The sequence below is a fragment of the Aquirufa echingensis genome (assembly GCF_042714525.1).
Classification (GTDB): domain Bacteria; phylum Bacteroidota; class Bacteroidia; order Cytophagales; family Spirosomataceae; genus Aquirufa; species Aquirufa echingensis.
Genome location: NZ_JBBKYA010000001.1, coordinates 175,394 through 231,171 on the forward strand (window position 1 = coordinate 175,394; position 55,778 = coordinate 231,171).

66 protein-coding genes and 1 tRNA gene (2 of these 67 running past the window's edge) are annotated in these 55,778 nt (G+C 42.3%); 13 read left to right on the top strand and 54 right to left on the bottom strand.

Annotation, left to right across the window (positions count from 1 at the left end):
* Window positions 1–794 carry the 5' portion of a DUF6671 family protein gene (locus tag SKC38_RS00800; protein WP_377974257.1) on the bottom strand. 58 nt of this gene lie to the left of the window's left edge, so 794 of the gene's 852 nt are visible here — the first part of the coding sequence; it begins with the start codon at window positions 792–794; its stop codon lies off the left edge, out of view.
* Entirely contained in the window at window positions 787–1,758 is a 972-nt protein-coding gene (locus SKC38_RS00805) for a sodium-dependent bicarbonate transport family permease (RefSeq protein ID WP_377974258.1), read from the bottom strand. Before SKC38_RS00805 ends, SKC38_RS00800 begins: the two co-directional genes overlap by 8 nt.
* A 261-nt stretch (window positions 1,759–2,019) precedes the next feature.
* Between SKC38_RS00805 and SKC38_RS00810 the strand changes: the two genes are divergently transcribed.
* Complete coding sequence (locus SKC38_RS00810; protein ID WP_377974260.1) at window positions 2,020–2,931, top strand: LysR family transcriptional regulator; 912 nt, start codon at window positions 2,020–2,022, stop codon at window positions 2,929–2,931.
* A 158-nt stretch (window positions 2,932–3,089) separates the two neighbouring features.
* On the opposite strand, the gene SKC38_RS00815 is transcribed toward SKC38_RS00810, so the two are convergent.
* On the bottom strand, window positions 3,090–3,521 hold the full coding sequence (locus SKC38_RS00815) for a ubiquinol-cytochrome c reductase iron-sulfur subunit (RefSeq protein ID WP_377974261.1): 432 nt from the start codon (window positions 3,519–3,521) through the stop codon (window positions 3,090–3,092).
* A gap of 178 nt (window positions 3,522–3,699) precedes the next feature.
* Between SKC38_RS00815 and SKC38_RS00820 the strand changes: the two genes are divergently transcribed.
* A complete protein-coding gene (locus SKC38_RS00820; protein WP_377974263.1) occupies window positions 3,700–3,912 on the top strand; it encodes a DUF4287 domain-containing protein in 213 nt (70 codons plus the stop codon).
* A 19-nt stretch (window positions 3,913–3,931) separates the two neighbouring features.
* Window positions 3,932–4,183, top strand: a complete 252-nt coding sequence (locus SKC38_RS00825; protein ID WP_377974265.1) for a 4a-hydroxytetrahydrobiopterin dehydratase — start codon at window positions 3,932–3,934, stop codon at window positions 4,181–4,183.
* Between the two features lies 1 nt (window position 4,184).
* Here SKC38_RS00825 and bla read toward each other — a convergent pair whose 3' ends face one another.
* Window positions 4,185–4,904: a subclass B1 metallo-beta-lactamase gene (gene bla, locus SKC38_RS00830; RefSeq protein WP_465252842.1), complete on the bottom strand. Its 720-nt coding sequence runs from the start codon at window positions 4,902–4,904 to the stop codon at window positions 4,185–4,187.
* 90 nt (window positions 4,905–4,994) lie between these two features.
* Here bla and SKC38_RS00835 point away from each other — a divergent pair, with 90 nt between their 5' ends.
* Window positions 4,995–5,930, top strand: coding sequence for an alpha/beta fold hydrolase (locus SKC38_RS00835; RefSeq protein WP_377974268.1), 936 nt, complete (start codon window positions 4,995–4,997; stop codon window positions 5,928–5,930).
* A 60-nt stretch (window positions 5,931–5,990) separates the two neighbouring features.
* On the opposite strand, the gene SKC38_RS00840 is transcribed toward SKC38_RS00835, so the two are convergent.
* From SKC38_RS00840 to SKC38_RS00880, 9 genes are all read right to left on the bottom strand, one after another.
* Window positions 5,991–6,230 carry a helix-turn-helix transcriptional regulator gene (locus tag SKC38_RS00840; protein ID WP_377974270.1) on the bottom strand — a complete coding sequence of 80 codons (240 nt, stop codon included), beginning with the start codon at window positions 6,228–6,230 and terminating at the stop codon, window positions 5,991–5,993.
* Window positions 6,231–6,437: 207 nt separating this feature from the next.
* The gene (ygiD, locus tag SKC38_RS00845; RefSeq protein WP_377974271.1) at window positions 6,438–7,316 is read right to left on the bottom strand and encodes a 4,5-DOPA-extradiol-dioxygenase; all 879 of its coding nucleotides are present in this window, start codon (window positions 7,314–7,316) and stop codon (window positions 6,438–6,440) included.
* A 31-nt stretch (window positions 7,317–7,347) separates the two neighbouring features.
* Window positions 7,348–7,887 (bottom strand): YceI family protein, encoded by a 540-nt coding sequence (locus tag SKC38_RS00850; protein ID WP_377974273.1) that lies wholly within the window; start codon window positions 7,885–7,887, stop codon window positions 7,348–7,350.
* A gap of 91 nt (window positions 7,888–7,978) precedes the next feature.
* Window positions 7,979–8,566, bottom strand: coding sequence for a Crp/Fnr family transcriptional regulator (locus SKC38_RS00855; RefSeq protein WP_377974274.1), 588 nt, complete (start codon window positions 8,564–8,566; stop codon window positions 7,979–7,981).
* A 37-nt stretch (window positions 8,567–8,603) separates the two neighbouring features.
* On the bottom strand, window positions 8,604–9,473 hold the full coding sequence (locus tag SKC38_RS00860; protein WP_377974276.1) for a helix-turn-helix domain-containing protein: 870 nt from the start codon (window positions 9,471–9,473) through the stop codon (window positions 8,604–8,606).
* Window positions 9,474–9,540: 67 nt separating this feature from the next.
* Window positions 9,541–10,071, bottom strand: a complete 531-nt coding sequence (locus SKC38_RS00865; RefSeq protein ID WP_377974277.1) for a DUF2911 domain-containing protein — start codon at window positions 10,069–10,071, stop codon at window positions 9,541–9,543.
* A gap of 4 nt (window positions 10,072–10,075) precedes the next feature.
* Window positions 10,076–11,197, bottom strand: coding sequence for a right-handed parallel beta-helix repeat-containing protein (locus SKC38_RS00870; RefSeq protein WP_377974279.1), 1,122 nt, complete (start codon window positions 11,195–11,197; stop codon window positions 10,076–10,078).
* 91 nt (window positions 11,198–11,288) lie between these two features.
* A complete protein-coding gene (locus tag SKC38_RS00875; protein ID WP_377974281.1) occupies window positions 11,289–11,585 on the bottom strand; it encodes a hypothetical protein in 297 nt (98 codons plus the stop codon).
* A complete protein-coding gene (locus SKC38_RS00880; protein ID WP_377974282.1) occupies window positions 11,582–11,950 on the bottom strand; it encodes a DUF2200 domain-containing protein in 369 nt (122 codons plus the stop codon). Before SKC38_RS00880 ends, SKC38_RS00875 begins: the two co-directional genes overlap by 4 nt.
* A gap of 175 nt (window positions 11,951–12,125) precedes the next feature.
* On the opposite strand from SKC38_RS00880, the gene SKC38_RS00885 reads away from it, so the two are divergent.
* On the top strand, window positions 12,126–12,581 hold the full coding sequence (locus SKC38_RS00885) for a helix-turn-helix domain-containing protein (RefSeq protein WP_377974284.1): 456 nt from the start codon (window positions 12,126–12,128) through the stop codon (window positions 12,579–12,581).
* Window positions 12,571–13,134: a PIN domain-containing protein gene (locus tag SKC38_RS00890; protein WP_377974286.1), complete on the top strand. Its 564-nt coding sequence runs from the start codon at window positions 12,571–12,573 to the stop codon at window positions 13,132–13,134. Before SKC38_RS00885 ends, SKC38_RS00890 begins: the two co-directional genes overlap by 11 nt.
* Before the next feature lie 4 nt (window positions 13,135–13,138).
* Here the strand turns inward: SKC38_RS00890 and SKC38_RS00895 are convergent, their stop codons facing one another.
* Complete coding sequence (locus tag SKC38_RS00895) at window positions 13,139–14,335, bottom strand: FAD-dependent monooxygenase (protein WP_377974288.1); 1,197 nt, start codon at window positions 14,333–14,335, stop codon at window positions 13,139–13,141.
* Between the two features lie 79 nt (window positions 14,336–14,414).
* Between SKC38_RS00895 and SKC38_RS00900 the strand changes: the two genes are divergently transcribed.
* The gene (locus tag SKC38_RS00900; RefSeq protein WP_377974289.1) at window positions 14,415–14,837 is read left to right on the top strand and encodes a VOC family protein; all 423 of its coding nucleotides are present in this window, start codon (window positions 14,415–14,417) and stop codon (window positions 14,835–14,837) included.
* A gap of 6 nt (window positions 14,838–14,843) precedes the next feature.
* Here SKC38_RS00900 and SKC38_RS00905 read toward each other — a convergent pair whose 3' ends face one another.
* Entirely contained in the window at window positions 14,844–15,374 is a 531-nt protein-coding gene (locus tag SKC38_RS00905) for a nuclear transport factor 2 family protein (protein ID WP_377974291.1), read from the bottom strand.
* Between the two features lie 120 nt (window positions 15,375–15,494).
* Between SKC38_RS00905 and SKC38_RS00910 the strand changes: the two genes are divergently transcribed.
* A complete protein-coding gene (locus SKC38_RS00910) occupies window positions 15,495–16,304 on the top strand; it encodes an AraC family transcriptional regulator (RefSeq protein WP_377974293.1) in 810 nt (269 codons plus the stop codon).
* A gap of 20 nt (window positions 16,305–16,324) precedes the next feature.
* Here the strand turns inward: SKC38_RS00910 and SKC38_RS00915 are convergent, their stop codons facing one another.
* From SKC38_RS00915 to SKC38_RS01000, 18 genes are all read right to left on the bottom strand, one after another.
* On the bottom strand, window positions 16,325–16,681 hold the full coding sequence (locus tag SKC38_RS00915; protein WP_377974295.1) for a bleomycin resistance protein: 357 nt from the start codon (window positions 16,679–16,681) through the stop codon (window positions 16,325–16,327).
* 9 nt (window positions 16,682–16,690) lie between these two features.
* Entirely contained in the window at window positions 16,691–17,164 is a 474-nt protein-coding gene (locus SKC38_RS00920) for a nuclear transport factor 2 family protein (RefSeq protein WP_377974296.1), read from the bottom strand.
* Between the two features lie 6 nt (window positions 17,165–17,170).
* Entirely contained in the window at window positions 17,171–17,563 is a 393-nt protein-coding gene (locus tag SKC38_RS00925; RefSeq protein ID WP_377974298.1) for a VOC family protein, read from the bottom strand.
* Between the two features lie 18 nt (window positions 17,564–17,581).
* The gene (locus SKC38_RS00930) at window positions 17,582–17,959 is read right to left on the bottom strand and encodes a hypothetical protein (RefSeq protein WP_377974299.1); all 378 of its coding nucleotides are present in this window, start codon (window positions 17,957–17,959) and stop codon (window positions 17,582–17,584) included.
* Between the two features lie 9 nt (window positions 17,960–17,968).
* Window positions 17,969–18,445 (bottom strand): hypothetical protein, encoded by a 477-nt coding sequence (locus tag SKC38_RS00935; RefSeq protein ID WP_377974301.1) that lies wholly within the window; start codon window positions 18,443–18,445, stop codon window positions 17,969–17,971.
* A gap of 16 nt (window positions 18,446–18,461) precedes the next feature.
* Window positions 18,462–18,866 (bottom strand): VOC family protein, encoded by a 405-nt coding sequence (locus tag SKC38_RS00940; RefSeq protein ID WP_377974302.1) that lies wholly within the window; start codon window positions 18,864–18,866, stop codon window positions 18,462–18,464.
* Window positions 18,867–18,987: 121 nt separating this feature from the next.
* On the bottom strand, window positions 18,988–20,397 hold the full coding sequence (locus SKC38_RS00945) for a DUF1593 domain-containing protein (RefSeq protein WP_377974304.1): 1,410 nt from the start codon (window positions 20,395–20,397) through the stop codon (window positions 18,988–18,990).
* A gap of 8 nt (window positions 20,398–20,405) precedes the next feature.
* On the bottom strand, window positions 20,406–21,572 hold the full coding sequence (locus tag SKC38_RS00950; protein WP_377974306.1) for an esterase: 1,167 nt from the start codon (window positions 21,570–21,572) through the stop codon (window positions 20,406–20,408).
* Between the two features lie 10 nt (window positions 21,573–21,582).
* The gene (locus tag SKC38_RS00955) at window positions 21,583–23,073 is read right to left on the bottom strand and encodes a DUF1593 domain-containing protein (protein WP_377974308.1); all 1,491 of its coding nucleotides are present in this window, start codon (window positions 23,071–23,073) and stop codon (window positions 21,583–21,585) included.
* Between the two features lies 1 nt (window position 23,074).
* On the bottom strand, window positions 23,075–24,541 hold the full coding sequence (locus SKC38_RS00960; protein ID WP_377974309.1) for an FGGY family carbohydrate kinase: 1,467 nt from the start codon (window positions 24,539–24,541) through the stop codon (window positions 23,075–23,077).
* 1 nt (window position 24,542) lies between these two features.
* Entirely contained in the window at window positions 24,543–25,508 is a 966-nt protein-coding gene (locus SKC38_RS00965) for an ABC transporter permease (protein WP_377974311.1), read from the bottom strand.
* Entirely contained in the window at window positions 25,505–26,992 is a 1,488-nt protein-coding gene (locus SKC38_RS00970; protein WP_377974313.1) for a sugar ABC transporter ATP-binding protein, read from the bottom strand. Before SKC38_RS00970 ends, SKC38_RS00965 begins: the two co-directional genes overlap by 4 nt.
* 1 nt (window position 26,993) lies before the next feature.
* Window positions 26,994–27,581: a DUF2291 family protein gene (locus SKC38_RS00975; protein WP_377974315.1), complete on the bottom strand. Its 588-nt coding sequence runs from the start codon at window positions 27,579–27,581 to the stop codon at window positions 26,994–26,996.
* A gap of 1 nt (window position 27,582) precedes the next feature.
* On the bottom strand, window positions 27,583–28,491 hold the full coding sequence (locus tag SKC38_RS00980; RefSeq protein ID WP_377974317.1) for a D-ribose ABC transporter substrate-binding protein: 909 nt from the start codon (window positions 28,489–28,491) through the stop codon (window positions 27,583–27,585).
* A complete protein-coding gene (locus SKC38_RS00985) occupies window positions 28,488–29,420 on the bottom strand; it encodes a transketolase family protein (RefSeq protein WP_377974318.1) in 933 nt (310 codons plus the stop codon). The genes SKC38_RS00980 and SKC38_RS00985 overlap by 4 nt, the downstream gene beginning before the upstream one ends.
* A 2-nt stretch (window positions 29,421–29,422) precedes the next feature.
* Complete coding sequence (locus SKC38_RS00990; protein WP_377974320.1) at window positions 29,423–30,223, bottom strand: transketolase; 801 nt, start codon at window positions 30,221–30,223, stop codon at window positions 29,423–29,425.
* Window positions 30,220–31,632 (bottom strand): L-fucose/L-arabinose isomerase family protein, encoded by a 1,413-nt coding sequence (locus SKC38_RS00995; RefSeq protein ID WP_377974322.1) that lies wholly within the window; start codon window positions 31,630–31,632, stop codon window positions 30,220–30,222. Before SKC38_RS00995 ends, SKC38_RS00990 begins: the two co-directional genes overlap by 4 nt.
* Window positions 31,632–32,399, bottom strand: coding sequence for a DeoR/GlpR family DNA-binding transcription regulator (locus SKC38_RS01000; protein WP_377974323.1), 768 nt, complete (start codon window positions 32,397–32,399; stop codon window positions 31,632–31,634). The genes SKC38_RS00995 and SKC38_RS01000 overlap by 1 nt, the downstream gene beginning before the upstream one ends.
* A 114-nt stretch (window positions 32,400–32,513) precedes the next feature.
* On the opposite strand from SKC38_RS01000, the gene SKC38_RS01005 reads away from it, so the two are divergent.
* Complete coding sequence (locus SKC38_RS01005) at window positions 32,514–32,996, top strand: cupin domain-containing protein (protein ID WP_377974325.1); 483 nt, start codon at window positions 32,514–32,516, stop codon at window positions 32,994–32,996.
* 13 nt (window positions 32,997–33,009) lie between these two features.
* Here the strand turns inward: SKC38_RS01005 and SKC38_RS01010 are convergent, their stop codons facing one another.
* The 11 genes from SKC38_RS01010 to SKC38_RS01060 all read right to left on the bottom strand — a co-directional run bounded on the left by SKC38_RS01010 (window position 33,010) and on the right by SKC38_RS01060 (window position 41,054).
* Window positions 33,010–33,204, bottom strand: a complete 195-nt coding sequence (locus tag SKC38_RS01010; protein ID WP_377974327.1) for a hypothetical protein — start codon at window positions 33,202–33,204, stop codon at window positions 33,010–33,012.
* A gap of 19 nt (window positions 33,205–33,223) precedes the next feature.
* On the bottom strand, window positions 33,224–33,811 hold the full coding sequence (locus SKC38_RS01015) for a pyridoxamine 5'-phosphate oxidase family protein (protein WP_377974328.1): 588 nt from the start codon (window positions 33,809–33,811) through the stop codon (window positions 33,224–33,226).
* A gap of 166 nt (window positions 33,812–33,977) precedes the next feature.
* Entirely contained in the window at window positions 33,978–34,796 is an 819-nt protein-coding gene (locus tag SKC38_RS01020) for an alpha/beta fold hydrolase (protein WP_377974330.1), read from the bottom strand.
* A gap of 99 nt (window positions 34,797–34,895) precedes the next feature.
* Window positions 34,896–35,312 (bottom strand): EthD family reductase, encoded by a 417-nt coding sequence (locus tag SKC38_RS01025; protein ID WP_377974332.1) that lies wholly within the window; start codon window positions 35,310–35,312, stop codon window positions 34,896–34,898.
* 68 nt (window positions 35,313–35,380) lie between these two features.
* Window positions 35,381–36,262 carry an alpha/beta fold hydrolase gene (locus SKC38_RS01030; protein ID WP_377974334.1) on the bottom strand — a complete coding sequence of 294 codons (882 nt, stop codon included), beginning with the start codon at window positions 36,260–36,262 and terminating at the stop codon, window positions 35,381–35,383.
* A 40-nt stretch (window positions 36,263–36,302) separates the two neighbouring features.
* Window positions 36,303–36,761 carry a YybH family protein gene (locus tag SKC38_RS01035; RefSeq protein ID WP_377974335.1) on the bottom strand — a complete coding sequence of 153 codons (459 nt, stop codon included), beginning with the start codon at window positions 36,759–36,761 and terminating at the stop codon, window positions 36,303–36,305.
* A 17-nt stretch (window positions 36,762–36,778) separates the two neighbouring features.
* Window positions 36,779–37,633, bottom strand: coding sequence for an alpha/beta hydrolase (locus SKC38_RS01040; protein ID WP_377974337.1), 855 nt, complete (start codon window positions 37,631–37,633; stop codon window positions 36,779–36,781).
* 18 nt (window positions 37,634–37,651) lie between these two features.
* Entirely contained in the window at window positions 37,652–38,494 is an 843-nt protein-coding gene (locus tag SKC38_RS01045) for an alpha/beta hydrolase (RefSeq protein ID WP_377974339.1), read from the bottom strand.
* 13 nt (window positions 38,495–38,507) lie between these two features.
* Window positions 38,508–39,362 carry an alpha/beta hydrolase gene (locus SKC38_RS01050; RefSeq protein ID WP_377974340.1) on the bottom strand — a complete coding sequence of 285 codons (855 nt, stop codon included), beginning with the start codon at window positions 39,360–39,362 and terminating at the stop codon, window positions 38,508–38,510.
* Between the two features lie 14 nt (window positions 39,363–39,376).
* Window positions 39,377–40,102 (bottom strand): hypothetical protein, encoded by a 726-nt coding sequence (locus SKC38_RS01055; protein ID WP_377974342.1) that lies wholly within the window; start codon window positions 40,100–40,102, stop codon window positions 39,377–39,379.
* A gap of 136 nt (window positions 40,103–40,238) precedes the next feature.
* A complete protein-coding gene (locus SKC38_RS01060) occupies window positions 40,239–41,054 on the bottom strand; it encodes an SDR family oxidoreductase (RefSeq protein WP_377974344.1) in 816 nt (271 codons plus the stop codon).
* 107 nt (window positions 41,055–41,161) lie between these two features.
* Here SKC38_RS01060 and SKC38_RS01065 point away from each other — a divergent pair, with 107 nt between their 5' ends.
* A complete protein-coding gene (locus SKC38_RS01065; RefSeq protein ID WP_377974345.1) occupies window positions 41,162–41,524 on the top strand; it encodes a MerR family transcriptional regulator in 363 nt (120 codons plus the stop codon).
* A 39-nt stretch (window positions 41,525–41,563) separates the two neighbouring features.
* Here the strand turns inward: SKC38_RS01065 and SKC38_RS01070 are convergent.
* The 4 genes from SKC38_RS01070 to SKC38_RS01085 all read right to left on the bottom strand — a co-directional run bounded on the left by SKC38_RS01070 (window position 41,564) and on the right by SKC38_RS01085 (window position 45,502).
* Window positions 41,564–41,637: transfer RNA gene (locus tag SKC38_RS01070), tRNA-Asn, on the bottom strand.
* A 76-nt stretch (window positions 41,638–41,713) separates the two neighbouring features.
* Window positions 41,714–43,096 (bottom strand): efflux RND transporter periplasmic adaptor subunit, encoded by a 1,383-nt coding sequence (locus tag SKC38_RS01075; protein ID WP_377974347.1) that lies wholly within the window; start codon window positions 43,094–43,096, stop codon window positions 41,714–41,716.
* A 186-nt stretch (window positions 43,097–43,282) separates the two neighbouring features.
* Window positions 43,283–44,737: a TolC family protein gene (locus tag SKC38_RS01080; protein ID WP_377974349.1), complete on the bottom strand. Its 1,455-nt coding sequence runs from the start codon at window positions 44,735–44,737 to the stop codon at window positions 43,283–43,285.
* A gap of 96 nt (window positions 44,738–44,833) precedes the next feature.
* Window positions 44,834–45,502, bottom strand: a complete 669-nt coding sequence (locus SKC38_RS01085; protein WP_377974350.1) for a M15 family metallopeptidase — start codon at window positions 45,500–45,502, stop codon at window positions 44,834–44,836.
* A 46-nt stretch (window positions 45,503–45,548) separates the two neighbouring features.
* Here SKC38_RS01085 and SKC38_RS01090 point away from each other — a divergent pair, with 46 nt between their 5' ends.
* Window positions 45,549–46,784: a nucleoside recognition domain-containing protein gene (locus SKC38_RS01090; RefSeq protein ID WP_377974352.1), complete on the top strand. Its 1,236-nt coding sequence runs from the start codon at window positions 45,549–45,551 to the stop codon at window positions 46,782–46,784.
* On the opposite strand, the gene SKC38_RS01095 is transcribed toward SKC38_RS01090, so the two are convergent.
* Window positions 46,781–48,220 carry a capsule assembly Wzi family protein gene (locus SKC38_RS01095; protein ID WP_377974353.1) on the bottom strand — a complete coding sequence of 480 codons (1,440 nt, stop codon included), beginning with the start codon at window positions 48,218–48,220 and terminating at the stop codon, window positions 46,781–46,783. The genes SKC38_RS01090 and SKC38_RS01095 overlap by 4 nt on opposite strands.
* 294 nt (window positions 48,221–48,514) lie before the next feature.
* On the opposite strand from SKC38_RS01095, the gene SKC38_RS01100 reads away from it, so the two are divergent.
* Together SKC38_RS01100 and SKC38_RS01105 are read left to right on the top strand one after the other, a co-directional pair.
* Window positions 48,515–48,715: a DUF2683 family protein gene (locus SKC38_RS01100; protein WP_377974355.1), complete on the top strand. Its 201-nt coding sequence runs from the start codon at window positions 48,515–48,517 to the stop codon at window positions 48,713–48,715.
* Window positions 48,706–48,969, top strand: a complete 264-nt coding sequence (locus SKC38_RS01105; protein ID WP_377974356.1) for a Txe/YoeB family addiction module toxin — start codon at window positions 48,706–48,708, stop codon at window positions 48,967–48,969. The genes SKC38_RS01100 and SKC38_RS01105 overlap by 10 nt, the downstream gene beginning before the upstream one ends.
* A gap of 117 nt (window positions 48,970–49,086) precedes the next feature.
* Here the strand turns inward: SKC38_RS01105 and SKC38_RS01110 are convergent, their stop codons facing one another.
* The 5 genes from SKC38_RS01110 to SKC38_RS01130 all read right to left on the bottom strand — a co-directional run.
* A complete protein-coding gene (locus tag SKC38_RS01110; RefSeq protein ID WP_377974358.1) occupies window positions 49,087–49,557 on the bottom strand; it encodes a UpxY family transcription antiterminator in 471 nt (156 codons plus the stop codon).
* A 1-nt stretch (window position 49,558) separates the two neighbouring features.
* The gene (locus tag SKC38_RS01115; RefSeq protein ID WP_377974360.1) at window positions 49,559–50,812 is read right to left on the bottom strand and encodes a nucleotide sugar dehydrogenase; all 1,254 of its coding nucleotides are present in this window, start codon (window positions 50,810–50,812) and stop codon (window positions 49,559–49,561) included.
* Between the two features lies 1 nt (window position 50,813).
* The gene (gene gmd, locus SKC38_RS01120; protein WP_377974361.1) at window positions 50,814–51,890 is read right to left on the bottom strand and encodes a GDP-mannose 4,6-dehydratase; all 1,077 of its coding nucleotides are present in this window, start codon (window positions 51,888–51,890) and stop codon (window positions 50,814–50,816) included.
* A 98-nt stretch (window positions 51,891–51,988) separates the two neighbouring features.
* Window positions 51,989–53,764 (bottom strand): AMP-dependent synthetase/ligase, encoded by a 1,776-nt coding sequence (locus tag SKC38_RS01125; protein WP_377974363.1) that lies wholly within the window; start codon window positions 53,762–53,764, stop codon window positions 51,989–51,991.
* 487 nt (window positions 53,765–54,251) lie between these two features.
* Window positions 54,252–55,778, bottom strand: the 3' portion of a protein-coding gene (locus SKC38_RS01130; protein WP_377974364.1) for an Ig-like domain-containing domain. Its footprint extends 96 nt past the window's final position; only the last 1,527 of its 1,623 coding nucleotides appear in the window; its start codon lies off the right edge, out of view; its stop codon occupies window positions 54,252–54,254.

The following is a 55,778-nucleotide window of genomic DNA, read 5'->3' on the forward strand; positions in this document are numbered from 1 at the left end:
TCCCGATACTCGGTATGCTGACAGTTTTGGCAACGAAAAACTTCCGATTTTACGCTTCGGGTAGGTAATCCGCAATTTGAACAAAGAAGACCCCGTTGGATGTCGGTAAGCCTAAATCCAGGCGTATTACAAACAGGACAGGCCGATTGAATTTGTTGGATTAGCTCAACCGTCAAGGCATCGATTACCTTCATGCGAGTTGGATTATGCATCGCGCGCATATCCGTTTCCAGGCTACATTGCCCGTAGCGTTGCATGAAACGTTCAATCGTTTCGCGCAAGGTCTTTTCGTCATGTACTCCTTTCACACAATCCGTTGGATCGTCAGCACTTTTCTTGATAATAATGGCATGCGAGGGGAATTGTGCTTGTGCCAAAAATCCTTCCAACGCATCGTATGACTGAAGGAGAATTTGACTGTAATTGGTCTTTGTCTCTAGCTTCTTTACGACAAATTCCCATGCATTTTTTTTATCGATAAGAAGCAAAAGCTCCTCGTGTGCTGGAATAAATGGGATTGAAGGGTGGGCACCAAAAGAACCTTCCGAGGCAATTGCCAACTCGGTCCCCGCAATTTCCATTGCCAGGGAGCATTTCATTCGCGCAGTTTCTAAGGGATTATATCTGCGTTCCACTTCACCAGAAAAAGTGCCCAGTGAATCCGTATCGAGTTGGTCGCTGTTTACACATTGCAAACCAAGCGCTTCCGATAAACGTGGCGCAATGACAGCTTCCTTGCCATGTTTGGTGGCAATGGCAATATTTCGACCCTGGAAAAACAGCGAACTATCCATGAATTATTTGAAGAAACAAAGGCATTCCGATGGTAATATTGATGGGGAAGGTCACGCCTAAAGCCATAGGAATGAAAATACCGGGATCTGCTTTGGGAGCAACCAAACGCATGGCTGCGGGTACGGCAATGTAGGACGCACTCGCGGCTAACACGGCGAAAATAAGTCTGCTGGCCTCATTAACTGTGACATACTGACTCAGGTAGGCTGTTACCACCCCGTTTAAAAGTGGAACAAATATGGCAAAACAGATTAAAAAGGCTCCCTGCTTCTTAAAAGCCGCAAAGCGGCCTGCTGCAACCATGCCCATATCGAGCAGGTAAATGGCTAAAAATCCTTTAAAAATGTCGGAAGTGAAATGTTTAATCCCGACAGATTGATTCGAGTCGGAAATAAATCCGATAAGCAAACTACCGAAAATCATGAGAACACTACCATTGGTTACCGCGTGTTTAAGCGCTGATCGCCAAGGCGTTTTGGGGCTTTTAGATTCGGAGGAACTTGGAAACAGATTCATTAGTATAACGCCCATAATGATCGCTGGAAATTCCATGGAGGCCATGACGGCGACCATTTCGCCGCCTAGTTTCATGTGATTCATTTCCAAAAATGCGACAGCGGTAACGAAGGTGACAGCACTAACGGAACCATAACAAGAGGCAATGGCTCCAGAGTCAAATGAATTCAGTTTCGTTTTTAAGATGAAAAAAGAGTAGATCGGAATTAGCGTGGCTAGAAGAAGACCAAAAATCAAATTCACAAGAACTTCTTGCGAAATTCCGGTAACCGCAAGTTCAGCCCCTCCATTAAAACCAATAGAAAAGAGCAAATAGAGCGCAATAAATGCCTTCGAAGCAGAAGGTATTTCCAAATCACTTTTCACGAGTTTGGCAATGACACCCAAAATGAAAAAAAGGAGTGTTGGGTTTTTGAGATTAAAAATCAGAAGTTCAAAATGGGACATATCGACGGATTAATTAGGGCTTTGCATCAGTTTTAAGAAATTTAACGCTAGGATGATTAATAGACTAATAAACAGCTTATCCATGATCGGATCATGGTTCACAAAGCACATGATTAAGAAAACAAGTATGCCTATTACATGCAGTAGAAAAAGGAAGGAATGTTTGGTCGGTTTTTTTTGCATTCGTTTTTTTTGCAAAATAAGTTCGAGAATTTTAATAATTTTTATTTAAGTTTATAATGAAATATATTAGTAATTTTTATGAACTATACACTCAATCAACTACAGATCTATTTGAAAGTGGTCCAAACGATGAGTATTACCAAAGCGGCAGAGGAGTTAAACCTGACGCAGCCCGCTGTTTCCATTCAGATAAAAAACTTCCAAGCGCAATTTGAAATTCCGTTAATTGAGATTATCGGTAAAAAGATCTACGTAACTGATTTTGGCCAAGAAATCGCCAAGTCGGCAGAAGGAATCATTGATCAAGTCTATGCCATCAATTACAAGACTATGGCGTTTAAGGACCAGTTACTTGGCCGACTGAAAGTTTCCGTTGTTTCGACGGGCAAGTATGTATTGCCCTATTTTTTAACGGAGTTCCTGAAAAATAATCCGGGGGTGGAGATCAGCATCGATGTAACTAATCGGGAAAAAGTATTCCAAAGTTTGGAAAACAACGAGGTAGATTTCAGTCTGATTTCGACGGATGTGAATAGCCCAGCATACGACTATATTGATATCTTAGAAAATGAACTTTATCTAGTGGGGAATCCCTCCACGGCGGCATTGAATCCTAAATTCGCCTTTCAAGAGTTCAACAAAGAGCTTCCATTAATATTTCGAGAAAATGGATCTGGCACTCGAAAAATTATGGAATCCTATTTAAAAAAACAGGGTATTCATGCCTTGAAAAAGATTGAATTAATGTCGAATGAGGCAGTAAAGCAAGCCGTGATGGCTGGGCTTGGCTATTCCATCATGCCTATGATCGGTATAAAGAACGAGTTGAAAAATGGTCAATTAGCAATCATTAAACGAAGTGGACTTCCCATCAGTACGACTTGGAAGTTGATTTGGCACAAGGAAAAAAATCCCTCCCCTGTTGCAAGAGCCTTCATGAAATATATCCTTGAAAACAAAGAGGCCATTCGGAAAAATTACTTTGAATAAACAGAGCCGCCCAACGATGGGCGGCTCTGTATGAAACCCCTTTTCATTAATTAAATTTGTAAACGAACTCTTAACGTTTGCGATACAAACCTATGCAGCAAGGCTGATTAAAAAAAATTAAGTTCATTATGGTGATTATGAATTTTTTTTATGATTAACTAGGCCTTCACTTTCAGTGATGAACCCATAATCTCAATTTCTAATTTAGTCAAGCCCCTTGTCGCGGGCCCTTGAATCAAGGCTCCTGTAGCACTGAAGGTCGAGCCATGCGCTGGGCATAAAAACGAAGATGTATTAGCATTGTATTCCACCGTGGCTCCTGCATGTGGACAAACTGCCGAATAAGCGACAAAACTCGCTACCGTATTCCCCGTGGCGGTACGAATGACAATGAATCCATTTTTGGCGACATACGTATTTACTGACTTCAAATCCGTATCTAAATTGATGCTGAAACCCGAGGATGACCCAGGGCTATTTACCGGAGCAGGAGCGCCATTGTCATCCTTTGAACAAGCTTGCGCCAAGCAAGCGAGGCAGGCCACCGAAAAACTGCCTGTCAGTGTTGTTAAAAATTCTTTGCGTTTCATATCGCTTAAAGGGTTTATCCACGGCTTAAACTTGAAAACATTGAATTTGTTTCTGGTTTACCCAGTAAAAATATATCCGTACCGCTGATGAATAAGGCCATAAGCCCGCATGCTTTTTCCAGCAAGGACGTTTTCCGAAATATATCTTTACATTTAAGGATTAAACCCTTTTACGATTATGTCATTTCAAGCCTACATGGATAACATACAAGCCAAAACAGGTAAAACGCCCGAAGATTTCGTACGACTAGCCGAGGAAAAAGGATTCCTGAAACAAGGAGTTCCCGCCGCCAAAGCGACCGAAATTGTGAATTGGCTGAAAGCAGATTTTGATTTAGGCCATGGGCATGCCAATGCGATTTTCGCCTATTTCAAAGGGAAAAGAGACTAAATTACTTAAAAAACAATCGATGAATAACTGGATAGAAACCGCAAGCCAACTGGAAAAAACGTTCACGTTTGACTCCTTTGAATCGGCCATGTTGTACATGCAAAAGGCCGCTGAGAAAATCGCGGAATTAGATCATCATCCCACGTGGACAAATACCTATAATCGAATCGACATCGTCCTAAGTACGCACGATGCAGGTATCAAGGTTACAGAAAAAGATTGGGCATTAGCTAATATCTTTGACACGCTTTTTACAGAGATGAAAGGATAATCTATTGCTTGAATAGCTGCCGCGTATATTCCAATAATTTCGCATCTCCCACAGCGCCATGTCCTGGAACAACATGCTTCACCTGCGAAAAAGCCGATTGAATTTTAGCTACCGTTTCCGACCAAGCGCTTACATTCGCATCACCTAAAAAGCCTTTCGTCGCTTGCAATTCCTTAATCAAACAACCTCCAAAAAGAACTTGCTCAGCCGGGAAATAAGCCACAACATTATCGCGGGTATGCCCTTCGCCAAAGAAACGCAATTGAACTTCTTTGCCCCCCACAAGCAAACTCGACTTGTTTGAAAAGCCCTTTTGGGGCACCATCATTTGATTCTGACTCGCTAATTCTATCGTTTTTTCATTCGCAATCGATGGGATTCCCGCCGCATGAAATGCCGAAAGCCCCCCGAGGCAATCGCTGTGAAAATGGGTAGGCACAATGGCCACGATCTTGCATTTCAACACTTCCTGCACCCATCGAATCAATTCTTGCGAACTGGGGTCGTCAGTAGGTGTATCAAACACCGCGACTTCATAGCCATCACGGATGATCAATCCATTGCAAGCAACCTTGCCAAAATCATCTGTCTGCAAAAAAGATGTATGAACGAATGTATTTTCGGATAGACTTGTAACAATCAATCGGTCCGACGTGTATAATTTTTGTTGGCCTATCGCCCCAAAGCTCACACATAAAAGCACAAACAGCAAACGCTTCATCATTATTTCCAAAAGGTGAAAACAAAAATATACATTTTCGACTACGATGTGCTTTCTATCCCTTATTTTAGCCCACCAAAACACCCAGACATGAAACTAGCCACCAAAATCGTCGGCGGAATATTCGCTCTTTTGTTCATTCTTTTATTCATCATTTGCGAACGTGACCGTCCAGTATCGGAATTGGTTCCATTGTATGCCAACCAAGATTCTCGTTTCATGTCGATCTTAGGGATGAAGGTGCATTACCGCGACGAAGGCGTACAAACAGATTCGGTACCCTTGATTTTATTGCACGGAATGTCTTCGTCCTTGAATACGTGGGATAGTGTGGCGATGGGATTAAAGTCGGTGCGAAGAGTAATTAGTTTGGACTTACCGGGTTTTGGCTTGACCGGTCCTTCGCCGGAAAACACCTACAATTTTGATTACTATTCGAAATTCATAGATTCATTTACGACGCGCCTCCACATCAAACGCTTCATCCTTGTGGGTAATTCCATGGGCGGTGCAATCTCGTGGAATTATGCACTTCACAATCCGAAGGGTCTTGCCAAAATGGTCTTAATTGATGCCGCGGGTTATCCGAAAAAAGGCGAGAGTGGTTCGTTGGGATTCAAAATTGCATCTACTCCGGTGATCAATAATTTGTTACTGTACGCAACGCCCAAAACCTTGGTTCGTAAGAGTTTGGAAACCATTTATTTCGATCAAAATCGATTAACTGACGCGCAGGTAGAGCGCTTTCACGATGTCGCTATCCGAGAAGGAAACCGCGCAGTGGCATTGGAAATTTTCAAAGGCTCTTTTGGTACAACGAAAAATAAGGGCCAAATCAATCAAGTGAAAAGCCCCACGCTCATCTTATGGGGCGAGAAAGACAACCTCATTAGCGTGGAAAATGTGGCGCTTTTCAAACGAGATATTCTGGGCAGTCGGGCAGAAATTTATAAAAACGTGGGCCACGTCCCCATGGAAGAAGTTCCCGGGAAAGTGACGGCATCTATCTTGAATTTCATACGTTAACGATAGATTCAAACAGAAAATCATCCACGGATTTTGATGCCCAAGTTAAATGGTGAGCATTTAATTCTCATTAGCTTGCACATTTGAGAAAATGTCCTGCATGGGGACATTCAGCGAGTAGGAAAGGTTATAGACCTGATAAATGCTTGTATTGATTTGACCCAATTCGATTCGACGCAATTGCTTGCTTTCTATTTCAGCCTCATGCGCTAACTTCTCGATGGTTAGGCCTTTTTCCTTGCGTATTTCCCGAATGTTAGAGCCGACTAGAACGACCAGCTCTTCCTTCTTTAGTTTCATGGCCCAATATGGAAAAAGGTCAAATCTGACACAAGGTCACATTTGACCCCAATTCCGTTAAAGCAAATGTACATTTAGTTAACGGGAAAAAAGTAAAAACATTGCTTTGGGCTAAAGGAAGAAAAAACAGTATCCATATAGACCCACACAGTAGGATATTACTTAACTATGTGGGTCCTAAAACTTCATTGGTCAATACGAGTGAAATTACCCAATCTTCACCGAAGTCATCGTAAGCGATCCGCCTACTGCCATGTCATTGAAAAAACGAATCTTTTCGTTCTTCCCCTTTAAGCCTAGCACATAAAGCAAAGGGATGTAATGCTCCGGCGTAGGGATTGCCATCAAGGCTTCTCGGCCTAAAGATTCATATTTTACGAGTCTTTCGTGTTCGTTGTTGAGAATCAAATCTTTCATTTTTTGATTGATTTGTTTCGCCCAGTCAAAGGCATAATTGGGGGCGTTCAATTTTCCCCAGTCCAACATGCGTAAATTATGTACTATGTTCCCGCTACCCACAATCAACACACCTTTCTGCCGCAAATCGGCTAATTCCCGCGCTAAATCGTAGTGATAGGTCATATTTTGACCGGAGTCAATGCTCAATTGCAAAATGGGAATATTGGCCTTTGGATACATGTGACGAATAATCGTCCAAGTTCCGTGGTCTAGCCCCCAGTCATGATCCAATTCCACATGCGTACTTTTGATCAATTTCTGGGTTTCTTTCGCAAGGATTGGATCCCCTTTGGCTGGGTATTGCACCTCAAATAATTCGCGTGGGAATCCGCCAAAATCGTGAATCGTTTTCGGAGATTCCATGGCCGTAATCTGGGTACCGCGCGTCATCCAATGTGCAGACACGACCAATACCGCTTTGGGTGTAGGGATTTCCTTCGCCATCGCTGACCAGGTCCGACTGAATTCATTGTCTTCGATGCCGTTCATGGGGGAACCATGGCCGATAAACAAGGTGGGCATCACCGAGCCCGTATAAATCAAATCATCCGTGAATGACTTAAATCCTGAAAATGTGTTGATACTTCCCATGGCCAAAAGACTGCTTAAAAATTGGGTTCGATTCATTTGAAAATACGCGAAAGGCATCGCAATTTGATTACGCGATTGTTTTCACAAATTGGATTTCAGCGGCTAATTTCACTTCTTCGCTCACCAAAACTCCCCCTGTTTCCAAGGCTGCGTTCCAAGATAAACCGAAATCGTTGCGGTTGATTTTTCCCGATAATGAGAACCCTGCCTTAACATTTCCCCAAGGATCTTGGCTAATTCCGCCAAATTCCACATCTAAGCTCACCTCATTTGTGATGCCTTTGATTGTCAAATTTCCTTTCAATTGTCCATTTTCTGCATCGAACATTTGGAAGGATGTACTCGCGAATTGGATATTCGGATGATTTTCTGCGTCAAAAAAATCACCACTTTTCAAGTGGCCATCACGGTCCGCATTATTCGTATCGATTGACGTTACATCGATGGTCGCTTGTGCTGTGGCTTTGCTAAAATCATCTCCTTCTGTCGTTAATTGTGCGGAGAAATTACGAAACTCACCTTTCACGTTGGCGATCATTAAATGCTTTACTTTGAATGTTAATTCACTGTGCGTAGGGTCAAAAGCCCAAGTGGTTGTATTTGCCATGTTGGTTTGCATATAAGGGTTTGTCGATATTGACAATGCAAAGTTGGGGCAAAAAACGCGCGGGCAGATTAACCTATGTTAATAAATGAAATTAGTGTTTGCTGGCCAATTGCTTACGAATCCGGCTTAATGATTGTGGCTGAATGCCGAGATAGGAGGCAATGAGGTATTGTGGAATGCGTTGCATGAAATCGGGGTGGCGCTTGGCAAATTCCGTGTAACGATCTTCTGCTTCTTCGCTGGTGGTTTTGGCCATGCGGTATTGCATAGAAACATAGGCATTCTGAATCAATACGCGGAAATAGCGTTCCAAGATAGGCATCGCAGAACAGGCTTGTTCGAAAGCCGCCTTGTTCATCATCAAGACCTTTGTCGGTTCTAAACATTCGATGGAATAGGTCGATTTATTTCCTGAAAAAAAGCTTGCTAAGTCGGAAATCCAATAGCCCTCCAAGGCAAATTGAACGACCTGCGTATCACCTTTTCGATCCGCCAAATAACTGTAACAAGAGCCTGAAAGGACAAAAAATATGTAATTACAACTTTGGCCAGCTTCCAGGAGGAGCGCCTTTTTGTCCAGTGTTTTTTCAAAAACGAAGGCATCAAACTGCAGGGCGCATTCCTCCGACAAGGATTGGCCGCTGTACTGTTCGATACTTTTTCGTAATAGGTCGTTCATGGGCTGTCAAAACTAATTGAAAAATGGCAAAATCAACTTATACCCGATAAAAACCTGCCCTAAATTCAATTGGGGTCTTCTCCACATGCTTCTTGAAGAACTTGATGAAGTTGGTAGGCTCATCAAACCCAAGTTCAAATCCGACTTCTTTGATGGAATTTGCCGTATGGGCTAATAATCGTTTAGCCTCTAAAATAACGCGTTCGTCTATAATCTCCTTCGGGGATTTGCCCAAAACAAATTGGGTGGATTTGTTTAATTTTCGTTCGGATACCGACATCTTATCGGCATAACCCGACACAGATTTTAGCTCCGTAAAATGCGATTCTAAGAGTTGATTAAACAATATTGTGTAATCCAATTCTTCACCTTTCCGGATTTCCTTAAATCCAGAGGCGCGTCTTTCCCGTTCGGCAAGCAGTAATAAATTATGCAATAGATTATGTAACACATCAAATTGAACCGAATCATGAGGCTTCGACAATTCTGTTTCGATGTCTTGAAATGTTGAAATTAAGGGCGAATAATCAGCCACCTGAAGTACCGGATCTTCGAGTAAATCATTGAACAAAATATTTTTCCGCAAGTATTTGATATCCTCCGGATATTTATCAAAAAACGCTTCTGTGAATAACAAAAACCGACCGTCATAACCCCCTTTGGGATCTAACATTTGAACCCGATTCTTATTAATGAAGAGAAAGGAATTTGCTTGAACAGGAATCGGCTTAAAGTCAATTACGTGATTCGCAGTTCCTTGTTGGTAGAAAAAGATGTTATAATAATTATCCCGATGCGGATAGGCAATGTTCTCGTGGTGAAGCAATAAGGTTTCGGCAATGGAAATGACTTCGATTTCGAGCGGAAGACCCGCTTTAAATCCGATGTTCTTTATTTGATTTGCCATAGGACAAATATAAAATATCCTTTATGCTTATCGTAGCATAAAGGATATATAATCGCAACACCTAATCTTATTTTATGTTGATCGGAATTACCAATGCTTCCCAAAGTAAGGAAATTCCATTTTCCGTAATTGTGTAAACCAAGCTTTCTTGCGAAGTGTTAGCAGGCAAGGGCTTTACTGATACGACTAAAACGTCCTTTTCAGGATTTCGCGTTGTTTCTCCGCTTCTTTCAATTCCCCATTGGCCAACCTGTGAGTTGAAAATTATTTGCCATTGGCTTTCGTTCGGAATTGTGTAGATCGTGAATTTTCCGGCAGGCAATTTTTTGCCTTCTACGAGTAAATCTGCATCCGTTTCGATTTGAGTTGCCTCATTTGCTCCGGCTCTCCAAACCTTTCCAAATGGAACTAAATCTCCCCAAATCTTTCTTCCTTTGGCAGAAGGACTACCATAGGTTATCGTAATCGTTGCATTGCCTACCTTACCTGTAACGGTTTGCTTGGGACTTTGTCTTACTCTTGCTTGTTGTGCTTGAACTTGCACAAAACTTGTCAGCATTATAAATGCCAAACACATCAAATTCCATTTAGTTTTCATCGTTTTATTTAGTTAGTTTAAACAATCCTGCACCTATTTTGGCCGCTTCGCTTCCTTCTTTGGGATGTAAGAAATTCCGACTTTCTTGATTGAAATCTAATTCAATCGCTTGGTCTGTAACTTTCGTGTTGTTGAATTTCAATAAAATAGGGTCAATGTCTTTGAAGTTCAATTGAGGTCCTCCGCCCGTCCCAGTTACTTTTTTGTTCCCGGCAATTAAACTGTTATTCACTTGGTATAAAATGGGTTCCTTGGCTTTTTGTTCCACACCAGCAGCTTCTTGTTGGCCACGATCACGATCTAATTGGCTTATCCAAGCATACTGTCCATTAGCGATCACATTATTCTCAAACACAAAATCGTTTGCGATGGCAGATGTCCAAACGCCGCAACCGTATCCGCCATAAATTAAGGTATTTCGCATCACGTGGCCTGTACTTTTGCGCGACCAATAAACGATGGCTTGTTTCAAGTTGTAGAAGATACAATGGTCTACAACAATGCTGGTACCATTCGCGATAATTCCTAAATGATTGGGAGCGTTGACCTCGTCTCCGGCAAATACGCATTGCGTAATTTCCAAATCATCCAGTTTGGCATCTGGACGTGTAATAGGATATACACGAATGATTTTCCCTTTTTGAGGATGTTCGATCACGGGTGCACCCATGATTTTCAATCCTTGAATTGTCATGTGGCTTGTTTCAACCTTAAAACCATACATTCCTCCACCAAATGGATCTTTTTGGCCCATCCAATCATCAGATAATGGCATGGTGTGGATCAAAGTGGGCATACTACCTGAATTCCAATTGGGGTCATCGGGTAAAACCTCCGCTCGAATGGTTAATCTCGCTTGTTTCGTAAACGTTCGTTTGGTCGGATGGAAGGTTGAAGGCTCCATCAAAGCATAGACGCCGGAAGCTAGTAAAATCGTTATTGGATTTTCGCCTTCACTCGTATTGACTAAACGCGCAGCTGCGGGTAAGCTGCGAAGAGGGTGGTCCTGGGAGCCATCTTGACTATCATTCCCTGTATTAGGATTGACATAAATCAATTGGGTCGTTTGGGCAAATAAGCTTGGGCTCATCAATAAAGCAAGCATGCATAATCGTAGGTTTCTCATTTTCATCGGTTTTGTTCTAATGAAGAACAAAATTGAACCTTTGCATGAGTAAAAGCATGATACTTTTATACCAAATGATGATACTTTGCGATCAAATACGGTCGATGAAATAAGCCAAAAGATTCGACCATTCCTCTTCGAGTGAATAGCTCGGCCGTGTTTTCTTCGCACGTGCATACCAATAATCCGCGTTCCAAATGTCCCCTTCCTTCCGGTGTAAATAGGCATGCACCCAGGCAGAATCGCGATCACCTAGCTGATCAATGAGTGCATGCGCTTGATCCCAATCCCCTTTGGCATCGTACCAAAGGCTTTTTAAAATCGTGGAAAGCTGCGGGTCAGGTCTGTCTAAAACGAGGGATTCTTTGAAAGATTGATGATTGTTCATTTCGATGTTCGTAAGATTTTATCCATCGCTTTTCCTTTGGCTAATTCGTCGACCAATTTATCTAAATAACGAACTTGCTTTGTCAGTGGATTTTCAATTTCTTCAATGCGATATCCACAGATCAGACCCGTGATTAAATGGGCATTGGGATGTAATGTGGCTTTGGCAAAAAAGGTACTGAACAAGGCCTTTTCATCAATTAGCGCCTGCACGCCTGAGGCATCAAAACCCGTCAACCAATGAATCACTTGAAGCAGTTCCTCCTCAGTTCTGCCTTTCTTAGTGACTTTCGTAACATAATGTGGATAGACGGATGCGAAGGTCATTTTCGCAATCTTTTCGGTATGAGCGGGAGTTTCTTTCATGATTTATTAAAACTGCCAAAGGATAATGGCTAAATATCTCTAAAACAGCTTTCCAAGCAAATTAAATAAAAAGCAAGGAGCTGTACAATAGATTAAGAGGTCTCAATAAACAATATTTTCATTTATTTCGAATAATTCATATATTTCGTATAAATTCGCAAAATAATCAATCAAGATGATAGCAGAGGATAAAATAAGTAGACCAACCAAAGAGGAGCAGAGGCTTGCAAAAGAATCCTACGAAGCCTTATCTACGACTTTGGAATCGCTTCATGCGACAAATCCCGAAATAGAAATAGAGGAAACGGCAGAGAAAATCAGGGTACCATTAAAAGCCTTAAAACTTTTGGCAACAATCCTAAAAGCAACAAGTCAAGGAAAACCTATTTCCATCGTTCCCATCGCCACCGAAATGACCACCCAAGCAGCATCCGAATTATTGGGATGCTCCAGACCACATTTAATTTCTTTGCTTGAAAGTGGCGAAATACCTTTCATCAAAGTTGGCAAGCATCGTCGGATCAAATACGAAGATGTAACACAATACAAAGCCCAAATGTATGCCAAACAACGCGCGCGTATTATCGATATGATGAAAATGGATGAAGACCTTGGGCTGTATGATTCATAGTGTAAAATTCACTTGCTTTCTTGACACCAATGTCATTTATCCAATAATAACACGGGATATACTACTGTGGTTTGCCCACTTTGAATTATATACACCCAAATGGAGCCCTGACATTTTTAATGAATGGGCTGAGGTCATGCAACGGAAAAACATATCCGAAGCGGAAATTAAAAAACGAATCGAAAATGTAAATTTAGCGTTTCCGGGAGCCATCGTTTATGACTATGATTCCATTGTAGACACCCTAAATCTCCCCGACCTGAGGGACCGCCATGTATTAGCGGCAGCCATTAAATCGAATGCCGGAATTATCGTAACCAATAATTTAAAAGACTTTCCCCAGGCATATTTACAGCGCTATAATATTACAGCAAAAAATGTAGATGACTTTTTAACAGATCTCATTGACCTAAACCACGAAATCGCATTAGAGGCGTTTAAAATGATGGTTTCAAACAAGAAAAACCCTGATTTAGACGAATATCAGGTATTAAACGTTTTTCGAGAAAATGGATTAAAAGACACGGCAGACTACTTGCACGCCTTGTTATAAAATCCTATTTCCCATACTCCTCCAGCTCAATCGTATCATCCGTCGGGGACTTGTTTTTATCCGAAAACAGCTCCCCGATTTTCATCACAAACTTACTCGAAATGACATTGAGAATCGTATTCAGTAAGAATATGCCCCATTTTGTTTTGGGATGTGCCAACCAAGGCACTCCCGGAGGAAGTTTCTGAATCTTCGTCACATAAGGCCGAAAGGCTTTATCGTAGGCAGCAAATGCATCCGCATAATTTGCATGGCGAGATAATTCGCCTGCCAAAATATAGGCCCCCACGACGGACAGACTAACGCCCATGCCCGTCAAGGGCGATGGACAAAACGCCGCATCACCCGTCATGGCACAGCGGCCTTTCGACCAACGAGGCGCAATGACTTGGCTGATGGCATCAAAATACAAATCGGAGTTCTCCTCCATGGCGGCTAAGACGCGTTTGGCTTCCCAACCGGCATCTGAAAACTTATGCCGTAAAAGTTGCTTTTGCTCGTCTAGAGATAATTTTTCATAGCCCATGGGCTCCGACATAAACGAAAAGGATGCACGCGTCGTGCCCTCGTTATCCGGACGCATGACGATCACGCGCGAATTCGTTGCGTTATACCAACGAGCCCAACGGCTATCCGAGGGTCCACGTGGAATCGTAAAATAGGAGACATAAAGCCCCACAGGCTTGACGTACGGTTCATCGCCAAAAACCAATTGGCGAGTTCGCGATCGAATGCCATCCGCACAAATAACCAAATCAAAATCGCGGATTTCACCGTTTTGGAAAGTCACTTTTACACCGTCTGCATGCTCATCCAAGGCGATTATTTGATTGCCAAATAGATACTCTACATGATCTTTGGTGTGCTTGTATAATATCTTGACCAAATCACCTCGTAAAATCTCGAGTTCGGAGGTTCCTAAATTGGATTCGCCTTTCGGCAGCGCGGCCTTGATCCCATCATTTTCATCCACAAATCGGACGCCCAACTCGCCCGTATCTGCCGCGCGAATTTCCTCCTCAATGCCCATCCATTGCGCGATTTTTTGCGCGGCACCTTTAATGTCGACATTTTGGCCTCCCAAACGCAGGCTTTCTGCGCGCTCCACAATCGTAACTTCAAAACCAAAACGATTCAACCAAAAGGCTAGGGTAGGGCCAGCGATACTCGCACCAGAGATGAGGATTTTTTTGTGATTCATAAAAGCAAAGAAGGAAGATCTGCTTTTAAAAACTCAAAAGGGCGCCATAAGTTTTAAAATCATTTCATAAATTGGACTTATGCCCAATATCATCCCACACATCCACTTCAACGGCAATACTGAAGAAGCATTTGAATTTTATCGTTCCGTATTTGGCGGATCGTTCTCGCGTTTGATGCGCTTCAAGGATTTGAACAATCCCGATTTTTCATTCCCTGAAGAAGAGCAAAATAAGATCATGTTGATCCGTTTACCCATCGGTTCTTCGTTCGTTTTATCAGGAAGTGATGTGCCTAATTTTTTAGGTGTTGTGAGCGAGGAGGAGAACCGAAGCAAGATTACCATTTCCGCAGCAAGTCAAGCAGAGGCCGAGGCACTATTCAATGGCTTGTCGGCCGGCGGAACCGTAGAAATGCCATTAGACGTAGGTCCTTGGGGCGCCTATTTAGGTGCGTTTAGGGACAAATATGGGATTGAGTGGATGGTGGAGTATTCAGACTAGAAAGCTCTATTTCACCTCTTCGACTTCCCGAAAAACAAAGTTGGATGTTCGGTGCTTAATCAGCCAATTGCCTTTTTCTTTAACAAAGAGATCTTTATAGATTGTATACAGCGTTGTTTTGATTTCTTTTTCATTTTGCTTAGACACTAAGATTACGCGACAATAACTCGTTACCTCTGCATGATCCCCTAACAGCTTAATAGTTTTTTGGCCGTTTTGATGATACACCGTATGGAAGTTTTCCAAAAAAGCAGAAAAAGCATTTTTCAACTGCTCTCTACCTTGCAAAACAGTTGACGCTTGACCCTTTGCGATAGACTCGACGATACCGTCTTTAGTAAAAAGTAAAACTTGCTGATCGATTTCTTTGGTGTCAGCTAAATTAGAAAAGGTATTAAGGACAACTTCAATCGCCATACGATCTTCCATGGCAATTAATCGCTGTTCAATTGTTGATGGTTTTTCCATGTTTTGGGCAAATAATACAGTTGATGTTAAAATAAACAAACACAAGGTGCTAAAAAATGTATTTCTCATACGCGGAATTGATTTTTTACAAAACTAGCCTTCGTTAAGGATATTGTGCTGACATATATTACATTAATTATGTCACAAATTTCTTTTTTGTTACCTTAAAGTCTTAAATGAGTAAGCTCTATGCAAACAAACGCAATTCGTCTCCTTACAATTACGGACCAAAACAAAAAGATCTTACATGAAAATCTAGAGAACTATTTTACACATATTCTTTGTGAATCAGGACATGCACAATTTAGCATTGAGAATAAAAGTTATAGCCTTAAGAAAAATGAAATTGCCATTTGGTTGCCGAAGCATACTGTTTCAGAAATACGCTTATCGACCGACTTTAAAGCCTGCTGCTTGATGGTTTCGTTTGACCTGATGAGCCAAAACAATCCAGACACTCGCTGGGGCATTAAGGCCTATTTATTTTCAAAAGAACATCCTATTGTTTCATTAAGCGAAAAAGAACGTGCGATATGCTTAGAAAATTTTGCATGCATTGAGAAAAAACACGTAGACAAGGATCATACTTTTCACCAACAAATATTGGGTCATCAGCTTCAGCTATTCATACTAGATATGTGGCATATTTTTTCAAGAGAAATGGGAAAACGGACAAGCTCTATGCAGCAAGGAACCCTGTTTGAACGATTTCTTCATGAGGTCCGGCAGCATTGCATAGAAGAACGAGAAGTTTGTTTTTATGCGGATAACTTAGCGATATCCGCTAAATACTTAACAGAAATTTGTAAGAAGAGTAGCGGAAAAACTGCGTCTGATTGGATACAAAATTATACAACGCAAAGAATCATTGCCTTGTTGGAAGATAAATCATTGACCATTTCGGAAATTGCCTACATGCTTAATTTCTCCAGCCTGACATTTTTCAGTCGATACGTCCGAAAGGTCTTAGGTGTAGCTCCTAGCAAATTTCGGGAGTGATTGGGCAAATTCGCAGCGTATTAATTGGAAATTGCCTGGCCCAATGTCAGCAAATTATGATCCGGATCTAATAGACTAAACTCCTGCTGGCCCCAGGGTTTTTTCGACAAAACGCCATTCGGATGAATAGGAAAATTATTCGCGACCAATTCCTGATAAAGCGCTTCAATGTCAAGTACTCGGATATAAACCTGCCCGTAATTTTCTAACGGATTCAAGCCAGGGAATTCGAAAAAATGAATTTCAATTTCGTCCTTCTTTAGAATCAAATAATTCCCGTAGTCGGCAAGTTCTGCAAATCCTAGTCCATGCACATAATAGGCCTTCGTCCGACTTTTATCGCGCATGGGAAGTTTGGGGATGATTGTAAGTAGCATAGTCAAAAATTAATGGTCATAGCTAACGACCCTTGAAATCTTCCATGTCCCGTTTTCGTTCTTCCAAATCATCAAAAATTTAAACGTCCCCTCTTCGAGTTTCCCATTTTCAATATGCTTAAACTGGTGCTTCCCTATTTCAATCGCACCAAACCCCTGAATTGGGTGGACCTCCAAACTCCCTTCCACCAGATTCCGTTTCAGGTCATAATCTCGATTGAAAATCTGTTGGAAATTGCTAAAAACCTGATCAAAAGCAATCAACCCGCCATTGTCCTGGTACCACTCCAAATCTGTTGTGAAATAGGTTTTTAACAAGGGCAAATTTTTGGCATTATAGGCAGCAAACAAGGCGCTATCCAATTGCGCAATCTTGTTGAACAATGCTTGTTCGGTGCTTGCGACCTTTTTTTCATCGGGGTTTTGGGAGTGAGCCTCTGAAAAAATACTCAAGCAAAACAGGAGTAAAATGGATGTTTTCATTTGTTGTTAGGACATCGGTGTACAAATCTCAATCAAAAATCCATCCAAATCGCGAACAAATCCAACGATTTGTCCCCAGGGTTTTTCTTTGGCCTCCTCACATAAAGTCGCTCCCGACGCAAGGGCTTGTTTCATGGTTTCCGAAACATCATCCGTTGTAAATCCAATTTCAATTCCCAGTGGCCTTTCGTGGATTTTACTCTCGATAAATCCATCGGATAGATTAGAGGCCGCTAATGTTTTGGACGCAAAGGATAGCGTTGTATCGCCCGTATTAACTTCTCCATAGGAATTATCCGGAGTGATAAACTTGACCTTAAATCCGAATGCCTGTTCATAAAATTGAACGGTTTTCGAGACGTCTTCGACATATAGGATTGTGTAAGCGAATTTGATCATAAGGTCTGTGTAAAATGATTATTTCCCTACCTGATTGATGGGGCGAAAGCGTAATGCACTCCAAGTTTCATCGATGGAAATTGCTGAAACAGTCGTGATGCCAAATTCCTCAACGGTCATTCGAATGCTGTCTCGGTTGATGTTTGATTTCAGGTTAGAGGTTCCTTTGGGATAGGCAATCCAAAAAACGCTATCTGGCACAATGTGTTTGAGTCCATCATTCAGAAAGTGGGTTAACTCATCCTTATCCGAAACGAAAACAAGCGTGTTTGTACTTGGGGCCGAATTGAACTCCATTTTACATCCATTTGCAAAAAATGCGTCCGCAAGGTCCTTGGGTGCTTGAATGACGATTCCATCGCCTTTGAATCGGAGTTTTTTGAGAATGTCTTGCATGGTAATTAATTAGCAACCGCCCTTAGCCTGGACACGCTTATATAAAAGTTTAGCGCCTTGTGTCACGTAAGTAGGCGAGAGAATCGCAAAGGCATATTTAGGCGCTTTCGAAACGTGATGACTTTTGATGTTGATTTGATCGTTCACCTGTAGGTCTCGCAATGCATCAAATTCCTGATCCACTTCTCCTCCAAAAGTAAGAATATAATCGTCTCCTTGGATGTTGACCATAATCCCAAAACCGAGGCTAGAACCTTCCGGGAGCGTAAGCGAAGTAACCACACCCACAAGAGAGGCATTACCGCGAATAGCCCGATTGATTTTGACAGCTCCGGCATGCACTTTTTTGCCCGCAGGTGACGCTTCCCATTTCGTGAACTGAATTCCATCGGGAGAATCCCGCCAGGTTTTCAATGCAGTCTTATTTTCAGGGTTTGCCAATAGTGAACCGCTCGCTAAAATCAACATTAAAATACCTTTTTTCATCATTCGTTTTTTATCACTATGCCGGCAACTTCGACATATCCATGTGAAATATCTCCCAGGTATGCCCGTCGAAATCCTCAATCGTACGTTGGACCATAAAACCATAATCGCGCATTTCATTGGGTTCGATACCGCCCGCACCTAAGCCACTATCCACGACTTGGTTGACTTCTTCTATGCTATCCATGGACAAGGAAAGCAAGGCTGCTATCGATGATTTCGTATCGGCAATCGGCTTTTTAGTAAAGCTCGAAAACTTCTCATGCGAAAGAATCATCAGAAAAATATTATCCGACCAAACCATGCATTTGCCACTTTCGTCGGAGAACTGCGGATTATTCTTGAAGCCCAAAGCCGTGTAAAATGCCATTGATTTTTCTGGATCTTGCACCGCAAGGTTGATAAAGATTTGATTCGCCATGTTTGTTTAAAAAGGTTTTTTTAAAGATAAAGAAAATAGGTTAAATACGACGAATTAGAGCTCGAATCAAAACAAAAAGAGGCCAAGTTCGACCTCTATTTGTTTCTTAACACCCCTATAATTAACGAGGCAATACCGTCACAATCACGCGCTGATAGCGAGTTAAAGCAGGTGTCCCTTTATCCGTCACTTGCAAAATAAAATGAATCGTTTTGGGACTATCTACCTGAGGAGCTGTAATCGGCAAACGATACAAATTAGGCGAATAGGGTCTCGTGCTGATATATCCCGGATAGGTCCCCGCCTCTTTGTATTGAAACCACAAATAACTCATGGAATCCCCATCGGGATCAATCGTCCCCTCCGCATTTAAGAAAAACTCCTCGCCAGATTTCACCGTAAATGCCGACGGATGTGCCGTTTTAACCACAGGAGGGTGATTAACGTCCTTGTACGCTTTTGTTGTCCAATCGATTCGCGCCGCAAAATCATGTTGGACAGCGGTACGCCAACGCCAAATAGTGGCCAAATTACTTTTATAGGCCTGCTTATCTACACCGCGAAGCGAATCCTCCGCATTGGTCCAAATAGCTCTTGTTTCGGGTTCGTCTTTTGGCCAATTTTCCCGTTTAAATCCTCCGGAATTGGAGTCTCTAAAGGCAGGTAGATAATGTTCATACCGTCCTCCCCAACCTCCATAATTAGGAAATTGCGCATTGTTTAATCCATTCTCAATCAATCCCAAATAAGCAGGCGTATCGCCTTCCATTCCATACGCCACATCCGGATATAATGCTCCTAAAGGTCCATGGCCTTGTTGGATGTTGTGGGCCAACCACTCATTGGAAACGGATTCCAAATCAGAACCCGGCGCCTTCGCCGACATCCCCAGCCAGGTGGCGTAGGAATAACTATAACCCGGCGTTACAACAAAAAAGATATCCGGGAAATTCTTTCGTATCCAAGGGCCAGAATCATCTTGATCCGAAATCGTATAGATTCGAACTTTTTGATAAATTTTAGCTGCCTGCTCGGCCGACAAAGTTGACTTAATTTTAAATAAGGCTTGTGCCAAGGTATTTGGCCCTCCCCAAATGCTAAACCAAATAGGTCTTTCGTCCGGCTTCATCAATTGGTCTACAATCCAATTAGATCCCTCCGAATCGTGATTCGCCCCTACACCTTGCATCCCATAAACGGGAAGACCCTTTTTAACCAATTTGCTTAGGTGTTCATGGCTCGGAAAGCCTTTCTCGTGCAAGATTAAATTAGGATAAACCTTTTTATAAGCATCCAAGACTTTGTGAATCGATGCGGGAAACACGCTTGTTTTTTGATGGATCGACGTCGTCGCCACCAAACCTTCAATATCCCATTGATTGCTGTACAACAAAAAGCGTATCAAGGATTGCGTATCATCTGGATCCGCCTCAATATCCGTTAAAACAATCACGCGTTTTTTTTCTTGCTGTGCATGAGAAAGCGTAATGCTCCAGCCAACAAAAAACAAAGTAAAGAGTATGTATTTCATAGCTGGGCTTATTTAAAACACAATTGCGAAAATTCCTTCAAGTACATCCGCCACGAATTCCAGTCATGCGTCCCCTCATTCTCACGATAGCTATACTTCAACCCAACTTCATCATACAAGGCACGCAACTTCACGCCGCTATCATATAAGAAATCGTGGTTACCCATGCCTATCCAATATACCTTCGGTTGGCTCGCCTGAACCGCTTTTAATTGCGCCACATGGGCTGCCTTGTCGTAGGTATTTGGCCCACGCAATGCAGAAGAAAACAAGCCCATACTCATGACCCCAATGTATTTGAACATGGTTGGATGTGCATTCGTGATGTTTTGGGTTTGATAACCTCCCATCGAAAATCCCGTAATCGCGCGGTGATTCGCATCTGAAATCACACGGTAATTTTGCTCGATGTAAGGAATCACATCTGCCACCAAACTCTTCTCAAACACCCCTGATGCCATCGACCCAATTCCCGGTGCCAAAGTCTTATTCATCGCTTGCGGTCTGCTCAGTGGCGCTCCTGGCGTATTGGGATTTCCATTCGTAATCACCACAATCATCGGCTCCGCTTTACCAGCGGCAATTAAATTATCCAAGATGTAATTTGCCCGTCCCCGACTTAACCAAACTTCCTCGTCTCCGCCACCGCCGTGCAATAAATACATCACCGGATACTTTTTCTTTCCTTTTTCATAACCCGCTGGCGTGTAAATATTCATCTTGCGTTCCATTCCAATGCTTGGTGAATTATACCAAACCGAAGTCATTGTCCCATGCGGAACTTGCTTGGTGTCATACACATCTGCCTCCGCACCCGGAACAAAAAAAGCACCTTGTATCCACGCACCATCCCGCGTCACCAAACTCGAATTGGGATCCAATGCCGGTATACCATCCACAATAAATTCATACTCATACATGTCGGACGGCATAGGTCCCACCTTCACTTCAAATATCGAATCCTTTTTAATCATCGGCAGCATATTGCCTAATGCCCGCGGCCAGGTTCCTGAAACAGATACCTTTTGCGCATCGGGTGCCTTAATTCGAAATATGACGGAATTGTCGGCTTGAACATCCGTTGACACGAGCGTACTCGGTCTACGTTGGGCTGAAGCGAATTGGCATAAAAGCAAACTCACCCCAACTAACATCATTTTTTTCATCGTATCCATAGGTTTAAAATTAGTTAATCATAATCACGACACGGCGGTAGCGTGTTAGCACCGGAACCCCGTTATCAGCACCTTCCACAATCACGTGGTAGCTTTGGCCTTTTTGAGCTGTTTCTGGAATTTTTACGTGCACCTGAGCATCCTGTAAACGCACGTCGGCCTTTCCGCTACCCGCCTCCTCATACGGCCAAGCCTTGAATTGAACCACAGAATTTTTATCCTTATCCTGGGCAGAAACATGTAGGGTCAGGCTAGCGCCAGCTTTGGCAAAAAGACGCGTTCCCTCTTTGACCGTAATCCAAGGCGCATGATTCGCCGCTTCATACGGCTTTACGCACCAGGCCGCCCGAGCTAAAAAGTCCAATTGCATGGCTTCTAGCCAGCGGGTTTGCGGGAAAGCTTTATCCATTTTTCCTGTTTCTGGATTCAAATCTGCTGCCGTGTCACCGTCTTCGTACCGAAATGGGTTATCTTTTGATTTCACAAATCGACCACCCCAGCCACCAAAAGAAGGATTTTTATAATTGTCCAAGCCCGTATCCATTAAATTCAAAAATGCAGGGGAATCTCCCTCTGAGATAAAATCATAGGTTTGAAAAACGCCTTGTGGCTTATGAATGCGCAAATCACCGTGTGTATTTTCTTCGTCGCCTTCTTGTTTCTGGCCATCTCCGTAAGAATAATATTTTTTCAACAGCGGTCCATGCTCATGAATTAAAGGCCCCATAAATGCCCCTTCAAAGTATTTTTGGAAAGCTTTTGGAACTTGTCTCTTCCATGGATAAGCCATGCACCAAAATTGATTTGCATTGTAAAACACACGGATTTCTGGCCAGTTGACACCAATGTAATTTTTATAGGTAGCGTCCTGGTCCATAATCGTATAAATAATGGCCTTCTGAGAAATTCTACGTTTGATTGCAGACCAATTTGCCTTTCTTGAATTTTCTTCTTCTATGGATTTTAAAGCCCTTGCAATAGTATTTGTTCCACCCCAGGCTTGTAAATAGATTTCCTCGGAATCTGTTTCATCCATCAATTTTTGTTTGATTAATTCGGAGCCCTCTGTAATCTTGGACATTTCCCCCTCAAATTCAATGTTACCCACTTTTACTAAGGATTTCAGGTAATTAGGTGTAGGATACAGCTTACTATGAAGAACCAAATTCGGGTAAACCTTTTCGTATTGATTTAACAACTCTTGAATCCAAGTAACGCCCGGCCAGCGCAAGGATGTTCGAGGTTTTGGGTAGATTTTTTTTGTCATATCCATCTCAGAGGAGAATAAAGTCCCTTTCCCATCACCACTGTAATGCCACATCGAACTCGAATACACCAATCCTTCCACATGAAACTCATTCGTGTACAACAACATGCGAATAAACGTATCCACATCGTCGATCTCCCCGTCGGTCGTCACAATCGTCCGAGGTAAATTTCCTTTCGCAAAGCTCCCAAAGCTCAGCAACATCGCCGTCAGACATAACAAGATCTTTTTCATATTAATAGGTATTTGTTTCAATGATTTCTTTCCAGGTTTCGTAAGCCACTTTGATCGCTTTATGCGAAGTCGTGGAGGCCAAAGAATCCGCTTGAATCAGCTGTTTCAAGGCCTTCAAATTAGGGTAAAGACCCACCTGGAGCCCGGCTAAAAATGCGGCTCCTTGGGCAGATATATGCGGATTGTCTTGTTGGTGAATAGGCGCGGCCAACAAGCCTTGCAGGCATTTTTGCACATAGCTGTTCCGGGACAAGCCTCCGTGCATCGCAATCTGCTGTATGTTTGTGCCAAAATCCGCTTCCATGGCATCCACCACAGCCTTGATCTGAAAGGATATACTTTCCAATGTCGCCTTAATCAGGTGCGCAGGCTTGGTACCAAACCGCATGCCCACAAAGGAAGCCTTGCGATCCATTTGCCAAAAAGGCGCCCCCAAACCACTAAAGGCAGGAACTAAATATACCCCCGGATCTTCTTCGACAGATTCAGCTATCGAGGCAGAAGCACGCACATCGTCTAAGATGCCCATATCTTTTTTCAACCACTCCATCATGGAACCACAGGCAACAATCGCACCCTCCCAAGCATAAGCTACTTCGTCCTGGGTACTCCAAGCAATGGTGCTCAACAAGCCTTGCGTGGAAACGCGTGGCGCATTGCCTACGTGCATCAACAACGAGCAACCTGTTCCCAAAGTCATCTTTGTATCCCCTTCCGCAAAACAGGTTTCCCCAAACATCGAGGCATGTGAATCCCCGATCATCGCAAGCACCGGTATGCCATCCGGCGCCAAACCGAATAAATCTGTTTGGCCAAAATCATCCGAAGAACGCTTCAATACTGGCAAATGCAAGGAGCTTAATCCCCAACGTGCCAATATTTCCGTGTCCCACGTCAAGGACTCTAGGTTAAAAAACAAGGTCCGACTCGCATTCGTCAAGTCACACGCAAACGAACGTCCTTGCGTCAATTGAAATAAAATCCAAGTGTCCACGGTACCGAAATACAATTCCCCCGCTTCGAGCGATTGGCGAAGAGATGGGTCGTTTTCTAGCAGCCACAAGACTTTCGTTCCTGAAAAATAAGGGTCAATCAAAAGGCCCGTCCGGGATTTGATCCAGTCGTTTTGATCCTGTAGCTTTTCACAAATCGCGGTGGATCGTTTGCAAGCCCAAACAACGGCTGGACTCAGCGGCTTACCCTGCGCATCCCACAAAACAAATGTTTCGCGCTGATTACTAATCCCAATTCCCTTAATGCTTTTCGGATCCATGCCAGAAAGGCAAGCCTTCACCGCGTTTTCCACACTTTGCATCAAGGCAAGCGGATCTTGCTCCACATGTCCATTCGGGAAATACGTTGTTTCGAGATTGGCGAGGCCTTGTGCCACCACTTCTCCGCGCACATTCATCAGCAGCGCTTTGGTACTACTTGTTCCTTGGTCAATCGCTAAAATCAAGTCCTCCATCTTAGTTCGATTTTTGATTCATTTTATCTACAATCACGGCCAACAAAATCACCAGCCCTTTCACTACCTGCTGCCAAAAAGGGGACACATTCAACAAGACCAATCCATTGTTCAACACACCAATCAAAATAGCTCCGATGATCGTACCTTTGATGGAACCTTGACCGCCCGACAAAGACGTTCCGCCAATCACAATAGCCGCAATGGAGTCCAATTCATAATTCATACCGGCATTAGGCTGCGCAGAATTCAGCCGCGAAGTAACCAAAACCCCACCAATGGCGGCCATCGCTCCTGACAAAGCATACACGAGCCATTTCACCTGTTTGATGGGAATCCCAGATACCAAAGCCGCTTTTTCATTACCCCCAATCGCATAGATAAAGCGACCTAAACTCGTCCGATTCGTGATCACCACAAAGACCAAAATCAAAAATGCCGAAATCCAAACGGGGACGGGAACGCCCAACAACCAGGCCGCGCCAATCTGCTCAAAATCTGTCCCTAAATCGGAAATCGGTTGGCCCTGCGTATATAAAAAACTAAGCCCACGCGCAATGGTCAGCATGGACAGCGTCGCCACAAAAGGAGGAACCGAAAAGCGGGTAATGACCCAACCGTTAAAAAAGCCCAAGGAAGTCCCCACCAAGATCGCGGCCAACGTAGCTCCCAAAACGGTAAATCCGACCCAAAGATCCAATACCGGAAAGGCTAACCCGAATTTCAATAAACCCGCACAAATGGCGCCACTTAAACCTAAAATTGCCCCAACAGACAAGTCAATGCCGGCAGTCAAAATGACCAAAGTCATCCCGATGGACAGACAGAGGTTGACGGAGATTTGGCGTAATACATTCCACAGATTTCCCGTGGTTAGAAATTTATCAGACACCACACTCAGCACGACCATGAGTAGAAATAGGGCGATGAGGGACTGTGATTTTTTGAGTAGTGAATTTGATATCATAGGATAGGTAGAGCTTCTTTTAATAAATTCGATGCGTTCAGGTGGGAACCCGTCAATTCTGCCTGAATTTGGCCTTGACACATCACGAGTACACGATCCGCAAGGGCCACAATTTCAGGTATTTCAGACGAGGCAAAGAGGATGCAAGTTCCCTCCGCCGCGATTTGTTTCATTAACTGATAAATTTCATCTTTGGCTTGAATGTCGATACCGCGCGTCGGCTCATCCAACAAAAGGATCGTAGGCTTCGTCGCTAACCATTTTGCTAGAATGACTTTTTGTTGGTTACCGCCGCTCAATTTTCCACACAATTGTTCGATCGACGCACTTTTAATCCGCAAGTCTTGTCGGTATTTCTCCGCCAATTCAGCGTCTTTATCTGCTTGCAACCAATCCCCTAAATGAAGACTCGGCAGGCTGATATTGAATGCCAAATCTTGGTTCATCACCAGCCCGTCTTTCTTTCGGTCCTCTGTTACAAAAGCGATTTGATGCCCGATCGCATCCCCAGGGCACTGGATCGAGCAGGGCTTTCCGTGAATTTGAATATCCATGGACGCTTCTGAAGCATGCATCCCAAAAAGGGTTTCAAGTAATTCGGTCCGGCCCGCACCCATCAGGCCATAGAGACCTAAAATTTCCCCTTGATGCGCTTTGAATTGAATGTTATGCAGTCGGGGTTTCGCATCCGAGGCGCCAAGCGTCAAAGCTTTCACTTCTATTGCCAAAGCTTCCCGAGCAAAGGATTCGGCTTTGGGTTCAATGATGACGTTTCTGCCCACCATAAAAGCAATCAATGCTTCTTCGCTAGTGTCTTTCATTTCCCCGGCAGCAATACTTTTCCCATCCCGCAAAACGTGAAAATATTCCGAAATGCGAAATAGCTCCTCCATTTTATGTGAGATGTACACAATCGTTTTTCCTTCTGCTTGCCAACGGCGTATCAGGGCATGCAAACGATCTATTTCTTGGTCGGACAAAGCGGAGGTAGGCTCGTCCATCAGAATAACGGATGCTTGGCTATGCAAGGCTTTGGCAATTTCGACCAATTGCTGTTCGCTCAATTTTAATTCACCGACAAGCGTTGCGGGCGAAGCGTTCACGCCCACTTCGGCTAATAATTCTACGCAAATGCGGTCCATGGCGGCACGGTCCAACAAGCCCCAGGAATTTGTTATTTCTTTTCCCAAAAACAGGTTTTCGCAAATGCTCAGGTTCGGGAATAGGTTTAATTCTTGGTGAATAATCGCGATGCCTGCTGCTTGTGAGGCTTTCGTATCGGCAAAAGTAATCACCTGATCCAGCAAGCGAATTTCCCCTTGATAGCCTTGGTTAACGCCCGAGAGAATTTTGAGCAAGGTGGATTTCCCGGCACCGTTTTCCCCGAGTAGGGCATTGACCTTCCCAGCTTGGAAAGACAAATTCACCGCATCCAATGCTTTCACACCGGGGAATTCCATCGTTAAGTTATGAACAGCTAACATCTCAGTGCTTGATTTCTACAGGGTAAATCGTCAACGAAGTCACGGGCAAATCGCTAGGTGCGACCTCACAAGCACCCACATAACTAATCTCATCGCCGACCTGAATACCCTTCATTTCCGCAGGGATTTTGGTTTCACGTAGATGCTTATTTAAGGCTTCGGTTAAGGCATTTAAGTCTTTCTGGGACTTAAAATCTTCTAAATGAATCATTCGAGAGGCGTCCCGCACCTCATTCCCAAAAATGAATTGCGTATCCAAACCTGAGCCATTGTCTAATAGCACATACCCATCTCGAATGGAGCTAATCCGCGCCTTTCCTTTGACTAGATAATAGGCCGACTCCCCGATACCTAGGCGATTACCTAATTTTTTCTGTGTATTAGTTAGATTATTGTTTAATTCTTTAATTAGTTGCTGGTCTTCGGTCAATACCGGATTATTCAAAACCCCTTGTACAAGTATTGCCTCCACCCGTTTGCCAAAATCCTGCACACCTGAAGCTTGCTGTGTACGCGTGCTCAATTTTTCAAAATAGACGGATTGATAGCCTAAAACCAGCAAAACTAAGATTCCGATGCCCTTTTTCATATTAAAAATGTTTGGCTGTTTTTGCGTTCACGAGATTCACACCTACGGGGATGTGTTGCGGAAAGGACTTCCGACCTTTAAAAAATTCCACGGCAAAAGTCGCGGCCGTTTTGGCCATGACCTTAGGGTATTGCATGCCTGTGGCAACAATCTTACCTTCTTTAATTTTTTGGACAACCTCATCCGCACCGTCGAAACCAAAGACTTTAATTTGCTCCGACTTCCCTGCCGATTGAATCGCCTGAAAAGCACCGAGGGCCATGGCATCATTGCCACAAAAAACCCCTTGAATACTGGGATTCGCCTGCATCATCGATTCCATGACCTCCATCGCCTTATTGCGGTCAAAATCACCGTTTTGTTGGCCTAGCAATTTCAAGCCTTTGAATTTATCCACAACAGTATGAAAACCATTGGAACGCGCATAGGTATTGTTATCGCCTGCTAAACCCAAAATTTCCACGTAATTCCCTTTCCCATGCAATTGCTTGACAAATTCCACACCGATCGCCACACAACCCGTGTAGTTATCGGATAATATTTGGCTCGTAGCCGCATCGTTTGAATTAACCTCCCGGTCCATGCAGAAAACGGGTATTCCAGCTTCTTTAGCCTTTAGGATATTGGCAATGGAACCATCCGCATCCGTGGGGTTAAACAGAATAGCATCAAATCCCGAGGAAATCAAGTTTTCAAAATGATCTGATTCCACGGCGGGGTTATTTTGGGAGTCAAAAAGCTTCGCCTCATAGCCGAGTTTTTCGGCTTGTTGGACCGCCGATTCACCCAAAACGACAAACCAAGGATTGTTCAGCGTCGAGATGACCACGGCAATTTTGGGTTTTTCGGTGGACTCTTTCGAGCTGCAGCCTGCTAAGAACAGTCCCAAGAAAAGGAATATGTATTTCATCGATTTAATAGGTTTAAAGCCACGCCTTGGATGCCTGCACCCGAGAGGCCATAATGGTCAAAAATCTCCGTTTGAGAACCCGTAACGGTATATTCATCCGGGAAACCCATGATTTGAAAAGGAACAAAAAAGCCTTGTTGGAATAAATATGACCCAACCGCCTCACCCAAACCACCATGCACAGAATGTTCTTCCACCGTGATGATGGGTTTGCCAGCGGCACCCAGATTGGCCAACAAATCCGTATCCAAGGGTTTAATCGTATGCAGGCTAATCACTTGGGCGGAAATGCCTTGTTCGGCCAAAAGTTCTGCCGCTTGCAAGCAAGGCCAAACGGTTTCTCCCGTGGCAATCAAAGACAGATCTGTACCTGCACGAATGATGCGACCTTTCCCGATTTCGAAATTTGGCGAGAGGCTTTGGCCTAAATCCGGCATGTTTTTCTTTCCAAAACGGATGTAAATCGGCTTATCCGTCGCGGCAGCATAGCGAATGGCTTGCTCCGTTTCAAAGGCATCTGCCGGGACTACGATGGGCAAATTATGGATCGCACGCAAGGCGGCAAAATCGTGTAAACTGTGGTGCGTACTTCCCAGCGCACCATAACTCACACCCGCTGAAATCCCGATTAAACGCACCGGATTATCGGAATACGCGACATCGTTTTTGATCTGTTCCAGGGAGCGGGCCGTCAAAAAACAGGCCGGGGAAACCGCAAAAGCTTTTTTACCCATGGCAGCTAGTCCAGCCGCTACGCCTACAAGGTTTTGTTCCGCTATGCCTATTTCGACAATTTGGTCAGGAAATTTCTCTCCGAAGGGCACCAACTTCCCGGAGCCTCGCGAATCAGAGGTCACGGCTACGACCTGGCGATCTTGCGCGGCAAGAGCTTGTAGAGTTTCTGAAAATACTTCTAAGTTCGCTTTCATAATTAGGCTAATTCCACTAATGCTTGTTCAAATTGTGCTGGGTCCGGAACGCCGTGATGCCATTTGGCCACGTTTTCCATGTAAGAAACGCCTTTCCCTTTGACGGTATGCGCGATGATAAACGAGGGTTTCCCGGATTCAAATGGCAGGTCATCAAAGGTCTCTACCAACTCCTCGATATCGTGACCATCCACTTCTTTTACTGACCAGCCAAAAGATTCAATCTTCTGCTTAATGGGTTCTAGGCCCATCACTTGGGCATTGGGCCCAGAAATCTGCAATTTATTGTAATCCAAAATCGCACACAGATTATCCAATTGATAGTGCGCTGCAAACATCATCGCCTCCCAGTTAGAGCCCTCCGCCATTTCGCCGTCCCCTAAAATCGTGAACACCTTCAGGTCAGATTGGTCTTTTTTTGCAGCGAGCGCATTGCCCGCACAGATGGAAAGTCCATGTCCCAAACCACCTGTATTCTGTTCCATACCGGGGATTTTTTTCGTGGGGTGGCCGATGTACGGAGATTGGTATTTCCCCATACTTTTCAAGTCATCAAAAGGAAAAAATCCCTGATCCGCCAGCACGACATACAAGGCCTCCACGGCATGCCCTTTGCTTTGAATAAAGCGGTCGCGCATGGGATCAGTAGGCGATGAAATACGCAAAACGTGGTTATACAAGACATTCAACAGGTCTATGATGGATAAACAGCCGCCGGTATGACCGGCTTTGGCTTGGTAAATCACTTCGATGATCTGCTTGCGGTATTGTTTCGACTTCGCTTTTAATGCTTCGATGTTCATGATTGATGTTTGTAAATATCCCAACCCATGTAGTTCCCCAATGCTTCTTCTAAGATGTCCGCCGTCTTCGAGGCATTCATCACGACGTGGTGCTCAAATCCATTTTTACACACATAATTCATCAATTTTTGCAAGTCGGGAATTTGTGCCACCGCACGGTTTCCGAACGTAGCCAAAGGATCATTGGTCAATTCTCCTTCGCCTATATAGGCCTTGATAATTCCCTTCGGATCGTCTGTGCTGATGCGGCCGAATGTCAAAGGCATGGCAGGCGTACGACCATCCAAAGCGCCATAGGTATTTTCTACTCCTACTGAAGTACCTAAAATAGGTGCGTTGGAGATTTCAATATCCGGCAAGAAAGACTTCGCCCAGTTGCCGCAGTGGAACAAGACACATTTGTCCGGATCCTCTGCATAGTTATTATTCCAATCGACTAAAGCGGATGGTGACGACGAAGCTAATTGCATAGCGTACATACTCAAGGTTCCAGTTACGTCGACTTCGCAGGCGCTTGGAAGCATGTTTTCGCTCATGATACTCATGCTCGTGCAGACATTACATCCGTAATTTTGTTGCAAGGAAGTCCAGCATTGAATAGCCGTTGCGTCCAAATCGTATTCTTGCATGAATTGCTTGAGAACGACGTCCAGCTTGGCGATTTGTAGCATGGCTTCGTTTGGCGTTTTTCCTTGAGGAGCATACGATTTAATGCTGTCTAAATGGTCTTTTACCACCTGATCGTTCGCGGTCAATTTATTGGCTTTGCCTAAAATCTCCGACAAATCTACCGTCGTAACCGTGATGCCATTGCGTTGCAAAATTTTCTCGGAATAGCGTACCGTATTGAAAGCGCCAGGACGAGCCCCCACGGCACCGATTCGAACAGATTTTAGGCCTTTGACGACCCGACAAACCGCTACGAATTTCAATAAATCTTGTTGGAAAATCGGACTTTGTGGCGATGAAACGTGCTGGGTCGTCAAGGAATATTTGATGCCATATTGGTACAAATTATTACAAACAGAGATCTTTCCACACCAAGCATCTCGGCGATTCACCACATTCATTTTCGCTAATTCATCCGGATAGGCTTGTACGAGTACAGGTACATTTAAATCAGCCAGTTTCAGCGTATCAGCCACACCTTTCTCATCTCCAAAGTTGGGCAACAACACCAAAATTCCCGAAATCTCATCCCGATGCTTTTTAAACAATTCGGCACAGGTTTTGGCTTCTTGGAAGGTTTCTATTCCGCCTAATTTACTTTGGTTGGTGTCCAATAAAATGGCTTTTAGCCCTAGTTGTTTGAATACGTCCAAAATTTCCGTCCGCGCTTTTTCGACAAGGCTGTCTGGGAAAAAGTCGCGATTCCCGATGATGATGCCTAAGCTTGCTTGTGTTTTCATTATTCTGCGATTACTAATTCGATGTCATTACTTCTAAAATGTTCTTTTTCGGCCTCGCTGATTCCGGCGTCCGTGATGACGGAATCAATGAGGGAGAGGGCGCCTAGGCTCGCGAGGGAGCTTTGGCCAATTTTCGTGGAGTCGGCCACGAGGTATATAGTTTCCGCCGCATCGATCATCGCTTTTTTAACAACGAGATCGCTGATGGACGGATAGGTGAGACCTGATTTCAGGGAAATGCCGGCGGTGGCTAAAAACAATTTTTGAACGTTCAGTCCTTTGAAGAAATCGGCGGCTTTCTGCCCGGTGAGGGATAGGGTGGGGGGTTTAAATTCGCCACCGGTGACGATTAATTCAATGCCGGGCTCGGAGCCTAACATCATCGCGATGTTGAGGGCATTCGTGATAACGGTAAGGTGTTTGAAACCGATGAGATTTTTGGCGATTTCAGTCGTGGTGGAACCGGAGTCCAGGATGATAGTATCGCCCACTTCGATGAATTCCATGCACTTTTTGGCGATGAGGGCTTTTTTATCCAAGTTTTCTTGGTTCATTAAAGCTAGGCCGCGTGCGGAATCAAAGGCATTTTTTAAAAATGCGCCGCCATGTTCTTTGATGATGAGCCCTTCGGCTTCGAGCTTTTCGAGGTCTTGTCGGATCGTTACTTCCGTGACCTTGAACAACTTAGCCAGATTGACTACCTTGGCAGAGCCATCTTCTTTGAGCAAGTCGATGATTTTTTCCCTTCGTTGGTTCGGCAACAGCATCTTTCGTTTATTTTCGTTTTTGTACAATTCGAAAATAAACGAAAATTATGGCAAATAAAAAGAAACGTTCAAAAAGTAGATTGGACAACGTACATTTGTAATCAAATCTTTGGCATGAAATCGCATTCCATTATTCCCTATTATTTCGAAGGTGACGGTGTTATTCCCAATAACTACTTACCCGTTTTGATCTATAAGCAAGTCATGCAGGATTTTGAGGCAACTTTTCGGAAAAATGCTTGGTCAAATAATTGGAAGGATATCGTTTTGCCTTACGACCATTTTCATAGTAATACACATGAGGTATTAGCATTGGTAGAAGGAACGGCCAAATTAAAAATCGGCGGTAAACATGGAATCGAATTACGCGTAGAAACGGGCGATGTCATCATTATGCCTGCAGGGGTGGGGCATTATTCGGTCGACAACTCGCTAAGGTATCAGTTCGTGGGAGGATATCCCAATGGGGCAGATTGGAACTTGAGACAAAGCTTGGAGGAAGATGCTTTAATACTTGACGAAATTGGCAATATTCCACTACCAACTACGGATCCCATTTTTGGGGTGGAAGGGCCTTTGTTTGATTATTGGAAGTAAAACAGTCCCATGACTAATTTTTACGCATTGAAAATGCCGCTTTATCCATTTTAGGAGGATTTCCAAGGGTATAATTAAAAGCAACACTATTTAAATAGGCAAAAACCTTTCCTATTTTTTCCTTGCTCATTCCTACATAATGCGTAACCTCTTCTTTCTGTTCGAAAAGGTTTCCAGAGGTGCTGTATGTCCTATCTAATTTTAACACTATCAAATATACTATTAAATTATATTTTATTTCTCTCAAGCCCCAAAGCCGTTGGCAGCCCATCCAAACTGATCAAATTATTCTCATCGATGTAATGACTCAAGCCTTCTGAACCTTTTTGAGCGGCCCAAGAAAAATGTATATCGCGATGTTCGATAAAATCATAACGAGGGACGCCAAAACCACAAGAACTTTGAACCAATTCTACATCAACGACAATGATTTGACGCGTACTTTCATAGACATCAAATCCTCGGGAATAAGTGTCCCATTTTTCGTTGGAAGGTAAAATGGTTTCACCCTTCCCATATAATTTTAATATCAAGGGCTTCTTGTCAAAAGAACAAAACATGATGGTTATCCGGCCATTCTCCAAGACGTGAGCCGACGTTTCATTGCCCGAGCTGATGACATCTATATACGCCACTTGATTGGGATTTATTACCCGAAAGGAGTCTAAACCTTTCGGCGAGACATTGATATGCCCATCCCCTGAAAGTGGTGCTGTACCCACAAAATACATGTGTTGGTTTTTGATAAATGCCTTTTGTGTCGCTGAAATCTGTTTATAAAACTCGCCCATGAAATGAAAATTAAGTATGCTCATTTAAAAATTAATAATCAAAAGGTGCAGCTACCCAAAACATTGATGAACAACAAAAAAGGCGTCCGTCGATTGACGGGCGCCTAGTGCAATTTGGATCCCTTAGTAGCTTGAATGTTGAGTCCATTTCCATTATTTTAACTTGCCGGTGTCAAAAGGTACATGATTTCTATTTTCCTAAAAAATCAACTATCAAATTGGAAATCAGCGTTGGTTTCTCCATAAATACCATATGGCTCGTATTGGGTAAAATCGTTAATTGACTACCGGGAATTGTCCTATAAATATGTAAACCATGTTCCAATTTAGTCACGTCCTTATCACCATAAACGATTAAGAACTTACTTTTGATTTTACTTAAATGGTCATTACTTATCACCTCTTTGGTTATCCACATATCCTTCAACTGCATATACGATTTTTGCCAATTATTTCTGTTAGGAGATAATTTCAAAAAATCCTTTAACCAATACTCTTTAAATTCTTCAGATATAGTTTCAGGAGTCCATTTCTTCATGGCATCTATAGCTCCATCAGGATATCCGTCTGTATCACTATTTGAACCACTAACAATCACTTTTTTAACTTTATCCGGTCTGTCATAGGCCAAAATATACGCAGAATTTCCACCATCACTCCACCCTAAAACATATACACTGTCTAATTTCATTTGGTCAATGAACGCTGAATAATAATCGGCATAAATTTGATAACTAATGGCATCAATCTGCTCAGACCTTCCTTGGCCAGGACTATCAATAGCAATAACTCGATAGTTTTTCGATAATGGCCCTATAACTTGATTAAAGTTACTAATAGACCCAAAACCTCCGTGTAACAATAAAAGTGGAGTTCCTTTACCATATTCCTCATAATAAACTTTTGCTCCTTTGATCGTAACATATTTGCCATTGTTCGAACCGTAAGGGATTTGAGCATAAAGGGTTTGGGATAGAAATAATATCCCTAAGAATAGCATTTTCTTCATTTGAATTGAATTTATGATATGATTTATTGCCTGATAAAATGAAAGGTCTACCGAAACTGTAATCATGTTAAGGTTGACTGCGAGCCATAAATTCGGGATTTATTGCAACACTTCACTAATTTGAACTATTGGTTGACTATTTGTATAGTTGGGTATATCTGCATTCAATTTTGCAGATACTTCTCCATTCATTGCCTTTTGGAATGACGCAATAGAATCAAAGTACAAGTAGCCGATAGCTAAATATGGTACAGGTGCATTAGGAACTCCACTTGCCAAACCCTTATCAATGGCAATCGCTTTTAAACTATTTCCTAGTAAAGACTTTGCCAAAGACATGTGTTTGCTTGCATAATAATCCATGTTAAATGTCTTGCCTTCTCCATTGGGATAATAGATGCCAACTTTAATCATTCCTTTAGTAATTTTTGGCGATTCAGAAGCACTTTGGGCAAATGACACCTGAATCATCAATAAAAATACAAGGGTTAAAACGCTAAATAATTTTGTTTTCATAATGGGTAAATTTTTAAACTCGTTTTTTCATGTGGGTTCTGCTCCACTATAGATTAATTAAACAAACATTACTTCCAAAAATATACCGGATCCAACTTGCGATAAGGTTTACCGAGGTAACGTAAGATTTCAGCATGCACAAGTTCGGGCTCCTCCCATGGAGAAATATGCGTTGCATCGGGCACAATATAGAGTGATGCCTGCGGCAAATTTTTATACAGCGCAATCGTATGTTCTATCGTAAACATATCATGATCACCCGCCATCACTAAAAATGGTACTTGAATCGAATTTAATTGGGCTAAGGTAATCTTTGGGTTGTTGTATGCATTGTCTGTGGCCTTCTTTTTAGCCGATGCAATTTTACTTTTATCGGGTGCCATACGCTCGTAGGTGCTAAAATACTTCGCCAATTCTTTCTTCGTTTTGGCGAAAAGCGGATCTGCCGGATTCATTCGCCAAGTTGTATCAACTCCAATAAATACGCCTGAAACCTCTCCCGTGAAATTAGCTCCCAGAATCACTGCTTTATTTATCTTTTCGGGATGTATCAACGCAAGCTCCAATGCAATGTCACCTCCGTCACTCCAGCCAACAAACTTGGCCTTCTTAATCTGAAGTTTATCCATGAATCCATTGACATCTAAGGCCATTTGCGCATAGGTCAATACCTTTTCATCACTATCTGTTGTTCTTCCTTGCGAACGAGAATCAACGGCAATCACTTGATATTTTTTAGAAAACGCCTCAATCATTCCTCCCATCATTTCTGATGATCCATAGCCACCATGTAGTAGAATGAGAGGCTCCCCCTTTCCATATATTTCGTAGTACATGGAAATGTCGCCAACTTGAACGCGCTTCCCAACTTTCGTATTGGAGCCATAAGGGATTTGAGCAATAAGGGTTTGGGATAGAAATAATATCCCTAAGAATAATAGTTTCTTCATTTCATAATATTTAAAGACTAAAAACAACTAAGCTTTTTATTTACTGAGGCAAATCAGAATTATTCATTTCACGATGAACTTTCCATTTTCCGTTTTCTTTTTTCCAAACGATTAAATATTTCCCGTTGCCAAAACTTTCTCCACTTTTTGTTTTAAAAACAAAAACACCTTCCTCTGTCAGGTAATTTTCATCTCCCCAAACTTCCATGGTTGTGATTTTAAGTCCACCTACATTCGTATTTCGGATAAATGCTCCCCATGCCTTGATTAAATTTTCCTTCCCTTTTATCGGTTTCTGATGGTCCGCCATCAAATAGCCATCCGTAGAATAAATGGACGCAATTCCCACAGAATCTCCATTTGCCATGAAATTTTCAGCTTCACGATTTGCTGCTTCAATTTCACTTTTTGCCTTTGCTAAATCGAAGCTTGATTTTGTGTCGGATTGACAAGAAAACAAGCTTGCGACAATGACTGCTGAAAATAATAGTTTCTTCATTTCAATTGAATTTAAGTTTAGTTCTTTTTATACAAATACCACATGCAAGTACTCAACATCGCCGGCATCACAGAGCCATGCGTTTCATCCGCAAATTCGACAAATTTGGTTTCGATGTTTTTGTAATGGCTTTTGAGTTGATTGTCAAAATAGCGTAAATCTTCGATCGCATCTTTGGGCTCTAAGCTACCAAAGGATAAAAACACTTTGCCATTAAATTCTTTGTGCGTCGCAGCATAATTTTTTTCTTTCGAACGAATTTCATTATTTAAATGAAGGCGTTGCGAAGAGCTATTAATTCCAAAACGATTAAACATTTCTGGCGCTTTAAACATAAGGTCGGCAACCAGATAACCCCCTAAAGAATGTCCTGATATGCCTCGATTCCCATTAAAGCCATATTTATTTTCAATTAATGGAAAGATTTGTTGGGTCAGCGTTTGAAGAAATAAATCGCCTTTTCCTGAAACAGTACTTCCCTCAGGCAAGTGAAAAACCTTGGCGTAGATGACATCATTCAAGGTGTCTTTTGAAAAAGTGTAATCAGGCCAACGGTTGATCAACCATTCACTGGTTGTCTTTTCTGGACCCGAAATCGTTACAACAATCACATCTTCAATCAAGTTTTCAAACTGAAGCGTGCGATGCGCTCCGTGTGCGATGGCCGCTGCATAATACCCATCCAAAATATAATACACTGGATATTTTTTGCTGGCATCATAACTTACGGGCAATGATACCTCCAAGGTGTATTTTGTTTTGTTGAATGTGGATGTCAAATCATACTTTGCCGTTAAGTCTTTCGTCAACGGAAATTGCGCATAAAGCGATTGGGATAGAAATAATATCCCGAGGAATAATAGTTTCTTCATGGTAAATAAATTTATGGGTTAATTTTTATTGGAATAAAGTACACGCATGGTCCGACTGATCATCGCTGGGCCAACCGAGTTATGTGTTTCGTCTTTGAAAAGGACAAACGTCGAATTAAACCCTTGATACTTTTTCAAGCCTGCTTCAAATTTCAACAGATTATCCAAGCCATCTTCTAATTCCGCAATGGAGAAAAACACCTTCGCGTTTAAATTCGTTTGGCCGTAATTAGCTTCGGCTTGAAAAATGTCATTATCCCAAAATAAAAAGGACGGGCTGTTGATTCCAAATTTGGTAAATAAGCCATCTCTTTTGAATAAAAGATTAGCCACATACAAACCACTTAACGAGTGCCCTGAAATTCCCCTTTCGTTATTCGTACTATACTTCGAATCGATCATGGGAATGATTTCATTTTTAATGATTTGATAAAATGTCTCTCCGCCTCCCGAAACCAAACCGGGCGATTTGATATTCCACATGTTCGAAAATGTACTGTCTTTCCTAGCTCGGTAGGTGAACGTATAATCGGTCCATCGTTTCACCAGCCATTCATAATCTGTTTTTTCGTCCCCCGCGATCGAAACTAAAATAAAATCATGAACCAAATTACCCATTTTAAGGGCTTTCATGGCCTCTTTGGCGATAGGAAACGCATAATAACCATCCAACAGATAAAAAACAGGATACTTCTTTTCTTTGGTATAGGTGGTCGGTAACGCTACCGAAATTTTATAGGTGCGGTGGTTTATGGCCGACGTCAAATTTATCTCGTCGGTGTGCATGGGCGCTGTGCTCCATTGGGCATTACCCAAACTAACACATGCAAAAAGCAAAATAATGGAAAGGCTGAATTTCATTTAGCTGTTTAGATTAGTTCTTTTTATACAAATACCACATACATTTATTCAACATAAGCGGGATGACCGACGCATGGGTTTCATCGGCAAATTCAACAAATTTGGTTTCGATGTTTTTGTAATGACTTGTTAATTGACCATCAAAATATCGAATATCTTCAATCATTTCTTTGGGTTCAAAGCTGCCAAATGAAAAATATACTTTTGCTTGATAGTCTTTGTTTGTTTCTGCAAATGATTTTTCAATATGTCTAATCTCATTGGACAGCCAAAGCCCTTGAAATGAGCTGTTTATACCAAAACGCTCAAACATGTTTGGCTTTTTAAACATGACATAAGCCACGAATTGTGCCCCCATGGAATGCCCAGATATCCCCCTTTTCCCATTGAAACTGTATTTGTTCTCGATAAAGGGAAGTATTTGATTGCTTAGGGTCTGTAGAAACAGTTCCCCTTTTCCTGAAACGGTGCTCCCTGCGGGTAGATTAAACATTTTTGCTTGTTTCACATCGTTTATCGTGTCACGTGAAAATGAAAAATCCGGCCACCTGTTAATGATCCATTCACTTGGCGTTTTTTCAGGCCCCGAAATTGTTACAACAACCACATCTTCGATTGAATTGTCTAGCTGAAGAAATCGATGCGCCCCATGTGCTATGTATCCCGCGTAATACCCATCTAAAATATAATACACGGGATATTTTTTATTGACATCATAGGTTACAGGCAATGATACTTCTAGCGTGTATTTTTTATTATTGTATTTCGAGGTCAAATCAAACTTTGCCGTTAAGTCTTTCGTCAAAGGGTATTGCGCATACATCGAATGAGCAAACAAGAGGACAAAAAAGAAGCAAATGTGTTTCATAGTCGTTGGGTAAATTAAATTGTAGTTATTGGTACATGCGAAAACCAAAATACGAAATCGCGCCAAAAGGGAAAATACAGTATATCAAACAGGACCATTCCATGCGCAATCATATAAAGGCCTACGATCAACGGAAATACCCAACGCGCTTTGGCTTGTTTACGTTCGCAATAAATGATCAGGAGAAAAACCACATAAAGCGTAAAAATCGTGGTCAAATAGGCCACAAATGGGTCGCTAATCACCCGAAAGGCAAAGCGAATAAAGGCCGGTTCGATGAATGCCAAACCTGTCACAATCATTCCCCGCGCATGTAATTGGTAATCCTTTTTGTACCGAATCGCAATGAAAAAAGCGGTCGCCAAAATGACCAAATCCTTGCATGAATTAAACGCCCCCACTAAATCATTATCCGTCAGCGGCCCTTGATGAGGTATGCGCGAATGGGTTAACAATAGGATCGAAATAAAGATCAGGGGAATCAGCAGATAGCTTATTTTTCCAAGCAAGCGATGAAGCGCTACTTGCTTTTTCCGAATTAAAATCGGTTGGATAATCAACAAGCTCATCCAAAGAATAAGCACCGTGGCATGGAAATGAAAATAGTAGGAGAAGTTGGCCGTTCCATTGAAAAATTTGGCAAAATACGATGGCCAAAAACCCAGGCATACCAACAGGATTAATCCGAAAAAGTAATAGCCTGATAAATCAAAGCGCAATTTTTTTACCTGTTTTTCCATGTGTGTAAACTTCAAGAATCAAGATAGTTTATTCCGATCAAGCGACAAATGTGACATCGAATAAACATGTTCCCAAAAAGGAAAAGGGAACAAATAACAAACAAAAAAGCCGACCAAGGGTGGTCGGCTTATACATTTAAAGATTATAACTTTTCCTCACCATCCAAAAATACCACTTATCCGAAAGTATCTTTCTTAGCATTAACAGCATGGGGCCTGGTTTACCTACAGCATAACGAATTTGATTACTATTGTCAGTTGCAGACTTAAAGATCATTCTGGCCACCACTTCTGGGCCTTCGGCGTCTTTCATTACTTTTTCTGCCGCTTCATTAAACTTTTGAATAAACCTGTCATATTGATTGGTGTCAGTAGGTTTAATAAACTGACGACTTCTTCCATAAAACTCTGTCACAATTGGACCTGGTTCGATGAGTTTCATTTTAATATTAAATTGATTTAACTCATAATGTAAGGACTCTGTAAAGCCTTCAACTGCAAATTTAGTCGCATGGTATATACTGTAAAGGGGAAAGGTAATTTTACCACCCATACTAGAAATTTGAATAATAGTTCCGCCTCCCTTTGGTCTCATCATTTGAATCGCTTCCCTTGTGACACGCATTAATCCGAAGACGTTCGTATTAAATTGTTTTTCAATAATTTCATCTGACATGGCTTCGAAAGTTCCATCTACGCCGTAACCTGCGTTGTTCACAACCACATCAATTTTACCAAACTCCTTTTGCGCAAACGACATCGCCATTTGAACACTTGCTAGGTTAGTTACGTCCAATGCGTATAATTTTACATTGGGGTACTGATTGAAATCTGTTTCGGTTTCCGGATTTCGTTGGGTAGCAATCACATTCCAGCCCCTGTTAGCGAATTCATAAACAGTTGCCTTTCCTATGCCACTAGACGTCCCGGTAATTAAAATGTTCTTATTCATCCTTTAATTGTTTGATTTTGAGCAAATCTATTGTCATAATTCCAAACCTACAACATTAGAGCATAGTCTATGGTTGACATTTATTTTTAATCCTCTATATTTGTTACATGCTTATAAATGAACTATCTAAAAGAACGGGGCTTTCTGCGCATACCATCCGCTTCTATGAAAAGTCGGGCTTGATTGAAGGCAAACAAAATGAAACGGTTAAATCGAATAATTACTATCACTACGATGAGGTGACCGTTGAAAAATTGGAGTTCATCCATGATGCCAAATCGGTGGGGTTTACCATCAAGGAAATAGGTCTAATGATTGATGCATGGTATAACCAAAAATATAGCAAAGCACAAAAACTGGAAATACTTGATGAAAAGTTGATTTCTTTAGACCAAAAGTTGAAGGAGATAAAGGAAATGAAGAAACAGATACTTCATTTCAAGGGTGATGTGTTAAATGATAGGTGCTAAGATAAAAAACAAAAAAGCCGATCATTTCTGATCGGCTTGCTCCCTCTCCTGGGCTCGAACCAGGGACCCCATGATTAACAGTCATGTGCTCTAACCAACTGAGCTAAGAAGGAATTTTGTTCCTATTGGGACTGCAAAAATAGGGGGACAATTCATTAAATGCAAGATTGCCCCCCATTTTTTTTGAAATTATTTCTTATCCGCTTTCTTGGCCTCCTTTTTCTTCACGACTTCACCATCCTTCAACTTCTTCGCAACCGTCGCATAAGGACCCGAAATGATCTCCTGGCCTTCCTTCAAGCCCGAGATAATCTCGATGTTCTCAAAGTCTGATATTCCCGTCTTCACAACGACTTGCTTAGCCTTACCTTTCTCTTCCACAAATACCACCTCTTTCGTGCTCTCCTTACGTTTCTTCGCCGCATTCGCATCGTCCTGTGTGGTTACCGCTGCTCCATCTGCTGGCTTCTCTTCGCCTTCTTTTGCTTCCGCTGGTGCACCTAATTCGCGTGTGGTTACCGCCGACAAAGGCACCGTTAAAATATTCGTTTTGGTATTTGTCAAAATCTCCACCGATGCCGTCATGCCTGGCTTCAAAGGATACGATAATTTTCCTTGGATCAAATCCGCATAAGAGCTGCGCAACACGCGAATCTTCACCTCAAATTCCGTTACCGCATCCGTCGTAACAGATTGCGCTGTACCCGACGAATTTGCCGAACTAGCCACTTCGTACACCACGCCCTTAAACTTGCGCTCAGACGAAGAGAATGCGTCTACATCGATTAATACCGTATCACCCAAACTCACCCGCGTAATGTCATTCTCATTCACATTCACACGCACTTCCATGTTATTCAAATTCGCGATGCGCAACATCTCCGTTCCCGCCATCTGTGAAGTTCCTACCACGCGCTCACCCAATTCCACATTCAACTTCGAAATAATCCCACTTTGTGGCGCATAAATCGTCGTCTTCGTTAAGTTTGTCTTCGCCTCTTTAAACGCTGCCTCCGCAGATTTTACGTTGAAGTTGGCCGCCTTCACATTCGCCTTCGCCGCTTCTAAATCTTGTTTGGCGACTAGATAGGCCGACTGGAACTGATCGAAATCTGAATCCGAAATCACCTTATCATTGTGCAAACGATTATTCCGATCAAAGTCTATTTTCGCCTTGCTCAATCGGGCTTCGCTTTGTGCTAATACCGCCTTACTCTGCTCTGAACTAGCCTTCATCGCATTCACCTGCGCCTCCGCACGTGCTAACAAAGACACATAGTTGTCCGGACGAATCTTCAATAATTCCTGACCGGCAACGACAGAATCTCCCTCAGCAACTTTCAAGGATACAATCTCCCCAGACACATCCGGCGACACTTTCACCTCAACCTCCGGCTGAATCTTACCTGAAGCAGAAACCTTCTCTACAATCGTACCTTTTAGGACTTTGGCATATTCCACCTCCGTAGGCTCCGCCTTCCCAATCCACTCCATCTTCTTCGCCAAAGCCAAGCCTCCAAAAATCAATATCACCACACCTGCGATGATCATCCATGTTTTTTTGTTATTCATAATCTTAATTGTTAGTCAGTCGCTAGTCAATAGTCACTAGTCAGGTTGTTTAATTTTTTCATTTAAAATATACTCAGCTTTTCCTCTGAGGGTCCCTAGGTTAAAACCTAGGGTTATAAAAAATTCTTATGCCACATCTCTTCACTCTTACTTCTAAACTCTTACCTCTTCATTCTTAGCTCTTAACTAAAACGTCAAACTCTTCCCTTGGTAATAATCCAAAATCTTCGTCCGAAACACAAAATCATATTTCACTTGAATCAAGGCCAAACGCGCCTTATCCAAATTCGTCTTCTGTAAATTATAGCTCACAAAATCAATCGTTCCCGCGTTAAAACGACTCTCTGACGCTCGGAAACTTTCCTCCAAGGCCGAAACTTGTTGGGAAGATGCCTCATATTTATTCGCCGCATTCACCATGTTCACATAAGCCTGCTCAATGTTTTGACGCAAAGTCAAACGTGCACGATCAGCCTCAATTTCTGCATTTTGCTTCTGCAAGCCCGCCTGCATTACCCGCGTGCGGTTCGCATATTTGGCAAAAATCGGAATGTTTAAATTCAACGAAACTACCTTATTCTGCGTATTATTTAATTGATCAAAATACGCCACCGTCGTTCCCTCGCCATATTTCGGCTGTACCGTTGAAACCGGATAATTCGTTCCTCCTATTGCTACAGATCCTAAGTTGACCGTTTGCGTGCCTAATAATTCCACCGACTTCAATGCGTTCGATTGATTCGCCGACCAGCTTCCACTCATCGATAGGGTAGGGAGGCGTAAGGCTTTCGCAACATCCACGCCTTTCGAGGCTCCTTGCACACGGAAATCCGCGGCACGAACCAAAGGCTGAATGTCCAAGGCTTTGGCATAAATCGCATCGACCGATAAATCATAAGCCTTCGAGGAAGGAACCGGCACTTGAATCCGTTGCAAATCAAATGCCCGAATGCTCGAATCATTCAATAGTTGTTGCAAGGTCAATTTGTTGATGTCTAAGGTACTTTGAAAAGACACGACATTGGATTCTTCATTCGCTAATTGTGCCTTCAAATCCAAAACATTCGATATCGGCAAAGTACCTGCAGTCACTAATTTCTGCGTACGCTCAATTTGTAATTTGGTGATTTCCGTCTGCGCTTTGGCAATCGATAATTGATCCTCCGCATTCAAAATGGATAAATAAGAAAGCACCACCTGCAAAGCAATATTCTCGCGCATCGATTGCAAATCCTGCTGCGTCGCCTTCAGTGAAAACTCATTTTGCAAAACCGTATTACGCAACTGGCCACCATTAAAAAGCGTCATATTGGCATTCAAACCGATGTTGTTGTAATTGATATTCCGAGAATCGTAACCATTGGTATACGGGTTAATCGACCGACCAAAACTCGCCGCTTGATTAATATTTCCCCCCAAAGATGGCAATTGATTGTATTTCGCTTGTTGGTACGTCAACTCCGCATTCTTCAAGTTCACCTCATAAGACTTCACCGTCAAATTATGCTGCAGCGCGATGTCCACGGCTTGGCTTAAACTCAAATGAACCACCTGCGCATTGCCTTGAATGGCAGTCTGCGCGTGAGCTCCCCAGGACAATCCTGCCAACAAGGTAAGCGAAAGGTATTTTTTAATAGACATAGGCGTCGATAGAATTAGTTCACAATAATACACAAATGCGTTTTGTGCAAGTTTGATTTTTGGATAAACGGCAAGAGTCGCTGATAAAATCCGCGATTACTGCACAACAGGGAAACGGCGTTTCGCCTCCGCACGTGAAAAAGCATTAAAATGCCACCACTCAAATTCAATCCGCATAAAGCCCGCTGCTTGCATGGCTTCCCGCAAAATCAATCGGTTTTGATAAGCTTTTTGGCTTAGTTGGCCTGATGCCAAAAACACCTGCTCCTTGGAAGGATAGGCCAAATCGCCAAAAAAATCATATTTCGTTCCCATGTCCAAGGGCTTTCCGTTCGCATCCGCCACCGTTAAATCCAAAGCAGATCCATAGTTATGAATGGAATGTTGCTTAGGATCCGCCACGTATTTTTGGCGCTCCGAAGGCGGATATTGCGTTAGCGTATTCCAAAGTACCCATTGAATGGAAAGGGGACGTGCGGCATCGTAAATCAATAAATGAAAACCTGGGTGTTTCTTTTCTAGGGCAGCCTGCGCTTGTTGAAGCATCGCCATAACCGGTTTTTGCACATAGGCATGTCGCAGACAACCATAAACATCCTTGCCCATGAAATTATCCGCCGTCCCATATTTCAATTCCACCAAAACCCCGGGGGCATTGGATGTAACCTCAAGCAAACCTTGTTTTTCCATGGCAAGCTCATACGAACACGTCGTTTTTTGTGCCCAAGCAGCAAAGGTGAGGAGGACTAAGGCAATCGTGCGCATAATAATCGGAGATTTTGCCTAAATTTAACCAAATTTCCTCGACCCTATGGCATTAAATTGGATTTGGTTTTTATTCTTCGGTGTGGCATTTGTAGTCGCAATCATTCAATATCTCTTCTTTGGGAATGCCGAAATATTCAAAATCCTCGTGGATGGCATGTTCGATTCCGCTGAACTAGCCGTCATGAAAATTGCCTTGCCTTTGGCAGGTGTTATGACTTTTTTCATGGGCATCTTACAAGTAGGAGAGAAGGCGGGAGCGATTCAATTTTTAGCCAAACGCATCGGACCCTTTTTCACCCGTTTGTTTCCGGAAATTCCCAAAGACCATCCGGTGCACGGGCAAATGATCATGAATTTTTCAGCCAATTTATTGGGTTTAGACAATGCGGCGACGCCTTTTGGTCTGAAAGCGATGCAGAGTTTACAAGAAGTAAACCCCGATAAAGATACGGCCTCCAATTCTCAAATCATGTTTTTGGTACTGCATTCCGCAGGCCCTGTATTGATTCCTTTGAGTATTATGGCCCAACGGGCCATTTATGGAGCGCAAGACGCCTCTGATATCTTCATTCCTTGCCTCATGGCAACTTATGCGACGACAATTACGGGTCTGATTTTTGTATCCATCAAACAAAAAATCAACTTATTAGAACCTGTACTTTTCGCCTGGTTGGCCGGCCTAACCGCCTTTCTCGGAGCCATCTTGTGGTACTTCAGTTCCTTACCCAAAGAGGCCATCGAAATGCAGTCTAAAGTCTTCTCGAATGGCTTTCTATTCTTGCTGATTTTCTCTTTCATTGCCGCGGGAATGCGCAAGAAAATTGACATTTTCGGAACGTTTGTGGAGGGCGCTAAAGGCGGATTTGAGACTTCCGTGAAAGTCATTCCATATTTAGTGGGGCTATTAGTCGCGATTTCTTGCCTGCGTAATTCGGGCGTTTTGGGCTATATGGTTGACGGAATCAAATACTTGGTGGATTTGTCGGGCATCGACAACCGCTGGGTGGATGCGATGCCTACCGCCTTGTTGCATCCAGTGAGTGGCAGTGGATCGCGCGCGATGATGATTGATACGATGAAAACTTTCGGATCTGACTCTTTTGTGGGGCGCCTATCCTGTGTATTCCAAGGCTCTGCTGAAACCGTTTTATACGTCGTGGCTTTGTATTTCGGATCTGTTCAGGTGCGCAATATTCGATACACCTTGTGGGCGGGCTTGTTCGCAGATTTTGTTGGAATCGCCACTGCGATTTGGGTGAGCTATTTGTTCTTTGGCTAGTTCAAAGGCAAAACCAAAGAGACATTTCCGCCGATAACATCCGGTTTCCAAAGACCTTTGTCGGCGCCAAGCGACGCCTTCAAATGTGCATCATATCCCATCAATTGGACAGGTCGTTGCCATTGCACACCAACAGATACCTGCTTGAGGGCATTGGTATATTCATTTCCGTAGGATCCAATTGCATTGGATAAACTCCCTCGGATCAGAATTTCATTTTCGCCCCATTTTCCACTCGCGGCAACATAAAAAGTTTCAACCCGACTGTTATCGAAATACACAGCATTCCCTGGAGAGAGGTCTGTTTCAGAGTCCAAAGTCATGAGCGGCGTTCCTATCCCGTGACCCATATAGGTCCATCCATCGCGATAAACACTATTATTTTGATAATTATCTTGGCCTCTTAAAATCCCAATATTGCCAGCGCCACCAGAACCGCCTTGAGATGTCGCATTAAAATATTCAACAACAAGTTTCAATATACCTTGATCTGCCTTTCTTGTGAATGCAATCCCATGCAAACCGTCGGTAATATTATTTCCATAATACAGCGATCCGTCTTCATAAATACTTTGGCGATAGAAAAATACTTTGGCTTTTTTCCAATCTATTTCCATTCCAATATCCACAGAACCGAGGTGATTGCCTAATCGATTCCAACCATCATTGACACCATATGTTGCGGTATCTCCGCCTACTACGTTCATACTTTGGCCCGTAATCATATAGATGTATTCTTTCAAACCCGTTACAATCTTCCCATTACGTGCCGCGATATTATAGGGATCGGCATATTTTAATGTTCCGCCCCACTGCACTTGATGATTAAATCCACCGTAAAATTTAAATAACCAATTGGGCTTGCCTAATCGGCCATAAAATGACTTTTGATGCAAATAAAAATCTGCCACATCGCTTCGTTGGTTTTCAAACCACCCGTGTGCATAATTACCCTTAAAACCGACAACGCCATTAATAAATTTAGGAGCCCAATAGTCGTTGACAACCAGATTAATCATGGGCATAGGAAGCGCATTGCCCGACCAAATATAAGATCCCGAACTGAGCGTCGAGTCACCTAATCCTTGGATTTGTTTCTTGCGACCCGCTTGTAATTCAAATATGCCAAATTTGCCTTTCAAATAAGCCTCTTGCAACAACACATCAGCTTTGGTTTCGGTTAAATTAACCAAAGCTTTAACACCATAACCCCAACTTGTACGCTTATTTACTTTGAAAAAATCACCAAATGACACCCCTGCGGTAGCATAACTTTCTTTGGTTGGTACGGCTCCATATTGATTTGCGCGCAACCAGAATGGGGTGTAGGTTCCCGAAGTTAATCCCATGCCTAACTCAATGCTGGGTTCTTTTTTTTCCTGCGCTTGAGCGCCGAAGGCTAGCAACAATACAAATATGAAGGCGCAAAGACGCATGAAATCGGTTTTAGGCCTGCAAAATACGAAAAAAGAATTAAGAAATCTGTGGAGACGCGATAGACTTAGAGTGTGTGCAATATGTAGAGACGCGATACCTCGCATCTTTCTTAACATATTAACGCGATTATCACATCTCTACAATTCTGACAAACGGTTAACCAACATACTGATTATTTATAACGAATTCGATTATCGAATTGACCACAAATGAAGTATAAAGTACATTTGTCAAACAACCTTAACCACTACAAAATGCTAGCTCATAAAACCAAAAAAACGTTACATTTGATTATGAAAAGAAGAATCCAAATCTTTCCAAAGGATAAAAAACAGCGATTAGCCTTGACTCAATGGCTACGCGAAAACAATATCCCATATGAAGAATTAGATTCAAAATATGATCCGGCAATTGTTGAAAAGGTTCTCGATGGAAAACGTAATATTGAAGAGGGCAATTTTATCAAATTTACGCCGGAAATGTTGTGGAAATAATACTATCACCACAAGCGCTATTAGATTTGGAGTATTGGAAGTTCACAGGCCAGAAATTGATATTAAAAAGGATTGAAGCTTTATTAGATTCCATACAACAAGACGCATTTAGGGGAATCGGGAAACCTGAAAAACTTCGATTTCAACTTGCGGGTTGTTGGTCCAGACGTATCAATGCTAAACACCGAATCATTTACGAGATAACCAACAATTCCATACTTATATTGAGTTTAAGGGGGCATTATTTATCGTGAATAATAGAGAATCGCGGCATCTATACTACGTACTATTTCCCTGCGGACTATCGGCTGATGCGTAAATGACATAAAAGGCAAACAGACGCGAGGTATCGCGTCTCTACAATATGGGAATTACTCCACCCTCGCCACCAACTCAAATCCCAAGGAGTCAATACGTAATCGCACTTCGTGCCGATTTTTAATCCCCATCACTTCCGCTTGTTGGCCTTTCAAGGCACCCGCATCAATGGTAATAAAATCACCTACTTGAAGCGTATTTCCAAATACCTCAACGGCTGCATGCTCCGATAAAAATTGTTGGATCGCCAAAATCTCATCGTCTTGAATGACGGCTGGCTTTTGTAACCAATAGACAAAATTGACAACGCCTAGGGTCCGACGAACCGTTGCGCTTTGTTTCTCTAAATCAATATTGACAAAAACGTACGAACGAAAAAGAGGCTCCTCGGTGACTTTTCGTCGGTCCGACCACTGTTTTTCGCGCTTATTTACGGGGCAATAGGCCTCGATTCCTGCCTCTTTTAAACGTAAGGCCACTTTTTTCTCTGTGCGAGATTTCGTGTAAACCGCATACCAGGCCATCTTATAATCGAGCGTCTACGATGGATTTATCTAAAATTGATTTGATATCAAAAAGCACCCCATCTTTGGCTTTCAATTCGCCAAAGGCGAGATCCAAAAATTCCCGGTGCGCCACTGTTAACACAATGGCATCATAGGCCTGACCTAATTCCGAAACAAGACTGATACCATGCTCATGTTTAACCTCTTTGGCATTCGCCCAAGGATCATAAACATCCACTTCCATACCGAAATCAAACAGCTCTTTGTAAATATCTACCACCCGCGAATTTCGAATATCCGGGCAGTTTTCTTTAAACGTGATGCCCAACATTAAGGTTTTGGCACCGCCGATTTTCTTTCCTTTTTGAATGAGTAATTTGACCAACTTATTGGCAACAAAAATTCCCATGTTATCATTAACTCGTCGGCCGGATAGAATAACCTGCGGATAATAGCCCAAACTCTCCGATTTATGCAATAAATAGTATGGATCGACCCCAATACAGTGGCCGCCTACTAAACCGGGCTTAAAATTCAAGAAATTCCATTTGGTTCCCGCAGCTTCTAAAACCTCGGTCGTGTCAATGCCCATCCGATCAAAGATTAAGGAAAGCTCATTAACAAAGGAAATATTGACATCGCGCTGAGCATTTTCAATCGCTTTACTCGCCTCAGCAACTTTTAACGATGAGGCCTTGTGCGTGCCAGCGACGATAATCGATTTATATAATTGATCCACCCACTCCGCAATTTCCGGCGTAGAACCTGACGTAACTTTTTTGATCTTCGTTAATGTATTAACCTTATCGCCAGGATTAATGCGCTCTGGCGAATAACCACAGAAAAAATCCTGATTAAAGACCAATCCCGAGTGTTTTTCCAACACCGGCACACAATCTTCCTCCGTGCAACCTGGATAAACCGTGGATTCATAAATCACCACGTCACCCTCTTTCAAGACCTTACCGATCATCTCAGATGCCTTTAGCAAAGGAGTCAAATCAGGCTTTTTGAAATGATCAATAGGCGTAGGAACCGTAACAATAAAGGTATTACAAGTCGCTAAATCCGCCACTTGTGAAGAAAAACGCAAATTTTTCGATTCAGCTAATTGGCCCGCACTAACCTCTTGGGTACGATCTACTCCCGACTTCAATTCATCAATGCGCGAAGCGTCGATATCAAAACCCAAGGTCGGATAAATCTTCCCAAACTCCACAGCCAGTGGGAATCCCACATAGCCCAAACCTATTATCGCAATCGATGGATTCATCTTATTTGGTAAATAATTGTACGTCGGAAGCCATCATGTCTTTCACCAAAGCAGGTAAATCATATTGCAATTTCCAGCCTAATTTTTCCTTTGCTTTGGTAGGATCACCGATCAACAACTCAACTTCTGTAGGGCGGAAATAACGCGGATCAACTGCCACGACTTCCTTACCAATTTCGACTTGATACAAAGGATTGTTGCACGCGGCAATAGTTGCAACTTCATTCACACCCTCGCCTGTAAATTTAATTTCAATACCTACCTCACTAAATGCCATGCGGATAAAATCACGAACGGTCGTCGTAATTCCTGTTGCAATTACAAAATCCTCCGGTTTTTCTTGCTGCAAAATCAACCACATTGCCTCAACATAGTCCTTGGCATGTCCCCAATCGCGTTTCGCGTCTAAGTTTCCTAAATACAATTTATCTTGTTGGCCCAACGCAATCTGCGCCACACCCCTTGTAATTTTTCGTGTTACAAAAGTTTCTCCACGCAATGGAGACTCGTGGTTGAACAAAATCCCATTCACAGCAAACATATCATAAGCTTCACGGTAATTCACCGTAATCCAATAGCCATATAATTTAGCAACGGCATAAGGAGAGCGTGGATAAAAAGGTGTTTTTTCCGACTGAGGAACCTCTTGTACCAAGCCATATAATTCCGACGTGGACGCCTGATAAATCTTTGTTTTCTTGGTTAAACCCAATAAACGAACGGCTTCCAAAATTCGCAAAGTACCAATTCCATCAACCTGAGCAGTATATTCGGGTTCGTCAAAAGAAACTTTGACATGTGACATCGCGCCTAGATTGTAAATTTCATCTGGCTGAACGTCCTGAATGATCCGAATGATATTTGTCGAATCACTTAAATCACCATAATGCAAGTGGAAATTGGATGAATCAACATGCGGATCTTCATATAAATGATCGATTCGTTGCGTATTGATCAAAGAGCTTCTACGCTTAATTCCATGAACTACGTAGTTTTTACTCAACAACAATTCTGCTAAATAGGCTCCATCTTGACCCGTAATACCCGTAATTAAGGCTACTTTTTTATGCTGTGACATACATCCAATTTAATGACTCCTTGCGGAATATTTTTTCAAACCTCAAAATTACGAAATTTTAGCAGAGCACTAAAGCTAATTCGTGAAAACACTTTATTTTATTCATACAATGCCAAAATGGCCTTTTCGTGTTTGGCATAAATAGCCTTGCGTTTCAACTTCAAGGTAGGTGTAATTTCTCCATCTTGAACGGTAAACAAACGAGGTAATAAAACGAATTTCTTAACCTGTTCATATTTGGCCACTGAACCCATGGTGGACATTACCTCTTCCTCCACTTTACGAATAACATCTTTATGGTTGATCAATTCCTCGGGCGTACCAACTGGGATTCCATGTTGCTTACACCAAACACCTAAAGCCGCAAATTCAGGAATAATTAATGCCGCAGGGAATTTTTGTCCTTCACCTACGACCATGCATTGTTCGATAAACGCGGATTCTTTTAGTTTATTTTCCACCAACTGCGGTGCAACGTATTTACCACCCGAGGTTTTAAATATTTCCTTTTTACGATCCGTGATCTTCAGATACTTGCCTTCAACCATTTCGCCAATATCACCCGTGTGGAACCAACCGTCTTTATCAACAGCCTCAGCCGTTGCTTCTGGGTTTTTGTAATATCCGACCATCACAGAATCCCCGCGCACACAAATTTCTCCATCTTCTGCAATTTTCAATTCCATGCTATCTACCAAAGTTCCCACACATCCAATTCGGAAATCTGGTGGATTAACTTGCGATACCGAAATAACGGGCGAAGTCTCTGTCAACCCATATCCTTCACTGACTGGAACACCAGCCGCCCAGAATACACGTGATAAACGAGGTTGTAAGGCCGCGGAACCTGAGGCAATCAAACGCACATTTCCACCTAAAGCCTCACGCCACTTACTGAATATCAATTTCCGATAAACTGCTAATTTGATGGAATCCACTAAACCCAATTTAACCATCGGGTCATATTGTAAACCAAATTCAATTGCCCCAAAAAATAATTTACGTTTGATACCCGTTAACTCATTGCCTTTGGCCAAAATCTTATCGTAAACTTTCTCCAATAAACGTGGAACCGAAGCAAACATGGAAGGCTTAACCTCTTTGATATTATCCGCAATGGTTTCCATGCTCTCCGCGTAATACACCGAAACGCCATAAGACATGTACATGTAAATGTCGGTCCGCTCATAAATGTGACAAAGCGGTAAAAAACTTAAAGCACGATCTGTTGCGTATAAATCAAAAAACTTCCCGCGAATTAACGCTTTTACGTTGGAAACAATGTTGTGATGGGTCAACATGACTCCTTTTGGCCGACCGGTTGTTCCCGATGTATAAATTAAGGTCAATAAATCACTTGGCTTTACTGCATCTTGCAAAGGTTTTAAGGGTGCTCGATCCTGACCAAAACCAGCATCTTTCACATCAGTCCACATATCCGCTCCTTCAACTGGATCGAAAGTATAGATCTTCTTTATCTTACGATTTCCTTTCGCAGCTTCTTTCGCTTTAAGAAATAATTCTTCTCCCTCCACAAACACATACTTCACTTCTGCATTCTCAAAAATGAATGCATAATCTTCCACAGTAATCGTTGGATACATCGGCACCGAAACAGCACCAATCAATTGAATAGCAAAATCAACAAAATTCCATTCCGGGCGATTGCCCGATATGATGGCAATTTTATCTCCTGGTTTAATCTTCAAAGCCAAAAGTCCCAAAGCAACATCTTGAATGATATCCAACGTTTCTTCCGAACTATATTTTCGCCATTCTCCATTTCGCTTCAAACAAAACAAATCCGATTTATGAAGCTGATCGTAAATCGGCAGTAAATCAAATACGCGGGTGAAATTTGAAAATTCAAGCATGATTGAGTTTGTTGATTATGAATATCAAAGTTAACAAATCAGCCTTTCGATTTGCACTTTTAAACGATTTTTTTGTACACAATAGTCTATTGTCCACAAGTTATCCACAATACAAGGGGTATAAATATGCTATTCTATCTTTTTAAATTATTTATTTATAATAAAATATCAATATAACATCAAAAACGGTATACCCTGCCGGCGTCAAACGGTAGATTTCATTTATCCACACATATAAATTAAAAAAAGAAAAACTTTTTAAAATCTTTTCTTTTGTTTCTCTTTGTTGTTCTCTGTGGATATGTGGATAAGTCAAAATTTGATTTGTAATATGCTATTAATCAGGAAGATGATAATTTTAAATAGCTTATCAACTTGTGGATAAGATTTCCGTATTGCGTGGATAAGTGTGGACTTATACACATTTTCCACAGGGTATGGAATTTTATCCACATTCGTCCACAGGAATTGTGGATAAAATGGGGGTTTATTGGGTACTTATCAACACATCACTAATCTGAAAGTTGGCCTTCAATTTGATCTTGCTTGGAAAGAAATAAATTGACTCGGGCTTTTCTTTTGTTTTAAAGTTGCCTAAATCCCAAAGTCCATTTCCATTGCGATCTTCAATGGCACGTAATTCATATAAACCAGGTTCCACGTGTGGGAAATTAAATGTGTTTTCGCCCGTTTGTTGGTATGCCAAAGCCTTCGTATCCGATTTGATTAACTGAAAGACATGTTTGCCTTTAGGTGTGTTGATACTCCCTGAAATACTTCCATAATTTTCTAAATCTTGAAATTCAAAAGCTTGCGTAAATACTTGGGAGGAATCTTTTTCTACACTGACAAAAGCATGCTTCGCAAATTTCAATTCAAAACGATTACGCAAAGGCAAATAAGCTTTCTGAATGCTTAATTCATTGACAAAGCTATTCCAGTTATAAGCATCATCCGGCAATTGAATTTCTTCATCGGGACCTGTTACGAACGAGATCGCTTTTGTGTTTATCAAAGCGATTGGTTTCGGAAATTTAATTACAATCGAATCCTCAGGACTTAACAAATGGTTACTTGCTGGAAATACTTCCATACGTAAAGGTGTATTGACGACCTTTTCTTTCTTATTGGGTTCTCTAAATTTTAGCTTCAATGCTAATGTCGTTACTCGATTTAATGAATCCGTTACGATAGCCGATATACGAACAGTATCTTGATGTTCCACGTTTCCCACATAGAAACGTAGGTTTCGGTGTGATTCAATCTGGTATGATAGATTTTTTGGTTGGATCTCAATCGATTTTACACCTCTCGATAATTCATATAAAACCGTTTTTGCTGTGCTTGTTGTCTTGCTAATTTTCAAGGGATCTTGATTTTGTAAAGCAATTTTAAAGTCTTGCGTTTCGCTTTTCTTTAAATCAATAAAGTTTTGTGTGATGAAATCAACAGGTTCTTTGTTTGAATTATAGACTAAATTATTGTTGATGTCATTAAATGCCGCCATGTAATATTTGCCAGCTGCAATGTTCTCAATTTGGTAATTTCCTGAAGTATCTGTTTTCGTAAAATAATATGGTTTTGCCTGATCAATGCGTAAGGTATCCGTGTAAGGATAGAGGCCGACCAAAATAGATTCCAGCTTTTTATTTGTCTCCAAATGTTTTACCTGGCCGCTGATTTGCAAGGAATCAATGTCGGATCCCGTACTGAAAACAAGTTTGATGTTTTTGCCTTTATTGCGCTCCGACATATCTTCAATTGCATTCCGGAAATTGAAGGTATAGGTCGTGTTTTTATGTAGTGTGGAGTCCAATAGTAATGTCACGCCCGTAGGTCGGATACGGGTTTCATATGTTCCCACATTCGGAGTGATCAACAATTCTTGATTCAAATTTCGAATGGATACATATTCATTGAAATTCAATTCGATTTTCTTCCCCGTATAATTTTTGCTTTTGTTTAGCGGAATACTAGTTACAATTTTGGGAGCTAATGTATCTTTTTTTCCGCC

Coding starts and splice junctions, on each gene's coding strand:
- SKC38_RS00805 (WP_377974258.1), bottom strand. CDS start 1,758: ATGTCCCATTTTGAACTTCTGATTTTTAATCTCAAAAACCCAACACTC.
- SKC38_RS00810 (WP_377974260.1), top strand. CDS start 2,020: ATGAACTATACACTCAATCAACTACAGATCTATTTGAAAGTGGTCCAA.
- SKC38_RS00815 (WP_377974261.1), bottom strand. CDS start 3,521: ATGAAACGCAAAGAATTTTTAACAACACTGACAGGCAGTTTTTCGGTG.
- SKC38_RS00820 (WP_377974263.1), top strand. CDS start 3,700: ATGTCATTTCAAGCCTACATGGATAACATACAAGCCAAAACAGGTAAA.
- SKC38_RS00825 (WP_377974265.1), top strand. CDS start 3,932: ATGAATAACTGGATAGAAACCGCAAGCCAACTGGAAAAAACGTTCACG.
- bla (WP_465252842.1), bottom strand. CDS start 4,904: ATGAAGCGTTTGCTGTTTGTGCTTTTATGTGTGAGCTTTGGGGCGATA.
- SKC38_RS00835 (WP_377974268.1), top strand. CDS start 4,995: ATGAAACTAGCCACCAAAATCGTCGGCGGAATATTCGCTCTTTTGTTC.
- SKC38_RS00840 (WP_377974270.1), bottom strand. CDS start 6,230: ATGAAACTAAAGAAGGAAGAGCTGGTCGTTCTAGTCGGCTCTAACATT.
- ygiD (WP_377974271.1), bottom strand. CDS start 7,316: ATGAATCGAACCCAATTTTTAAGCAGTCTTTTGGCCATGGGAAGTATC.
- SKC38_RS00850 (WP_377974273.1), bottom strand. CDS start 7,887: ATGGCAAATACAACCACTTGGGCTTTTGACCCTACGCACAGTGAATTA.
- SKC38_RS00855 (WP_377974274.1), bottom strand. CDS start 8,566: ATGAACGACCTATTACGAAAAAGTATCGAACAGTACAGCGGCCAATCC.
- SKC38_RS00860 (WP_377974276.1), bottom strand. CDS start 9,473: ATGGCAAATCAAATAAAGAACATCGGATTTAAAGCGGGTCTTCCGCTC.
- SKC38_RS00865 (WP_377974277.1), bottom strand. CDS start 10,071: ATGAAAACTAAATGGAATTTGATGTGTTTGGCATTTATAATGCTGACA.
- SKC38_RS00870 (WP_377974279.1), bottom strand. CDS start 11,197: ATGAGAAACCTACGATTATGCATGCTTGCTTTATTGATGAGCCCAAGC.
- SKC38_RS00875 (WP_377974281.1), bottom strand. CDS start 11,585: ATGAACAATCATCAATCTTTCAAAGAATCCCTCGTTTTAGACAGACCT.
- SKC38_RS00880 (WP_377974282.1), bottom strand. CDS start 11,950: ATGAAAGAAACTCCCGCTCATACCGAAAAGATTGCGAAAATGACCTTC.
- SKC38_RS00885 (WP_377974284.1), top strand. CDS start 12,126: ATGATAGCAGAGGATAAAATAAGTAGACCAACCAAAGAGGAGCAGAGG.
- SKC38_RS00890 (WP_377974286.1), top strand. CDS start 12,571: ATGATTCATAGTGTAAAATTCACTTGCTTTCTTGACACCAATGTCATT.
- SKC38_RS00895 (WP_377974288.1), bottom strand. CDS start 14,335: ATGAATCACAAAAAAATCCTCATCTCTGGTGCGAGTATCGCTGGCCCT.
- SKC38_RS00900 (WP_377974289.1), top strand. CDS start 14,415: ATGCCCAATATCATCCCACACATCCACTTCAACGGCAATACTGAAGAA.
- SKC38_RS00905 (WP_377974291.1), bottom strand. CDS start 15,374: ATGAGAAATACATTTTTTAGCACCTTGTGTTTGTTTATTTTAACATCA.
- SKC38_RS00910 (WP_377974293.1), top strand. CDS start 15,495: ATGCAAACAAACGCAATTCGTCTCCTTACAATTACGGACCAAAACAAA.
- SKC38_RS00915 (WP_377974295.1), bottom strand. CDS start 16,681: ATGCTACTTACAATCATCCCCAAACTTCCCATGCGCGATAAAAGTCGG.
- SKC38_RS00920 (WP_377974296.1), bottom strand. CDS start 17,164: ATGAAAACATCCATTTTACTCCTGTTTTGCTTGAGTATTTTTTCAGAG.
- SKC38_RS00925 (WP_377974298.1), bottom strand. CDS start 17,563: ATGATCAAATTCGCTTACACAATCCTATATGTCGAAGACGTCTCGAAA.
- SKC38_RS00930 (WP_377974299.1), bottom strand. CDS start 17,959: ATGCAAGACATTCTCAAAAAACTCCGATTCAAAGGCGATGGAATCGTC.
- SKC38_RS00935 (WP_377974301.1), bottom strand. CDS start 18,445: ATGAAAAAAGGTATTTTAATGTTGATTTTAGCGAGCGGTTCACTATTG.
- SKC38_RS00940 (WP_377974302.1), bottom strand. CDS start 18,866: ATGGCGAATCAAATCTTTATCAACCTTGCGGTGCAAGATCCAGAAAAA.
- SKC38_RS00945 (WP_377974304.1), bottom strand. CDS start 20,397: ATGAAATACATACTCTTTACTTTGTTTTTTGTTGGCTGGAGCATTACG.
- SKC38_RS00950 (WP_377974306.1), bottom strand. CDS start 21,572: ATGGATACGATGAAAAAAATGATGTTAGTTGGGGTGAGTTTGCTTTTA.
- SKC38_RS00955 (WP_377974308.1), bottom strand. CDS start 23,073: ATGAAAAAGATCTTGTTATGTCTGACGGCGATGTTGCTGAGCTTTGGG.
- SKC38_RS00960 (WP_377974309.1), bottom strand. CDS start 24,541: ATGGAGGACTTGATTTTAGCGATTGACCAAGGAACAAGTAGTACCAAA.
- SKC38_RS00965 (WP_377974311.1), bottom strand. CDS start 25,508: ATGATATCAAATTCACTACTCAAAAAATCACAGTCCCTCATCGCCCTA.
- SKC38_RS00970 (WP_377974313.1), bottom strand. CDS start 26,992: ATGTTAGCTGTTCATAACTTAACGATGGAATTCCCCGGTGTGAAAGCA.
- SKC38_RS00975 (WP_377974315.1), bottom strand. CDS start 27,581: ATGAAAAAGGGCATCGGAATCTTAGTTTTGCTGGTTTTAGGCTATCAA.
- SKC38_RS00980 (WP_377974317.1), bottom strand. CDS start 28,491: ATGAAATACATATTCCTTTTCTTGGGACTGTTCTTAGCAGGCTGCAGC.
- SKC38_RS00985 (WP_377974318.1), bottom strand. CDS start 29,420: ATGAAAGCGAACTTAGAAGTATTTTCAGAAACTCTACAAGCTCTTGCC.
- SKC38_RS00990 (WP_377974320.1), bottom strand. CDS start 30,223: ATGAACATCGAAGCATTAAAAGCGAAGTCGAAACAATACCGCAAGCAG.
- SKC38_RS00995 (WP_377974322.1), bottom strand. CDS start 31,632: ATGAAAACACAAGCAAGCTTAGGCATCATCATCGGGAATCGCGACTTT.
- SKC38_RS01000 (WP_377974323.1), bottom strand. CDS start 32,399: ATGCTGTTGCCGAACCAACGAAGGGAAAAAATCATCGACTTGCTCAAA.
- SKC38_RS01005 (WP_377974325.1), top strand. CDS start 32,514: ATGAAATCGCATTCCATTATTCCCTATTATTTCGAAGGTGACGGTGTT.
- SKC38_RS01015 (WP_377974328.1), bottom strand. CDS start 33,811: ATGAGCATACTTAATTTTCATTTCATGGGCGAGTTTTATAAACAGATT.
- SKC38_RS01020 (WP_377974330.1), bottom strand. CDS start 34,796: ATGAAGAAAATGCTATTCTTAGGGATATTATTTCTATCCCAAACCCTT.
- SKC38_RS01025 (WP_377974332.1), bottom strand. CDS start 35,312: ATGAAAACAAAATTATTTAGCGTTTTAACCCTTGTATTTTTATTGATG.
- SKC38_RS01030 (WP_377974334.1), bottom strand. CDS start 36,262: ATGAAGAAACTATTATTCTTAGGGATATTATTTCTATCCCAAACCCTT.
- SKC38_RS01035 (WP_377974335.1), bottom strand. CDS start 36,761: ATGAAGAAACTATTATTTTCAGCAGTCATTGTCGCAAGCTTGTTTTCT.
- SKC38_RS01040 (WP_377974337.1), bottom strand. CDS start 37,633: ATGAAGAAACTATTATTCCTCGGGATATTATTTCTATCCCAATCGCTT.
- SKC38_RS01045 (WP_377974339.1), bottom strand. CDS start 38,494: ATGAAATTCAGCCTTTCCATTATTTTGCTTTTTGCATGTGTTAGTTTG.
- SKC38_RS01050 (WP_377974340.1), bottom strand. CDS start 39,362: ATGAAACACATTTGCTTCTTTTTTGTCCTCTTGTTTGCTCATTCGATG.
- SKC38_RS01055 (WP_377974342.1), bottom strand. CDS start 40,102: ATGGAAAAACAGGTAAAAAAATTGCGCTTTGATTTATCAGGCTATTAC.
- SKC38_RS01060 (WP_377974344.1), bottom strand. CDS start 41,054: ATGAATAAGAACATTTTAATTACCGGGACGTCTAGTGGCATAGGAAAG.
- SKC38_RS01065 (WP_377974345.1), top strand. CDS start 41,162: ATGCTTATAAATGAACTATCTAAAAGAACGGGGCTTTCTGCGCATACC.
- SKC38_RS01075 (WP_377974347.1), bottom strand. CDS start 43,096: ATGAATAACAAAAAAACATGGATGATCATCGCAGGTGTGGTGATATTG.
- SKC38_RS01080 (WP_377974349.1), bottom strand. CDS start 44,737: ATGTCTATTAAAAAATACCTTTCGCTTACCTTGTTGGCAGGATTGTCC.
- SKC38_RS01085 (WP_377974350.1), bottom strand. CDS start 45,502: ATGCGCACGATTGCCTTAGTCCTCCTCACCTTTGCTGCTTGGGCACAA.
- SKC38_RS01090 (WP_377974352.1), top strand. CDS start 45,549: ATGGCATTAAATTGGATTTGGTTTTTATTCTTCGGTGTGGCATTTGTA.
- SKC38_RS01095 (WP_377974353.1), bottom strand. CDS start 48,220: ATGCGTCTTTGCGCCTTCATATTTGTATTGTTGCTAGCCTTCGGCGCT.
- SKC38_RS01100 (WP_377974355.1), top strand. CDS start 48,515: ATGAAAAGAAGAATCCAAATCTTTCCAAAGGATAAAAAACAGCGATTA.
- SKC38_RS01110 (WP_377974358.1), bottom strand. CDS start 49,557: ATGGCCTGGTATGCGGTTTACACGAAATCTCGCACAGAGAAAAAAGTG.
- SKC38_RS01115 (WP_377974360.1), bottom strand. CDS start 50,812: ATGAATCCATCGATTGCGATAATAGGTTTGGGCTATGTGGGATTCCCA.
- gmd (WP_377974361.1), bottom strand. CDS start 51,890: ATGTCACAGCATAAAAAAGTAGCCTTAATTACGGGTATTACGGGTCAA.
- SKC38_RS01125 (WP_377974363.1), bottom strand. CDS start 53,764: ATGCTTGAATTTTCAAATTTCACCCGCGTATTTGATTTACTGCCGATT.